The following is a 51,906-nucleotide window of genomic DNA, read 5'->3' on the forward strand; positions in this document are numbered from 1 at the left end:
TCGGTGCGGCTGACTTTGTCGTACAGCGCCGCCAGCGATACGGGCAAGTTGTCCATCTGGCGCGCGGCGGCATGCAGCGAAGGGCGCAGCCCCAGGGAAACCAGCGACATCAGCTCGACGACGGTGGAAAACAGCAGCTCCCGGGGATACTGGCGCTGCCGGTTGGTCTCGAACACTTCGTCGACCCAGGCAGCCGGCATCGCCCGTTCCAACACCAGCCGTGCCATGACGCTGGCCGGTGCCTGCTTCTCGAATCGCGCCAGAATCTCGTCCCACACCGCCTTGCCCTCTTGATGGTTTTAGGGAAGGGAGTTTACGTAAAGACCTTGAAAGGGGTGGGCCTAAGGCCAGGAGGAGTAAGGCGGGGCCGAAGGACAGAGCTGGATCGTCGAGACCTGCTCCAGGGCCCGGAGCCTGGTCGAGCAGCGAGGCGGTGCTAGCCATGGCGAGCAATATGCCGAGGGAAGCGAATAGCGCCGCGATCGCTAAACCGAGACGCCAGCGGCTGGCCTGCGCTCTGCTCAAGGCTAGCTGGCGGGAGCCGGATTCGTCTGGCGACTTCATTCAGGATTCCTCCCACTGAGGCCTCGGTCCAAGGCTGGCTCGGCAACTGCTGGTGCAGTCCGTCGCCGAGTATCAAGCGTCTTTCCTCGGTGTTGTTCCGGCCGATCGGATGGGCTAGATCAGCGCCTTTGCGTCAGGCACCACGGCCGCGAAGTTGTCGGCAAGACTAGCGATCTCGATGCGGTGGACCTGCTCTGCGCTGATGGTCCCACTCGGGCTCGGCAGATCGCGGGTGGCGCAGGCGCTGTCCACCAAGGTGCAACGATAGCCGTAGTCCTTGGTCGCGCGCACGGTGGTGCTGATGCTGGAGTGGGTCATGAAGCCGCATACGATCAGATCCAGTCGACCGATGGCCTGCAGCCGGTCATGCAGTTCAGTACCGGAGAAGGCATTCGGCAGGCGCTTTTCCACGACGATTTCCCCCGGCAGAGGAGAGATTTCCGGAATGAGCTGGCCCCGTGTGCCCTGTGGATCGAGAAAGCCGCCCGGAATGCCGAGGTGCTTTACATGAACCACCGGGGTGCCTGCGGCGCGGGCGGCAGCCAGCAGGCTGGAGATTTCCATGATCGCAGATTCGATTCTGGGCAGGCGCAAGACGCCACTGCGATACTCTTCCTGCGCATCGATGATGAGCAGAGTGGCGTTCTTCAGATTGGCCGGCGCGAAGCTGCGGCCGGTGATCTGCATCAGGGTTTGTGGTTGGGGCATGGTGGCTCCTCCATGGAAAACGGCGCAGATTGTCTCCTTCCTGCCGGCAGAAGTGAACAAATATCACCTTAAGTCTAGGAGCATGGGTGTCGTAAGGCGGCAGGATACCGGCTGAGCCCAGGCTGGCAAGGGCATCGGGGGGCCTTTTTCGGCGGCATAAAGCAGCCACATCGATTCGAAAGGAATCGTCCCCGTATTTTCGCTATCCGGCAGTCAGCCCACCCCTGGCGGCTCTCATCGTACTCATACTACCCCGTGCCATGTTCGTGCGTTTCGCTGTACCTCTGGCTGGTGGGTTTCTCAGCATGGAGGGCCCCGCTGCCTGTTAAAATGCCGGCCTTTTGGCTTGGAGGTCTCCCGTGGTTGTTATCCCGACCCGTCTGCGCACCCTGCGCGATTACATTCGCTGGGCGGTCAGTCGTTTCCATGCCGAAGGACTGTATTTCGGCCATGGCACCGACAACGCCTGGGATGAGGCTCGCCAACTGGTGCTGGGCGCCCTGCATCTGCCTTGGGAAATGGCCGACGGTTACCTGGATTGCCGTCTCGAGGAAGGCGAGTGCGCGCACCTCGGGGCCTTGCTTCGGCGCCGTATCGAGGAGCGTATTCCAGCGGCTTATCTGCTCGGCGAGGCCTGGTTCTGCAGCTTGCCTTTTTGGGTCGACGAGCGGGTGTTGGTGCCGCGCTCGCCCATTGGCGAGCTGATCGGCCAGCGTTTCGCTCCCTGGCTGCCCCACGAGCCGGCGCGAATCCTTGATCTCTGCACCGGCTCCGGCTGCATCGGCATCGCCTGTGCCTACGAGTTTCCCGAGGCCGAAGTGGTGCTCGCCGATCTATCTTTCGAAGCACTCGAAGTGGCCAACCGGAACATCGAGCGGCACGGTCTGGACGAGCGCGTCTATACCGTGCAAGGCGATGGTTTCGCCTGCCTGCCAGGGCAGCGCTTCGATCTGATCGTCTCCAACCCGCCCTATGTGGATGCCGAGGATTTCGCCGACATGCCGGAGGAGTACCACCATGAGCCGGCCATGGGGCTGGCCTGTGGCGAGGACGGTCTGGATCTGGTGCGGCGCATGCTGGCGGAGGCGGCCGACCACCTGACCGAGCGGGGTGTTCTGATCGTCGAGGTAGGCAACAGTCAGGTGCATGTGGAGGCGCTCTACCCGGAGGTGGACTTCACCTGGCTGGAGTTTGGCCGGGGCGGGCATGGGGTCTTCCTGCTGGCCGCTGCCCAGTGCCGCGAGCATCGAGAACTGTTCCGCATGCGGCTTTCCGCCTAGCCTGCTGCGCTTGGGCGCAGCCGGGCGGTGCTTACTTCGGTTGCTCGTCCCGCAGGGCGAAGTCGCCGACCCCTTGGCCCAGGGCACTGGCCAGCGGCAGTTCCGGCTTGTCGTAGGAGGGCAGTTGGCGCTTCGTATCCGCCGGGACGATGCGCAGTACATGGTTCATGCCGTCGATCAGCAGCAGCTCGGCATCGGGCTTGGCGGCCTTGAGGGCCTGGGCGTCCTCGATTCCGACCTGGATGTCGTGGCGCCCTTGGACGATCAGTGCCGGGATGCGCAGGTGGGCGAAGGCCGCCGCCGGGTTCTGGCGGAACAGCGAGATCAGGTAGGGCTGCACGCTGGGGCGAAACAGCACTACGAGCGGTTCGGGAATCCGCTCGTGGGTGCGCCCCGCCTTGAGTTCCTCGATCAGCGCCGCACTGAAGGCCAGCAGAGGCGGCGGCAGGCGGCTGCTCAACTGCTCCAGCAGTACTTGGTCGATCGGCCGGCCGCTGCCGGCGATGCTGACCAGCTTAGCGGCGCCGGCCTGCTCGGCGGCCAGGCTGGCGATCAGCGCGCCCTCGCTGTGACCGATCAGTACCACCCGCGAAAAGCGTGAGTCGGCGCCCAGCTTGCGCCCCCAGGCGGCGGCATCGGCGACATAGCCTTCCACGCTCAGCATCCGCTCGTCCGGTGCGGCAGCCAGGCTGGCGGCGACGCCGCGCTTGTCGTAGCGCACGCTGGCGATGCCGCGCTGGGCCAGGGTTTCGGCCAGGCGTTTGAGGCTGTCGTTGCGCCCGGCCGGGTTGTTGCCGTTGCGGTCGGTGGGGCCGGAGCCGGCGATCAGCAGAGCCACCGGTACGGGACTGTCGCTTTGCGGCAGCAGCAGCGAGCCGTACAGCACGCCGCTCGGGGTTTCCAGCTCGATGGGGCGGTGCAGGATGGTCCGGGCTTGGACAGTGCCCGTCGCCAGGATCAGGAGCAGCAGGAATACTCGCAGCATGGTGCTGTGGCCGAGGTGGCGCGCCGTCTGGCGCGGGGGACGGAGGATGAACTGACAGAGCCCCCTAGGTATACTCGCACACCTTCGATCTGGCTGATTGTTCGCGGAGCCCTGCATGTCCGGCAATACCTACGGCAAGCTGTTCACTGTCACCACCGCCGGCGAGAGCCACGGCCCGGCCCTGGTCGCCATCGTCGACGGCTGCCCGCCGGGACTCGAATTGTCGGCCGCCGATCTACAGCGCGATCTTGACCGGCGCAAGCCCGGCACCAGCCGTCACACCACCCAGCGCCAGGAAGACGATGCGGTAGAGATCCTCTCCGGTGTGTTCGAGGGCCGGACCACCGGCTGCCCGATCGGCCTGTTGATCCGCAACACCGACCAGAAGTCCAAGGACTACTCGGCGATCAAGGACCTGTTCCGCCCGGCCCACGCCGACTACACCTACCACCACAAGTACGGCATCCGCGACTATCGCGGTGGCGGCCGCAGCTCGGCGCGCGAAACCGCCATGCGCGTGGCGGCCGGCGCCATCGCCAAGAAGTACCTGGCCACCCTCGGCATCCAGGTGCGCGGCTACATGAGCCAGCTCGGTCCGATCGAGATCCCGTTCAAGACCTGGGATAGCGTGGAGGAGAACGCCTTCTTCAGCCCCGATCCGGACAAGGTGGCCGAACTCGAGGCCTACATGGACCAGTTGCGCCGCGACGAGGATTCGGTCGGCGCGAAGATCACCGTGGTCGCCGAAGGCGTGCCGCCGGGCCTCGGCGAGCCGATCTTCGACCGCCTCGATGCCGAGCTGGCCCACGCGCTGATGAGCATCAACGCGGTCAAGGGTGTGGAGATCGGCGCCGGTTTCGCCTGTATCGCCCAACGCGGAACCGAGCACCGCGACGAACTGACCCCGGACGGTTTCCTCTCCAACAACGCCGGTGGCATCCTCGGCGGCATTTCCTCGGGCCAGCCGATCGTCGCCCACCTGGCGCTCAAGCCGACCTCCAGCATCACCACCCCCGGCCGCTCCATCGACATCCATGGCAACCCCGTGGAAGTGATCACCAAGGGCCGCCACGATCCCTGTGTCGGCATCCGCGCCACGCCCATCGCCGAGGCGATGATGGCCATGGTGCTGATGGACCACCTGCTGCGCCACCGTGCGCAGAATGCCGGGGTCAGCGTCAACACGCCGGTGCTGCCGCAACTGTGAGGCGAACCGTAGGTTGGGTCGAGCGCAGCGATAGCCAATGCTCGAGGTCTTGGCTATTGCTGCGCTCGACCCAGGCTACTGCCAGATCATGACTCCCGCGTTGCCCTACTGGCGCCTCTCCGGCTTCTATTTCTTCTATTTCGCCCTGCTCGGCGCGACGGCGCCGTTCTTCTCGCTGTATTTCGACCACTTGGGCTTTTCCGCTGCGCGCATCGGCGAGCTGCTGGCGATTCCCATGCTGATGCGCTGCCTGGCGCCGAACCTGTGGGGCTGGCTGGGCGATGCGAGCGGCCGGCGGCTGGCCATCGTGCGGCTCGGCGCGCTCTGTACGCTGGGGGCCTTCGCGCTGATCTTCGTTGGCCAGAGCTACGCCTGGCTGGCGCTGGTGATGGCCCTGCATGCTTTCTTCTGGCATGCCGTGCTGCCGCAGTTCGAGGTGATCACCCTGGCCCACCTGCGCGAGCAGTCGGCGCGCTACAGCCAGCTGCGCCTGTGGGGCAGCATCGGCTTCATCGTCGCCGTGGTCGGGCTCGGCCAGTTGTTCGAGTGGCTCGGTCTGGGCATCTTTCCCAGGGTGATCGTCCTGATCATGGGCGGGATCGTTCTCGGCAGCTTCTGGGTTCCCAATGCCCAGCCGGAGACACGGACCGGACAGCAGGAGCAGGGCGGTTTTATCGCCCAGCTGCGCCGTCCCGGGGTGCCGGCCTTCTATGCCTGCGTGGCGCTGATGCAGCTGAGTCACGGGCCCTATTACACCTTTCTCAGCCTCCATCTGGAGGCCCTGGGCTACGGTCGGGGACTGATCGGCCTGCTCTGGGCCCTCGGTGTGCTGGCGGAGATCCTGCTGTTCCTGGCAATGGCCGCGCTGCTGCAGCGCTTCTCGCTGCGCCGGCTGCTGCTCGCCAGCTTCCTGTTGGCCGCGCTGCGCTGGCTGCTGCTGGGCAATCTGGCCGATCATCTGGCCATCCTGCTGCCCGTCCAGCTGATGCATGCGGCGACCTTCGGCTGCTTCCACGTTGCCGCCATTCATTTTGTGCAGCGCAGCTTCGGTGCCCGCCAGCAGGGACAGGGTCAGGCCCTGTATGCGACCCTGTCCGGGGTCGGCGGTGCCTTCGGCGCGCTGTATTCCGGCTACAGCTGGACGAGCCTCGGTCCGGCCTGGACCTTCGCCCTGGCCAGCCTGGCGGCGCTGATCGCTGCCGTCATCGTCGCCACCCGTTTGAGAGAGGAGGGGCCATGAGCCTGACCCGCGCACAACTTGCCCAACAGATCATCGAGGCCGGACGCTTCCTGTACGGCCGGGGCTGGTCGCCGGCCACCAGTAGCAACTACTCGGCGCGGCTGTCGCCCGGCGAGGCGCTGCTCACCGTTTCCGGCAAGCACAAGGGCCAGCTCGGCGAGGACGACGTACTGGCCACTGACATGGCCGGCAACAGCCTGGAGCCGGGCAAGAAGCCCTCGGCCGAAACCCTGCTGCACACCCAGCTGTACACCTGGAAAGCGCAGATCGGCGCGGTGTTGCACACCCATTCGGTGAACGCCACCGTGCTCTCCCGGCTGACCCTGAGCGACTCCCTGGTGTTCGCCGACTACGAGCTGCAGAAGGCCTTCGCCGGCATCACCACCCACGAGTGCCAGGTCTGCGTGCCGGTCTTCGACAACGATCAGGACATCGCCCGCCTGGCCCGCCGGGTGCAGCCCTGGCTGGACGAGCATCCCGACTGCGTCGGTTACCTGATCCGCGGCCACGGCCTCTACACCTGGGGCGCCAGCATGAGCGACGCGCTGCGCCAGGTGGAGGCCTTCGAGTTCCTCTTCGACTGCGAACTGAAAATGCGCGCCCTGCAGCGCGTCTGAGCCGACTGGCCACTGCCGTGTCCGCCCGGGGCCGGCCCCACGAACAAGGAGATCTGCCCATGAGTTCCCTGAGTGTCTACCGTGACGACCATCCCGCCCAGCCCTACAAGATCCTCAACCATGGCGAGGACATCGCCGCCACCCTGGCCAAGCTCGGCGTGCGTTTCGAGCGCTGGCAGGCCGAGGCGCCGATCGCCCCCGGCGCCAGCCAGGAGGAGGTGCTCGCAGCCTACCGCACGCAGGTCGAGCGGCTGCAGGCCGAGGGCGGCTATGTCGCCGTCGACGTGGTCAGCCTGACCGACAGGCATCCGCAGAAGGACGAGCTGCGCGCCAAGTTCCTCGACGAGCACACCCACGGCGAGGACGAGGTGCGCTTCTTCGTCGCCGGGCGCGGGCTGTTCTCGCTGCACGTCGGCGACGAGGTGTATGCCGTGCTCTGCGAGCGCAACGACCTGATTTCGGTGCCGGCCGGCACTCGTCACTGGTTCGACATGGGCGAGCATCCGCACTTCGTCTGCATCCGGTTGTTCAACAACCCGGAAGGCTGGGTTGCCACGTTCACCGGCGATCCCATCGCCCACCGTTTTCCCGAGCTGGAAGACTGATATGCCGAGCAAAGCCATCCTCACCGACATCGAGGGGACCACCAGCGCGGTCAGCTTCGTCTTCGACGTGCTGTTCCCCTATGCCCGCGAGCACCTGCCGGCATTCGTCCGCGAGCATGCCGGCGAAGAACAGGTTGCCGCCCAGCTCGCGGCCGTGCGCGCCGAGAGCGGCGAGGCGGACGCCGACCTCGAGCGGGTCATCGAGATCCTGCTCGGCTGGATCGCCGAGGACCGCAAGGCCACGCCCCTCAAGGCGCTGCAAGGCAGGGTCTGGGAGCGAGGCTACCGTGCCGGCCAGCTCAAGGGGCATGTCTATCCGGACGCCGTGGCCGCGCTGCAGCGCTGGAAGGCCGAGGGCTATGACCTCTACGTCTATTCCTCCGGCTCGATCCAGGCGCAGCGACTGATCTTCGGCTGCTCGGAGGCCGGCGACCTGTCGCCGCTGTTCTCCGGCTATTTCGACACCACCAGCGGCCCCAAGCGCGAGGCGGCGTCCTATGTGCGTATCGCCGAGGCCATCGGCCGGCCGGCGGGGGAGATCCTCTTTCTCTCCGACGTGGTGCAGGAGCTCGACGCCGCCCGTCAGGCCGGGCTGCGGACCTGTGGCCTGGCCCGTGAGGGCGGCGTGCTGGCCGGGCATCCGACGGTGGCCAGCTTTGCGGCGATCGAGCCGACGGCCTTTTGAAACGGCGTTGAACCATCGCTAAGCCTCGTCATCCTAATTAGATAACTGATCCTGGAAAGGAGTGCATCCGATGGATGTCCTTCGCGGCTTTTTGAGTCTGATTATCCTGGCGCTGGATATCTGGGCCATCGTCCATGTCGTGCGTAGCCGGACTGACACGACCAAGAAAGTGCTCTGGGTGCTGCTGATTGCCGTTCTGCCGGTCCTCGGTCTGATCATCTGGGTATTTACGGGGCCGCGCAGTGCCAGCTCCAGTGGAGGGTTGCGCTGAGGCAGCGGCAGGCCGCCGGTGCTTCAGCCTTCGGCCCTTGCCCGGTGGCACCGAGAGAGAGTCCGCCCGAAGACCGCTCTCCGGCGCGGTAAGGTTCCAACTGCCATCCCGGCCAACGTAGAATGCGCCCCCTTGCGCAGATCCGGCCCGCAGAGCCGGGGCCAGCGTTCCAGTCAGCCAGCTTCAGGGGAAGCCGAGCCATGAGCGACTATCAGGAAACCCTCTACGACGGATACGGCCAGCGTTTTCGCATGGACAAGCTGCTCCATGAGGTGCGCACCGGCCATCAGCATCTGGTGATCTTCGAGAATTCCCGTATGGGCCGGGTGATGGCCTTGGACGGGGTGATCCAGACCACCGAGGCCGATGAGTTCATCTACCACGAAATGCTTACCCACGTGCCGATCCTCGCCCACGGCGCGGCGCGCCGCGTGCTGATCGTCGGTGGCGGCGACGGCGGTATCCTGCGCGAGGTGTGCCGGCACCGCAGCGTCGAGCACGTCACCATGGTCGAGATCGACGCCACCGTGGTGGAGATGTGCCGGGAGTTTCTACCCCACCATTCCAGCGGCGCCTTCGAGGACGCGCGCCTGAGTCTGGTGATCGACGACGGCATGCGTTTCGTCGCCACCACCGAGGAGAAGTTCGACGTCATCATCTCCGACTCCACCGACCCCATCGGCCCGGGCGAAGCGCTGTTCTCCGAGAACTTCTACCAGGCCTGCCGGCGCTGCCTGAACGACGGTGGCATCCTGGTCACCCAGAACGGCACGCCCTTCATGCAGCTTTCCGAGGTGCAGACCACCGCGCAGCGGATGAACGGCCTGTTCGCCGACTGGCACTTCTACCAGGCCGCGGTGCCAACCTACATCGGCGGCGCCATGACCTTCGCCTGGGGCGCCTGCGATGCAGCCGCGCGCCGGGTGCCCTTGGAGATCCTGCGCCAGCGCTTCGTCGGCAGCGGCATCGTGACCCGCTACTACAACCCGGAAATCCATCAGGGCGCCTTCGCTCTGCCGCAGTACGTGCTGCAGGCCGTCGGCAAGCCCGGCAACTGCTGAGCCCTCCCGTCGAGTCGCCCGGCGGATCTGTCGATCCGCTAGGCCGCCAGCTGGGTATGGGGCTATTCTAGGGAAGCGGCGGCGGATTCCCGCTGCCGCGTCTTTCCTGAACAGTTGCATATCAACCGATTCATCATTGAGAGGGGGTCGTTTTCATGAGCAACAACACCTTCCCGGATGATGTCAGCGGCGTTGTGTTGCGCCGCATGAAGGAGGGCGGATTCGACTTTGCCCGCGTCCACCCCATCGAGTTTTACGCCATCTTCCCCGACGAGGAGCGGGCCCGCATGGCGGCCAGAAATTTTCGCGGCGAGTCTCTGAGGACGGAGGTGTCTGCCCGCGACGACGGTGCCTGGCACCTGCAGGTGAGCAAAGTGATGTATGCCACCTACGCCGGCATCGATAACTTCGAGCATGATCTCGAGTCCGTGGTGCTGCCTCTGGGCGGCGTGCTCGATGGCTGGGGGGTTACCCAGGAAGCCGCCCATTCCAGTCTTTAGGTCCTTCGCGCCGGCCAATCCCTGGCCGGCGTTTCACCCTCGCTCGATTTTCCCCGACTTCGTTCCGCCCGATCAGCGGGGTTCGGCTTTGCGCCCGGCCATGTGGCGCAGGTAGGCCAGCAGGCGATCCAGTTCATCCTCGGCAAGGACCTCCACGGAAAAGCCCGGCATGCGGCCCTGTGGCCATTGGCGCAGTCCCTGCGGGTCGCGGATATAGCGGCGCAGGAAGGCTTCCTGGAAGTACTCGGTGGGGTTGTACGGCAGATTCAGATCCGGGCCGAACTGGGCGTCGCCCTGGCCATTCAGGCGGTGGCAGGCCAGGCAGTGCTTCTGGAACAGCGCGAAGCCGGTCCGGACGGCGGCATCGGCGTCGGCGGCCGGCAAGAGCGCCGGGAAGCGCTCGGCGAGCGGCGCGAGCCGACGAATCCGGGCGATCTGGAAGGGCCACTGCTCGGGGCCGATGCCGCCTGCCTCGGAATCGCTCCATACCAGATAGAAGGGGCCGGCACTGGCCTTGCGTCCGCTCAGCGTCGGCCAGGGGGTGGCCGGGTCCTCGACGGCCAGCCAGGCACGGGCGCCAGTCTCGCGCAGCAGCGGTGCGGCGGGCAGTTCGGCGACGAAACCGTCCAGCGCCACGGCCTGCAGGTGATCGTCCGGACGCACGCCGTCGAGCAGTGCGGCCAGCGGCAGCGCGCGATAGGTCATGGCGTGCCGGTAGGCCGGGTCGCCGGAAATCGACAGGCTGCGGACTTGGGGATGGGCGAGCAGCTCGGCGCTGGACCAGCGGCGCGAAACGCCGGGGAGTTCGAGGATCAGTTCGGCGGCGACCAGCGGCAGGCTGGCGACCAGCAGGAGGGCGAGGGCGGCGAGGCGGCGCATGGGGCATCCTTGTGGGTGGCGGCAACCGGAAAGTCCGTATTCATTTTGACGAATTTCCAGCGGATCCTCGACCGGATCGGCGCCTGCCGCATTACACCCCAGCCCTCTCCCCGCCGGGGGAGAGGGGGCTTTCGGGCTCAGTGGGCCTGGGCCACGCCGTGCAGCACGGTATTGCTGAGCTGGGGATCGTTGCAACTGGCGAGGTTGCCCAGCGAGACCATGCCGACCAGGCGCTTGGCGCGGTTCATCACCGGCAGGCGGCGCAGGTGGATGTCGGCCATGTTGCTGGCGACGTGCTGGACGTCCTCGTCGTCGAAGCAGTAGCGCACATTGGGCGTCATCACCCGGCGCACCGGGGTGTCGCCGCCCAGGCCCTTGGCGATGGCGCGGATGGCGATGTCGCGGTCGGTGATCATGCCGACCAGACGGTCGCCTTCGTGAACCAGCAGGGCGCCGCTGTCGATCTGCTCCATCAACTGGGCTACGTCGCGGATGCTCTGTTCGGGGTCGACGATCTGCACATTGCGGGTCATGATTTCTCGGATTTTCACGGCAGTTGCCTCCGTTGTCTTCGATGGGTTGCAGGCAGGCCGGTCGCTCCGGCTCGTCCAGGTACGTCAGTACCTTCATCCAAGACTAGTCGCGCTGAAGCGCTTTCACCTCGGCTCGCAAAAGACGGGTGCTTCATCCGGATGTCCGGGGGTGTCGCTGCGGATCAACTCGAACAGCAGCAGCGAGCGGCCAGTGACGCCATAGCGGCTGGCGAAGGCGAACGTGTCTTCTTCGACCGTCGGCTGGTTGGTGTCCACCAGGCGTCTCCAGCGACTGCCCTCGGGAACCTCCGGCAGGTGGAATTCGACCCGTTCGTGGTGGGCGTTCACCAGCAACAGCAGGGTGCTGTCGGCGCCGGAGCGAGGGATGCCGGTGGGCTGGGCGCGGCCGTCGAGGAGCATGGCCAGGCAGCGGTTGTGCCCGTCTTCCCAGCGCTCGGTGGTCATTTCCGTACCGGCGGGAGTTAGCCAGGTGACGTCCTTGATGTCCAACTCTTCGTGGCGGGCTCCGACCAGGAAGCGCCCGCGGCGCAGGATCGGAAAACGCAGGCGCAGGCGGATCAGGTGGCGCACGAAGTCGAGCAGGGTCTGGCCGTCGGCGTCGAGGTCCCAGTTCAGCCAGCCGATCTCGCTGTCCTGGCAGTAGGCGTTGTTGTTGCCGTGCTGGGTGCGGGCGAACTCGTCGCCGGCGACCAGCATCGGCGTGCCTTGGGAGAACAGCAGGGTGGCGAAGAGGTTGCGCATCTGGCGCAGGCGCAGGGCGTTGATCTGCGGGTCGTCGCTGGGGCCTTCGACACCGTGGTTCCAGGACAGGTTGTGGTCGGAGCCGTCCCGGTTGTTCTCGTCGTTGGCCTCGTTGTGCTTGCGGTCGTAGGAAACCAGGTCGCGCAGGGTGAAGCCGTCGTGGGCGGTGACGAAGTTGATCGAGGCGAAGGGCCGTCGGCCACGCTGGTCGAAGAGGTCGGCGGAGCCGGCCAGGCGCCGGGCGAAGTCGGCCAGGCGGTTGTAGTCGCCCTTCCAGAAGGTGCGCACGGTGTCGCGGAACTGGTCGTTCCATTCCGCCCAGCCGGGCGGGAAGCCACCGACCTGGTAGCCGCCGGGGCCGCAGTCCCAGGGTTCGGCGATCAGTTTGGTTTGGCGCAGCACCGGGTCCTGGCGGCAGGCGACGAGGAAGGCGTGGCGCTCGTCGAAGCCTTCCGGCTCGCGGCCGAGGATGGTCGCCAGGTCGAAGCGGAAACCGTCCACATGCATTTCCGTGGCCCAGTAGCGCAGCGAGTCGGTGACCATCTGCAGGACGCAGGGATGGCTGAGGTCGAGGGTGTTGCCGGTGCCCGAGTCGTTGACGTAGAGGCGGGGGGCGTCGGACTGCAGGCGGTAGTAGGTGGCGTTGTCGATGCCGCGCATGGAGAGGGTCGGGCCCAGTTCGTTGCCCTCGGCGGTGTGGTTGTAGACCACGTCGAGGATCACCTCGAGGCCGGCGTCGTGGAGGTGGGCGACCATTTCCTTGAATTCCTGGATCTTTCCCGAGGCCAGGTAGCGCGGGTGGGGAGCGAAAAAGCCGATGCTGTTGTAGCCCCAGTAGTTGCTCATGCCCTTTTCCAGCAGGTGCTGGTCCGGGAGGAAGGCATGTACCGGCAACAGTTCCAGGGCGGAGACGCCGAGCCGTCGCAGGTAATCGACCACCTCGGGGTGCATCAGGCCGGCGCAGGTGCCGCGCACTGCCGGAGGCACTGCCGGGTGGCGCATGGTGAAGCCACGCAGATGGGTTTCGTAGAGGAGGGTACGGTCCCAGGGCGTCTGCATCGGACGGTCGCGTCCCCAGGTGAAGGCCGGGTCGATGACCCGGCTCTTGGGCACGAAGGGGGCGCTGTCGTGCTTGTCGAAGCTGAGGTCGGCGTCGGGGTGGCCGACGGTGTAGCCGTACAGCGCCTTCGACCAGCGCAGGGCACCGATCAGTTGCTTGGCGTAGGGGTCGAGCAGCAGCTTGTTGGGGTTGAAGCGGTGTCCGGCGTCCGGCGCGTAGGGGCCATGCACCCGGTAGCCGTAGACCTGCCCGGGATGGGCGTCGGGCAGGTAGCCGTGCCAGATCTCGTCGGTGTACTCGGGCAGCTCGATACGCTCCAGTTCGCGGCGGCCGCTTTCATCGAACAGGCAGAGTTCGACCTTGGCGGCGTGAGCGGAAAACAGCGCGAAGTTGACGCCCAGGCCGTCCCAGGTCGCTCCCAGGGGAAAGGGCAGGCCCTCGCGGATGCGTGACGGGATATTCACCTGCGGGGCCTGGGGTTTGTTGCGGCGATCCATGCTGGTTTCTCCGGCGGCGAGGTTCGGGCGTCCGCATGCCGGGGGGAGGGCGCGCCGCCGTGCCGATGCCTGCGCAGGGGCATGGCTCCTGGCGGGTGGGCGGTGTGTCGTGCATCAGCTACCCGCCGGCCGGCTACGGCTGGCGCGGGGTTTCTTCTCGACCGGCTTGAGCGGAGTCCCGCCGCTGGTGGTGGAGACGGCGGCGACTGCCCGAGGCTTGCGGGGGGCTGCGGGCTTGCGCGGCCGGGGAGCCGGTGTCTCGGCGCGGACTTCGGCCTCGGCCAGTTTGCAGGCCATCTGCCAGTGGCGGTCGTGTTGGCCCTCGGGGCAGCCCTCGGACAGCCAGATGTGGTAGGCCAGCTCGCGGATACGCTGTTCTTCGACGGTCATTCCCGTTTTTTCCTTCTTGTCGTGGTTCATGGGCATGGAAGAGGCCGACGGGAAAACCCGCCAGGGCCTCGTTCGTGGTGCCCGCCGGCGATCTCCTCGCGCGGCCGGGCTTCGCGCAGCACCTGGGCCTGCCACTGGGCGCGCTCGGCATAGGCGTGCGCCCGTGCGGTCTGTCGCGGGGAGAGCCTCGTCGAGGGTGACGTCCGGGTGGAGCTGCAGGTGCAGGGTGGCGCAGGTCGCTCATTCAGCCCCTCCTGCGCGACGCCTCGCGGGCTTCCGCCAGCAGGTGCAGGCGGCGCGCCGCATCCGGCGTCTGCAGCAGTTCGTCGCAGCCGACCGGCCAGCGTCGTCGCCAGTTCGGGTGGCTGTCGATGGTGCCGGGCAGGTTGGCCTGTTCCTCCAAGCCCAAGGCGTCCTCCACGGGAAGTAGGACCAAGGGCGCCGGCGTGTGGCCGAGAAAGCTCACGCAGGCGTCGATGATGCCGGCGCTGTCGATGGGCTCCGCCTGCGCCGGCCCGCCGTCGGCGGCGAGGGCTTCGCGTAAGGCGCGGCGTTCGCGCTGGCGGACTTCCCGTGCGGCCTGGGCACCCAGCGCGTCGCAGAGTTGCAGGCGTTCGCGCCAGTCGATGTCGCGGCCCTGCCACCAGCCGTTCAGGGTCGGCAGGTCGTGGGTGGTGCTGGTGGCCAGGGTGTGGTCGGGCCAGTGGCGGGGGGGATGGAAATGGCCCTGGTGATCCTGTTCGAAGAGCAGCACGCGCATGCCGAGGACGCCGCGCTCGGCCAGCGCCGGGCGGAAGCCTTCCGGAACGGTGCCGAGATCTTCGCCGAGAATCACCGCCTTGTGCCGCCAGGACTCCAGCGCCAGCAGGCGCATCAGGTCTTCCTGGGGGTAGTGCAGGTAGGCGCCGTCGCGTTGCTCGCCGCCCGGCGGGATCACCCACAGGCGTTGAAGCCCCATCACGTGGTCGATGCGGATACCGCCGGCGTGGGCCAGATTGGCGCGGAGCATCTCGATGTAGGCGTGGAAGCCGTGCTGGCGCAGGCCCCGGGGCGAGAATGCCGACACGCCCCAGCTCTGCCCAGAGCGGTTGAGGGCGTCCGGCGGCGCGCCGACAGTCAGCGTCGGCAGCAGTTCGGCCTGCCGGCTCCAGGCCTGGCTGCCGCCGCCGTCGGCGCCCACTGCCAGGTCGGCGATCAGGCCGATCGGCATGCCGGCACTGCGCGCCGCGTTCTGGGTACGCTCCAGGCCGCGGGCGATAAGCCACTGGGCGAAGGCGTGGAAGGCGATCTCGTCCTCGTATTCGCGGGCGAAGCCGGCCACCGCGGCACTGCCTGGGCATTGCAGGGCCGGGTCCCACTGGCGCCAGTCGTATACGCCGCCGTGGTGGACGTGGTAGGCGTGCAGCGCCTCGAAGCGGCAGTGATTCTCCAGGGCCTCGCCGCCGCTTTGGCGGAAACTGGCGAAGTCGTGCTCCAGGGGGTTGCCGCCCCGGCGGAACTCGGCATGCAGCGCCCGCAGCAGGCGCAGCTTGACGGCGGCGGCCGCCGGCCAGTCGATCAGCTCGAGCTGTTCCAGACGCTGCCATTCGTCGGCCAGTCCGTTGGCTTCGATGGCGGTGCGCACCTCGCGCTCGCCGAGGATGCTGCCGGGCGCGCTGTGCAGCACGTTGTAGAACAGCCGGCTGGACGGCGAATAGGGGCTGAAACGGTAGGTGTCGGCGCTGAACATGGCGTGCAGCGGGCTGATGGCGATGCCCGCAGCGCCCTGCCGGGCGGCCTGGCGCGTCAGGGTTTCCAGGGCCTGGGTGTCGCCAATGCCACCGTCGCCTGGGCGGCGCAGGGCATAGAGCTGCACCGAGAGTCCCCAGAGGCGGGGCGGCGGGCTGGCGCCCAGCTCGGCCACGCCGATGCAGCGCGGCGGGGCGACGGCCAGGGTCAGCCGTCGTTCGCCGATCGCCAACTGGTGGTAGCCGGGCAGTTCGATCGCCGGCAGGCGCCCCTGCTCGTCGAGCCGTCCGGCGTGATGACGGCCGTCTTCCAGGGTCAGCTCGAAGGCGCTGCGGGAGGAGAAATGGCCGGACAGATCGAGCTGCTGGTGTTGCTCTAGGGTGAGCAACGGCGGCAGATCGCCCGCCTGCCGGAGGCGGGCAAGGCTGTCCCCGATCTGGGCGTCGTTGTCGGCCGGCAGTTCCAGTCCGGCCAGTATCCGGCGCAGGACGTCCGCCGGAACCTTCTGTGGCTGCCCGTCGGCGTCGATCCAGTGGATCGCCACCCCGGCGGCAGTGGCCAGGGTGTGGAGTCGCTCATCGTTGCTCATCCGGTGCTACCAGGTAGACACGAGCCATCCGGGCGGGGAGCTTGCCGTGATGCTCGTGGAACTCTTCCATGTCCTGGCTGGCGAACAGCAGCCGGCCGTGGGCGTAGTGATCCGCCAGCGGTACGGCCTGACCGCCGAGGTTCAGTTCGATGCGCAGGATGCTGCTGTCGCCCAGCCGCCAGTGTGCCGCCACGGCGCCTTCGCCCAGCACGTCGGCGCCCAGTGCCCGGCAGCCCGGCAGGCGCGGCACGATTTCGCGGCGGCGCAGGCCCAGCAAATGGCGATAGAAGGCGCGCCATTCGCCATGGCGGGGATCGAGGCAGCACTGGAAGTCCGGCTGCGAGGCGGTGAAGGTGGCTTCGTCGTTGGGGTCGGGAATCCGTTCGCAGAGGGACATGTCCTTGAACGGCTCGAACTCGCAGAATTCCCGGCGCCGGGCTTCGCGCACCGCCTGGGCCAGTTCCGGACTCTGGTGGCAGGTGAAGTACAGGAAGGGCCGGTGGGTGCCCCACTCCTCGCCCATGAACAGCAGGGGCACCATTGGCGAGAGCAGCAGCAGGGTGGTCGCCGCGCGCAGGGCATCGGCGTCGGCAAGACTGACCAGGCGTTCGCCGAAGGCGCGGTGGCCGACCTGGTCGTGGTTCTGCAGGAACAGCACGAAGGAGGTGGGCGGCAGGTGGGCGCTGGGTTCGCCGCAGTGCTTCTTCTGTCCGTGGCGGGCGAGCTGGCCCTGGAAGACGAAGCCTTCGCTCAGGCTGAGGGCGAGCTTTTCCGTGGCGCCTTGGTGATAGTCGACGTAATAGCCCTGCCGCTCGCCGGTGAGCAGGGTGTGCAGGACGTGGTGGCCATCGTCGTTCCACTGCCCGGCATAGCCTTCGCCGAGCAGGCTGGCCTGGTTCTTCTGGTTTTCCAGCATCAGATGCACGTGGCGGCCGGGCTCCACGGTCGAGTGCACCCGTTGCGCCAGTTCGGTGAGGAAGGCGCGCTCGGTGATGGTATGCACGGCGTCCAGGCGCAGGCCGTCGAAGCGGTATTCCTGCAGCCACATCAGCGCGTTCTCGATGAAGAAGTCCCGCACTTCTCGTCGACGCAGGTCGGTGGCGTCGCCCCAGGGGGTCTGCTTGTCCTCGCGGAAGAAGCTTTTGGCATAGCGGCCGATATGGCTGCCTTCCGGGCCAAAGTGGTTGTAGACCACGTCGAGGAAGACCATCAGGCCGTGGCCGTGGGCGGTGTCGACCAAGTGCTTGAGGTCGTCGGGCGAGCCGTAGGCGGATTCCGGGGCGAAGGGCAGTGCGCCGTCGTAGCCCCAGTTGCGGGTGCCGGGAAATTCGCCGATCGGCATCAGTTCGATGGCGGTGACGCCCAGTTCGGCCAGCTCGGCGAGTTGTGCCTCGACACCGTGGAAGCCGCCGAGCAGGCCGGCGTGCAGTTCGTAGATCACCGTTTCGTGCCAGGGCCGGCCGCTCCAGGCGGGGTGGCGCCACTGGTAGGCGTTGGGGTCGACCACCATGCTGGGAGCATGGAGGCCGGCGACCTGGGAGCGTGAGGCCGGGTCCGGCACGCTGATTTCGTCGTCGATCCGGTAACGGTACTGGGTGCCGGCGCCGCAAGGTGCTTCGAGGACGAACCAGCCGCCCTTTTCCTTGTGCATCGGCAGTCGGGTGTCGCAGAGGATTTCCAGGTCGACGCGCTCGGCATCGGGGGCCCAGAGTGAGAAGCGGGTGTTTCGCTCGTCGAGCAGATGCGCGCCGAAACGTCCGTTGTAGCTGGGGATTGACATGGTAGGGTCTCCGTTTATGCCTCGCCATGCCGGCTTTCCACTAACAATTGCCGGTAGAGATGGAGATAGGGGTCTATGGTCTGCCGCCAGAAGCAAGGCACCGCCATGGCGCGGCAACGCATAGCATGGAAAAGGGACGGCGCGGCGAATACCCGGAAGGCCCGCAACAGGGCTTCGCGGTAGCTTTCCAGGCTGGCCTCCTCGAAGAGGAAGCCGGTCACGCCGTCCTCGATGGTGTCGGCGAGCCCACCGGTCCTGCGTGCGATGGGCAGCGAGCCGAAACGCTGGGCGTACAGCTGGCTGAGGCCGCACGGCTCGTAGCGCGAAGGCATCAGCAGGAAGTCGCCGCCGGCGAACATGCGGCGCGCGACGGTTTCGTCGAAGCCGATGTTTGCCCCCACATGGCCGGGAAAGCGCTCGGCCAGTTGCCGCATGCTGTCCTCCACCTGCGGCTCGCCGCGTCCCAGCACGGCCAGTTGTCCGCCGTGCTCGACGAGGCTTTCGGCCAGGGCATGGGTCAGGTCCAGGCCTTTCTGCTGGACCAGCCGGGAAACCACCACGAACAGCGGGCCGCCGGAGGGTTCGAGAGCGAACTGGCGACGCACGTGCTCGGCATGCAGGGCCTTGCCCGCCCAGTCGTTGACGCCGAAGTTGCGCAGCAGGTGCGGATCGGTTTCCGGTTCCCAGCTTTCGTCGATGCCGTTGGGGATGCCGCTCAAGAGGCCGTGGTTGGCCTTTTCCCGGAGGAAACCTTCCAAGCCGCAGCCGAAATCCGGGGTGGTGATTTCCCGGGCATAGGTGGCGCTCACCGTGGTGATGCGATCGGCGTAGGCGACTCCGGCCTTGAGGAAGGACAGCTGGCCATGGAATTCCATGCGCTCCATCCGGCAGGCTTCCGCCGGGATGGCCAGTTCCGCGCAGCATTCCGACCGCCACAGGCCCTGGTAGGCGAGGTTGTGGATGGTGAACACGCTGGGCGTTCCCTGTCCGCGCCAGCGCAGGTAGGCCGGCGCCAGTCCAGCCGGCCAGTCGTGGGCGTGGATCAGGTCGGGGCGCCAGCTGATGCTGGCGTCGCCGGCGGCGAAGTCGGCGGCGGCGAGGCCCAGGCGGGCGAAGCGGATGTGGTTGTCCGGCCAGTCCTGGTTGCGGTTGTCGCCGTAGGGGCCGCCGTCGCGCTCGTAGAGTTCGGGGCTGATGAGCACATAGACGATCAGGCCGTCGTCCAGGTCGATGCGGCCGATCCGGCACGGGGGCAGTGCGGCGTGGCCGGCGAGGGTCCCGACCAGGCGGATGGGGTGGCCGCTCTGCATGACCTGGCGATAGCCGGGCAGCAGCACGCGGACGTCGTGGTGGCCGCGCAGTGCCCGGGGCAGAGCGGCGGAGACGTCGCCCAGCCCGCCGGTCTTGATCAGATCGGAGAGTTCGGAGGTGACGAAGAGGATCTTCTTCTTGCTGTCGTTTTCCTGAACGGTACGGATCTGCGGCCCGGGCCGGTTCGTTCCGGCCAGCATGCCTTGATCCAGACGTTCGACGCGCTGGGCCTGCGCAGAGGCATTGCTCATGGTCATCCTCCAATCAAATCTTCCTTGACGAACCTTTCGGCCCTCTTCCGGATAGAGGTTTCCGAAAGGCCCGCTGAGTCCGGAGCCATCAATGAATTATCAGGGGCGGTCATGGCGCCGGCACAGCTCTCCCGGTGCGACGGCCCTCCGTGCAGTTGCGTCTCGGGAGGGGGCGGAGACTTCCGCATGCCCCTCCCGCATTTCATGGGTTCGTGACTACCTGGCGAGCAGCGGCAGCTCGCCATTCATCAACTCATGAAGTGTGGACGCCAATCGGCAAACGGTCCTCGACCGCTGGTCGAATGGTTTGGCCCATGAAGGCCGTCAAGGGGGGCGATGCGACGCTGGAGCAGGGCAAGAGTGGGTTCAGAAATGGATTTCCGCCAGTTTGATGCCGAGCCTCTGCAAGACTTCGATGAGTCTGTCCAACTGGCGGAAGGATTCGACTTCGTCATGCTCGTCGATCAGGAAGAAGCTGCGGCCCGTACTCAGCTGGAAGAACACGATCCATTCCCCGCTGCGGGCCGGATTGCGGATCACGTGGGTGACGAAGGGCTTGCCTTCGGCCTGCAGGGTTCCGACATCCTGGCGTTTCATGGTTTCTCCGTGCGACTAAGCGTTTGGCGGAGAATTTTATCATTACCACTGGATGATAATATCAAGCACATATTCCAGGAGGGGCAACGATGATCGCAATTCGTGAGGCGTGGCGGGCCGGTCTGCTGCGGCGGGAGCATTGGCTCCGCAATCTGGTGGCCGGCGTCATCGTCGGCGTCGTAGCGCTGCCCCTGGCCATGGCTTTCGGCATCGCTTCCGGGGTGAAGCCGGAGCAAGGCATCTATACCGCTATCGTCGGTGGTCTGCTGGTTTCCCTGTTCGGCGGCAGCCGGCTGCAGATCGCCGGTCCGACCGGCGCCTTCATCGTCATCCTCGCCGGGGTGACCGCCGAACACGGGATCAATGGCCTGCAGATCGCGACCCTGATGGCCGGGGGCATTCTCCTGCTGCTCGGCGTCAGCCGCCTGGGCTCGGTCATCAAGTACATCCCCGATCCGGTCATCGTCGGTTTCACCGCCGGTATCGGGGTGATCATCTGGGTCAGCCAGTGGAGGGATTTCTTCGGCCTGCCGGCGGTAACGGGCGGCCATTTCCACGAGAGGCTCTGGCACCTGCTGCAGTCCCTGCCGCAGTTGCACCTGCCGACCACGCTGCTGGCGCTGCTCAGTCTGGCGCTGGTCGTCCTCGCACCGCGCCTGCGGGTGCTCGGGCGCATTCCCGGGCCGCTGATCGCGATGGTGGTCGCCACGCTCATCCAGTCGGTCTTCCGCTTCGACGGCGTGGCCACTATCGGCAGCGCCTTCGGCGGGATTCCCCAGGGGCTGCCGCAACTGGGGCTGCCGGAGATCACCTTGGCGCGGCTCATCGAGCTGATCGGTCCGGCCTTCGCCATCGCCATGCTCGGCGCCATCGAGTCGCTGCTCTCGGCGGTGGTCGCCGACGGCATGGGCGGAACCAAGCACGACTCCAACCAGGAGTTGATCGGCCAGGGCATCGCCAACCTGGCCGCGCCGCTGTTCGGCGGTTTCGCCGCGACCGGGGCGATCGCCCGCACCGCGACCAATATCCGCAACGGCGGCAACAGCCCGTTGGCCGGCATCGTCCATGCGCTCACCCTGGTGCTGATCCTGCTGTTCCTGGCGCCGCTGGCGGCGAACATTCCGCTGGCCGCGTTGGCCGCCATCCTCTTCGTGGTGGCCTGGAACATGAGCGAGCTGAAGCACTTCAAGCGCATGCTGCAGCGGGCGCCCCGGGCGGACGTGGGGATTCTGCTGATCACCTTCGGGCTGACGGTATTCAGCGATCTGGTGATCGCAGTGAACATCGGCATGATCCTGGCCATGCTGCATTTCATGCGCCGCATGGCGTCCTCGGTGGCGGTGCAGCAGCAGCTCGAGCAGGATCTGGAGCCGGAGCTGCTCGGCAATGGCCAGACCCGGCTGCCCGACGGAGTGCTGGTCTATACCGTCGAGGGGCCGCTGTTTTTCGGCGCAGCGGAAACCTTCGAGCGTGCTCTGGCCAGCACCCACACCGATCCGCGTTTGCTGGTGGTTCGTCTGAAGCGCGTGCCTTTCATGGATATCACCGGTCTGCAGACGCTGGAGGAGGTCATCCGGCAACTGAACAGGCGCAAGATTCGGGTCAAGCTCTGCGAGGCGAGCCCGCGGGTGCGGGGCAAGCTGGAAAAGGCGGGGGTGCTGGAGCTGATCGGTGTTCCGAACTACCACGCGAGCTTTGCCGATGCGCTGTCCGCCTGTATGGAGACGCCGGAGGTCAAGGCTTCCTGACGGAGGAGATCCTGCTCTGTGTGGAGTAGCTGACGCCATGGGCTTCCAGATAGTCGCGGATCAACTGGCGGACGACCTGGGACGGTGTCTGATCCTGGGCGGCACAGAGCTCTTCGAAGGCTTTCTTCTTGACCGGATCGATGAGTACGGTGAGACGCGCAGTCTTGCTTTCCATGGGGGAACCCGTCGTGATCGTTGCCATATATCGTCATATGTTAATCAAATCCTGCATGGTCCAGCTACCGGCCATGCCTGCAGGCGCTTCCATGTTTTTCTGTATGGCCTTGATTTGTATGGTGTCCGTCATGTGCGCGCATACTTCACTCCGGTAGGATAGCGGCTGTGGCGCCGGGCTACTCCGGACGCCCGATCGGATTTGCCGCCATTTGTTTTTAAGGACTCCCATGATCAAGAAATGCCTGTTTCCCGCCGCCGGTTACGGCACCCGCTTCCTGCCCGCCACCAAGGCCATGCCCAAGGAAATGCTGCCGATCGTGAACAAGCCGCTGATCCAGTATGGGGTCGAGGAGGCGCTGGACGCTGGTCTGGCGCAGATTGCGATGGTCACCGGCCGCGGCAAACGCGCACTCGAGGACCACTTCGACATCAGCTACGAGCTCGAACACCAGATCCGCGATACCGACAAGGAAAAGTACCTGATCGGCATTCGTCGGCTGATCGACGAGTGCACCTTCTCCTATACCCGCCAGGTCGAGATGAAGGGCCTTGGCCATGCGATTCTCTGCGGCCGTCCGCTGATCGGCGACGAGCCCTTCGCCGTGGTCCTGGCCGACGACCTCTGCATCAACCTCGATGGCGACGGCGTGCTGACCCAGATGGTCAAGCTGTACAACCAGTTCCGCTGCTCGATCGTGGCGATCCAGGAAGTGCCGCCGGAGGAGACCTCCAAGTACGGCGTCATCGCCGGCGAGATGATTCGCGACGATATTTTCCGGGTCAGCGCCATGGTGGAAAAACCCAAGCCGGAGGATGCGCCCTCGAATCTGGCGATCATCGGCCGCTATATCCTGACGCCGGACATCTTCGACCTGATCGAGCAGACCGAGCCCGGCAAGGGCGGCGAGATCCAGATCACCGACGCGCTGATGAAACAGGCCAAGGACGGTTGCGTCATGGCCTACAAATTCAAGGGCAGGCGTTTCGACTGCGGCGGCGCCGAGGGCTACATCGACGCCACCAACTTCTGCTTCGAGAACCTCTACAAGCTCGGCAAGGCCTACTGAGTTCCGGACGCTACGACGAGGAAAGCCACCTGCGGGTGGCTTTTCCGTTCACGGCAGCGGCATCTTTTCCGAGCCTGGCCCCAGCGGCTGGCCAAAGCTGAATTCGACATAGTTGCCGGCGGGGTCGAGCAGACCGCAGTAATAGCCGACCGGATAGGGCTCGTCGCGCGGCGGCCAGATCAGGCAGCCCGCGGCTTGGGCCTCGGCCGCGATGGCATCGACCTGCGCGCGGCTCTCCAGGGCGAAGCCGAAATGGCTGTAGTCGTCTTCGGCCAGGTTGCGCGGGTGGCCGCCCGGCATCAGCACGAAGACGAATTCGTGTTCGCGGCCGGGCTCGGCCATCCAGACGATGCGTGCGCCCTTGCCGGCGCGCTCGTGAAACACCTGCATGCCGCAGAAGCGCCGGTAGAACTCCACGCAGGCCTCGAGATCCGGGACGTGCAGGGCGAGATGGGTGAGCGCGGGACGCATACCGGTCTCCTTGTGAATCCTGTAGGCCTCGACCGGCCATCCGGTCGTATGGGGTATTCTGCCCGTTCGTTGAAGGGAGAACGATGAATGGCCTACGACTTCGATCTGTTTGTCATCGGTGCCGGCTCCGGTGGGGTGCGGGCGGCGCGTTTCGCCGCCGGTTTCGGCGCCCGCGTGGCCGTGGCCGAGAGCCGCTATCTGGGGGGCACTTGCGTGAACGTCGGCTGCGTGCCGAAGAAACTCCTGGTCTATGGGGCGCACTACGCCGAGGATTTCGAGCAGGCCCGCGGCTACGGCTGGAGCCTGGGCGAGGCGCGGTTCGACTGGGCCGCCTTGGTCGCCAACAAGGATCGCGAGATCCGGCGTCTGAACGGCATCTATCGCAAGTTGCTGGTGGACAGCGGAGTCACCCTGCTGGAGGGGCATGCCCGGCTGACCGATGCGCACGGTGTGGAGGTAAACGGCCGGCGCTACAGCGCCGAGCATATCCTCGTCGCCACCGGCGGCTGGCCGGTGGTGCCGGACATTCCGGGGCGGGAGTTCGCCATCACCTCCAACGAGGCTTTCCATTTACCGGCGCGGCCGGAGCGAGTGCTGGTGGTGGGCGGCGGCTATATCGCGGTGGAGTTCGCCTCGATCTTCCACGGGGTGGGGGCGAAAACCACCCTGCTGTACCGCCGCGAGCTGTTCCTGCGCGGCTTCGACGGGGCCGTTCGCGAGCATTTGCGCGACGAGATGACCAAGAGGGGTATCGATCTGCAGTTCAATGCCGATATCACCCGCATCGATCGCCAGGCCGATGGCAGCCTGCTGGCCACGCTGCAGGACGGCCGCAGACTGGAGGCCGACTGCGTCTTCTATGCCACCGGGCGCCGGCCGATGCTGGACGATCTCGGTCTGGAAAATGCCGGAGTCGCGCTGGACGAGCGGGGCTGTATCCGGGTCGACGAGTTGTACCGCAGCAACGTGCCCTCCATTCTGGCCATCGGCGATGTCACCGGCAATGTTCAGCTCACGCCGGTGGCCTTGGCCGAAGGCATGGCGGTCGCTCGCCGGCTGTTCAAGCCGGAACAGTACCGGCCGGTCGACTATCGCCTGATCCCCACGGCGGTGTTCAGCTTGCCGAACATCGGTACCGTAGGCATGACGGAGGAGCAGGCGCAAGAGGCTGGACACCCGGTGAGGATCTTCGAAAGCCGCTTCCGTCCGATGAAGTTGACCATGACCGACAGCCAGGAGCGCAGCCTGATGAAGCTGGTGGTGGATGCTGACTCCGATCGGGTGCTGGGCTGCCACATGGTCGGCCCGGAGGCTGGCGAGATCCTCCAGGGGCTTGCCGTTGCGCTCAAGGCGGGTGCCACCAAGCAGATATTCGACGAGACGTTGGGCATTCACCCGACGGCGGCGGAGGAGTTCGTCACCATGCGGACCCCCTCGAGCCGCTGAGGTGCGGGATGCCAAGTTGTTTTGGGGGATAGATAGAGGGGTGTCTTGATTCAGTGATGCCCGTGTCCTTCGGGGGTGGGGGCATCGCGCAGGACGTTGACTTCGATCGCTATCTTGCCGGCTTTCTCGAACTCCAGGGTCAGAGGAAAGCGTTCGCCGGCCGCCAGCGGACGCTTCAGGTCGAAGAGCATGACGTGATTCCCGCCCGGTGCGAATTGCACCTCTGTGCCGGCAGGAATGGCGAGCGAGTCGATTCGCTGCATGCGCATGACCTCGCCCATTCTTATATGGGTATGCAGTTCGGCTTTTGCGGCATTCGGGGTACCGGCACCGACCAGGCGATCCCCTGTCAGACCGTTGTTCCTCACGGTGAAGTAGACGGCGTTGGCCGGCGTATTAGGCGGCAATGCCCGGGACCACGGGGCGTCAATCAGCAGTTCGCCCACTTGGTAGTCGGTGGCGAGGACCGTGGTGCAGGAGAAGGCGAGAAGGGAGGAAAATGCGATGCGAGCGAACATTACAGGCAATCCTCGGACGGGAAGACTTTCGGGAACTTAGCATGAGCACTCCGCGAAGATCATCCGTCGCTTGTTCCTTTTCACTGTGAGTCACCTAGGGGGATGATAGCTGTAACTTGTCTTGGCGCGCTGGCTGCTCTGAAAGCGAGAAAGTCCTTGCAATTTCATATTGATTGCCCAGATATCTCGGAGTCTCCTCAAAACAACTGTTTGACACTAGGAAGCGATCCGGTAAGAATTGCCATCTGCACTTATTGCGGAGGTGTGGCCGAGTGGTTTAAGGCAGCGGTCTTGAAAACCGCCGAAGGGGAGACTCTTCCGTGAGTTCGAATCTCACCGCCTCCGCCACCTTTTGGCCGAGTCGACAGATCTGTCCGGTTGGCATGTGGTTGGCCGTTCTTCCTAACGGTTCGGCCTTGGCCAAACGTTCTCGAGACAGGTCGCTCGCAGGCTGTGCTGACGCGAAACGAGGTGTCTGTTGATTAGGGTGCTTGTGGTCGATGATCACGATCTGGTTCGAGCTGGTATCACCCGGATGCTGGCCGATATCGACGGTCTGCAGGTGGTCGGACAAGGCAGCTCTGGCGAAGAGGCCCTGAAACGGGCGCGCGAGCTCAAACCCGACGTGATCCTGATGGACGTCAAGATGCCGGGCATCGGTGGGCTTGAGGCAACCCGCAAGCTTCAGCGCAGCAGCCCCGACATTAAAGTGATCGCGGTGACCGTCTGCGAGGAAGATCCGTTTCCTACGCGTCTTCTGCAGGCTGGAGCAGCCGGCTACCTGACCAAGGGAGCGGCTCTCGATGAGATGGTCCAGGCCATCCGTCAGGTCTTCGCCGGGCAGCGTTACATCAGCCCGCAAATTGCCCAGCAGTTGGCATTGAAGGCTTTCCAGCCTCAGCAGAGTGGCTCTCCATTCGATCTGCTCTCCGAGCGGGAGATCCAGATCGCTCTGATGATCGCCAACTGCGAGAAGGTGCAGAGCATCTCGGACAAGCTTTGCCTGTCGCCGAAGACCGTGAATACCTATCGCTATCGTATCTTCGAGAAGCTCTCCATCACCAGTGACGTGGAGTTGGCGCTGCTGGCCGTGCGCCACGGTATGGTTGACGCATCCAGTTGATAGGGCAGGCCTTTGACAGCGTAGCTTTTCTGGCTCATTGCAGCAGTCATCCGGGTGTCTATCGGATGCTGGATGCAGAGGGGAGGCTGCTCTACATCGGAAAGGCCAAGAGTCTCAAGAAAAGGCTGTCCAGTTATTTTCGCAAGAGCGGACTGGCGCCGAAGACGGCAGCCTTGGTTGCACGAATAGCCCAGGTCGAGACCACCATCACCGCCAACGAGACCGAAGCGTTGCTGCTGGAGCAGACGCTGATCAAGGAGTGGCGTCCGCCGTACAACATCTTGCTGCGGGACGACAAATCCTATCCTTATGTGTTCCTGTCCGGTGGCGTGTTCCCGCGGCTCAGTATTCACCGGGGGGCGAAGAAGCAGAAGGGGCGTTATTTCGGTCCTTATCCCAGTGCCGGCTCCATTCGTGAAAGCTTGGGGCTCCTGCAAAAGGCCTTCCTGGTCCGCCAGTGCGAAGACAGCTACTTCAGGAGCCGGACCCGTCCCTGTCTGCAGTATCAGATCAAACGCTGCAAGGGGCCTTGCGTCGGCTTGGTCGATCCGGCCGAGTATGCCGAGGACGTGCGTCATTCGGTGATGTTTCTCGAGGGGCGCAGTAACGCTCTGGCTGAGGAGCTTTTGGCTGGAATGGAGCAGGCTGCCATTCGTCTGGATTTCGAGCAGGCTGCCAAGTTGCGTGACCAGGTCGCTCTGCTGCGTCGGGTGCAGGATCAGCAGAGCATGGAGGGTGGCAGCGGCGATGTGGATGTGTTGGCGGCAGTGGTCAATCCGGGTGGTGCCTGTGTGCATCTGATCAGTGTGCGTGGGGGGCGGGTGCTGGGCAGCAAGAGTTTCTTCCCGCAAGTGGGTATCGAGGAAGGGGTGGGAGAGGTTCTGGCAGCCTTCCTCGGCCAGTATTATCTGGCCAATTCCGAGCGCGATCTGCCGGGCGAATTGATCGTCAACGCCATGCATGAGGATTTCTCCGCTCTTGCGTCCGTACTGGGTGAGCAGCGTGGTGGCGAACTGCATATCAGTCATCGGGTACGCGCTACTCGAGCACGCTGGCAGCAACTGGCGGTTGCCAACGCAGAGCAGGCGTTATCGGCGCGTCTGGCTCATCGCCAGCACCTGGCGACCCGTTTCGAGGCTCTGGCTGAGGCGCTCGATCTGGTCGAGCTGCCCCGGCGCATGGAGTGTTTCGATATCAGCCACTCGAGTGGTGAGGCGACTGTCGCTTCTTGCGTGGTTTTTGGGCCCGAGGGGGCACTGAAGTCGGACTATCGCCGTTACAACATTGAGGGTGTCACCGCCGGCGACGATTATGCCGCCATGCATCAGGCGCTGACCCGGCGCTTCGGAAAGTTGAGGGAGGGGGAAGGACATCTGCCCGATATCCTTCTGGTGGATGGCGGTAAAGGGCAGTTGGCAATGGCGCGGGAGGTGCTACAAGAGTTTGCTGTGCCGGAGCTGATCCTGCTCGGTGTGGCCAAGGGTGTCACCCGCAAGCCTGGGCTGGAAACCCTCTATTTGAACGATGCCTCCCACGAGTTCACGCTGCCGGCCGATTCACCGGCCCTGCATCTGATTCAGCAGATCCGTGACGAGGCGCATCGTTTTGCCATTGCCGGGCATCGGTCGCGACGTGGCAAGGCGCGGCGTACCTCCACTTTGGAGGGAGTTGCCGGGGTGGGGGCGAAGCGCAGGCGCGAGTTGCTCAAGTATTTCGGTGGGCTTCAGGAGCTCTCTCGAGCGAGCATCGATGAGATAGCCAAGACGCCGGGGATCAGCAAAAAGCTGGCCGAGTCGATTTATGCGGCCTTGCACAGTGAGTAGAATGCCACCTTACTCCGTAGCCCAGTCGTGCCGATGAACATCCCCAACATCCTTACAACTCTGCGCGTTCTGTTGATCCCGGTCTTCATTCTCCTGTTCTATCTGCCGTTCACTTGGAGCTACTTGGCAGCGAGCGCCGTATTCACGTTTGCTGCGATTACCGACTGGTTCGATGGTTATCTTGCCCGGCGCTTGCAGCAGAGCACGCCCTTCGGCGCCTTTCTCGATCCTGTGGCGGACAAGCTGATAGTCGCCGTGGCGCTGGTTCTGCTGGTGGAGGAGCATGCCAATGTCTGGCTGACCCTTCCGGCCATAATCATCATCGGTCGCGAAATCATGGTGTCGGCCTTGCGCGAATGGATGGCCGAACTGGGCGCTCGGGCCCAGGTTGCGGTCTCGAGTCTAGGCAAGTGGAAGACCGCAGCCCAAATGGTGGCCCTGGTTTTACTTTTGGCCAATCCGCCGTTGCTGACCTTCTGGGTCGTGCTTGGCTATGTGTTGTTGATTGTTGCGGCTGCACTCACGCTATGGTCCATGATGCAGTATCTGTTGGCTGCGTGGCCTCACCTCAGCAGTACGATGATTGAAAAGAAATAAGTTTTCGAATCAAGGGCTTGACGAAAAGTTCCGAATCTATAGAATGGCGCACGTCACCAAGGTGCGGGAATAGCTCAGTTGGTAGAGCACGACCTTGCCAAGGTCGGGGTCGCGAGTTCGAGTCTCGTTTCCCGCTCCATTTTTATGTGATGCGCCGTGTTGAGCGGTTCTTCACTTACAGGCCGGGTGGCAGAGTGGTCATGCAGCGGATTGCAAATCCGTGTACGCCGGTTCGATTCCGACCTCGGCCTCCAATATAAAAGCCCCGTAGATTAATGGTCTACGGGGCTTTTTTATGTCTGCCAATAACAGCAGTTTCCGCAACTATTCAGAGCGGTTTCCGCAACTATTGCTATCGGGTGGGATCAACTACCTCACCAACTCGTCGATAAACAGTGTCCGTCAGCTGTTCACTGCTATGGCCAAGCAGGCGACTGGCAGCGCTCAAATCGTCAATTTCGCTGGCTGCTTTCGGCCGGATGTCTCTGAACTGAAACTGCCGGATGCGCTGATCTAGATCGCCATTTCCGTTCTCGGCTGCTTCGGTTGCCGCTCTGGCTCTTGCATCATCCCAGCGAACTCTGAGCATCTGGCTGGACACCCGCATTCCGTTCTCGGTAGCGATCAGAAAGGGCGTCAGGTGGGGTTGGTGGCGCTCGAGCAGGCCATCGATGAACTGGCCAAGGCCGGTCTTCTTGCCATCGATGACGAGTCGGATGCGCAACTTCTTGGCTGTCTTGCTCTGGCCTACCAGCAGGAAGTCACCGGCAATTGCGCTGCGCTTCATGGCCAGCACGTCTGCAGGGCGTTGGCCGGTCAGGTAAGCCAGATCCATCGCATCGCGTAATTCGGGCGCTGCTTTCCCGTATACCGCGTCCCATACGTCCTGGGCGGCATAGTAGTCGCGCGGTTTCTCCTTGTTCCTGCGCACGCCAGCTGCTGGGTTCTCCTTCTCGGTAAGCCCCCACTCGCGTGCGATGTTGAAGATGTGCGAGAGCAGGGCAATCTCGCGGTTCGCCCGGGTCTTGGCTGATCGCTTGTCGCGGTACTGAGCAATGACGTGCGGGGTAATGGCGTCGATTGGGGCATATTCAAACACTGGGCGCAGCTGCTTCAGCTCAGCCAGGTTGTCGCGCTGCGTCCTAGGCGCCTTGGTGGGGATGATTTCGCGCTCATAGCGGTCAAAAATGGCGCCCATCAGGTTCGCAGCGCGCGGCAAGGGCTTGCAGTCCAGCTCGGCCCACTTGCGCTTGGCCTCGTCCAGGTCGGTACCAAGAGGGATTTCCATGCGTTTCCCCATGGCATCCACGCCGTTGTAGTAATAGCCCACCCACTGCTTTCCATTTTTCATGGTGCGGATGCGCCGGATCATTCGTGGAGGGAGGTCTCGGTTATCGGGGGATTTCGGGCGCATCAACTCACCTTCGACAGATCCATCGACCAGGTTTCTTTGGCTGTACCCTTGGTTGGGGTAATACCGGCCATCTTCAGGCGGGCATAGGCTCGCCCGACAACCGGATGCCCGGCGCGGTTGCGGTGGTATTTCCAGCCGTTCTGGTCCAGCCAGGTGCGTTGCTTGGCCGGCATCTTGTAGCCAGTGATGACTTCCAGCTCATTCCCTACGAGGGTTTCGCTGGTTGGCATGTCCTCGAGCATGGGCATGACTTCTCCGCGCCGCCCGTGGGCAGCGATGGTTGTGTGGTGTGGTATGGGTTACTTGCGCCGCTGGAATTCAGTGCAGCGAACGATGACGGTCTGGCCGTCGCGTGCCAGGACCGGCATGGATGCGAAGGGCAGGGCGCTGCAGTCGCGCAGGGCGTGGCAGCAGGTGGCGCACATGCCGCCCTTTGGTTGGAAGTTCATTGCATGTTCCTCCCTATCTCGGCGGCGGCGCGGACGATGGCGCGACGAATCATCGAGTAATGGCAGCCATTCGGCTCAAGGTGTGCCGTTTCAATCTCCTCGCCGCTTTCCGAGTCGCAGATATCGCATCCGTCCTCGAAGGCCTTGATGGACAGGTTGAGGTCAACCGCCAGCCGCAGCGCATCGCCGTCGTCGGTGAGCGGGTTCCAGTGAACCCCAGACTTGCACCCGTCACTCTCGACGCGCAGCGAGATAGGTGCAGAGCGGTCTACAACACGAAGGCCGGCTGCCTTCGCCGCCAGTTCCAACAGCTCGCGGTCGTTCATCGGCTGGCCTCCTTGGCGGTGTCGACGGCCTCAGAAACCTCATCTGAAAGGGTTTCCTGGCCAGACCAAGTGTCGGCAATCTCGTCGCCCTCTGGGTTAAAAAGATCAACCCATCCTGCTCCTCGCTCAACACAGATGCGGATTTCCCATCCATCTGGCAATTCCACTGCTGCTCGCTGCATTACCCTCTCAAGCTCCGCATCCTTCCGCAGCCGCTCAACCTCGGCGTGCAGTGCCTCGACCTCGCGATCCATTGCGCGGCACCGCTGTTCAGGGGTCTGCTTTTCCGGCAGTTCGTGGAAGTACGGGCCGCTCAATCGAATGCCGTTTACCTCCAGCTTCTTGCAGATCCCCTGCACGGTGATTTTTCCGACCTGCTGGACCTTCAGCAGGTCAAGCACAGACTTCATCGAGAAGTCAGCAACGCCGTTCACGCCGGCCTGCATTACTGCGTGATACTCGCGGGTGGTCAGGCCAAGGAACGCAAGCTCCTGCTTTCGGCGTGCGTCCCGCGCAGCCCGCTCGGCATATTCGCGGTTTCGTTCTTCTACGCTCATGCGTCACTCCCGAGCAGCGATTGCGCTGACTCAATCGCTCGATGCAACGCATCAGATCCTTCAGGCGTATCCCGCAAGGAATCAGGGACGCGGTAAAAGTTCCTGATGGACTCGCGCAACTTTTCCAGCGACCCCCTCGGAACCATTACCACGTCCTGCTGCTCGGCCTGCTCCTTGATCCGCTCCAGCTCCACCAGGGCCTCGGTGACGTTCCCGTAGCCCATGTCGCGGGCCTTCTGCCACACCTCGTCATAGAGTTCGGCGCGGTACTTGTCGCTTGTCGTGCCGGACGGCTGCTCGGCCTGCTCCGGCGCTGCGGTGTCGCCGGGGGCGGCTGGCAGCGGCATCCAGTGCGTAGGCTCCAGGTCATCGAAGAATGACCTATGTGTTACCCACCCCTCACCTTGACGAAAGCGGATGCCATCGCATTCTGCCCATGACCATCCATCGGTTGAGCTGTTCCTTTCCCCGATAAAACCACGGTCCCCGAATTTGATTAACAACACTGGTGTATCCAACTCGGGCAACCGTTCACTTACCGGAACCCACTGGCTCTGCTGCGCTGGCGGGGCTGCGTAGAGCGGCCCTTGCTGATCGAGCCAGGCCTGCACATCACCGCCCGACCACATCTTGCGGAGCGTGGTGGGGAATCGTAGGGCCACTGGCTGCTGCGCTGACGATGCGGCCCTGGCCAGCAGACGATCAACAAAAAGATCGAACTCCTCCGCAGTGAACTGATAGCCGTCCCCGTTTTCTGCTGGCCGTCCTTCCTCGAAAGCCATTTGGTGGATTTCGTCGGGGAGCAGTTCATGTGACGCCAGTTGTTCGACCTGCTGCATTGGCGGGGTCGGAGCGGAACGAGCGATCACACGCTGAGCAAGCGCCTTAGCATCGTCGGGATTTAGTCCATGGCACTCGATACGAGCACCCCACTCGTCAATTCTGATAGGCCATGTGTAGATGTCGTGATCGCTGTTCCACCAGCCATCGTCTTCGATCTCCATGCCTTCCTGCGGATGAATCGTCACAAATTCAGCCTCATTCAGCACATCCGCATCGGCCACTTTAGCGAGCCTTGCCAGCGACCTGGCCAGCTCATCAGGCGTGAAGCTGTCGAAGTCTCGCACGAGTAAGGTCAGCTTCTTGTCGAAGTAAGCGGCATCGATCCCGTGGCGGTTGCGCAGCGCTGGCGGCGCTGGCGGGGTCGATGGGGATTCCCATGCACCTGCGGGCAGGGTCGGCGCGGCGGAGAGTGCTCCCGCCCACATGCGTTTCATGGCCTGTGTACCGCTGTAATTGACGCCGTTGACGGTCATATCGACGCCGCCCGGACCTCCCGCCTGACGCAGGCGGCGCGCTCCGTAGTGGGCAGCCAATGCCGCTTCGATCATCGCTGGCGTGAGCTTCTTCGGGACCAGCGCCCACCTATCCGGCATGGCCACCGGGTCGCCCCGGCGGGCGTCAGCCTCATGCCCTGCCGCAAGCTCAGCGGCAGCGTGGCGGGCGTCGCGGTGGCCTGACTTGTAGGCGAGCATCTGGTTGACGTTGGCGTCCCTCGGCGGGGTGCACGGCAGGCGCATGATTTCGTCGTGCAGGCTCTGCACTGGCGGGGTCGTTTCGTGGGTCATGGGTTGCTCCTTGGGTATGGATCAGAATGCGAAGCTGAAATTGGCGCCGACTGGCGGCAGGGAAGGTTCGGGAATCTTGGGAAGTGGTGGCCTGGTGGCGAGATCCGCCGTCGGCAACAGCCAGTCCGGCGTCGAGAGCCCCGGCGGATATCTCGGTATGGCAGCTTTCCGCAGCGCCTCGCTGTTGTCGTGCGGCTGCCAGCGGGCGATCAGATCCCATACCGAGTCGAAAAATCTGCCATGGGCGATGTAGTAGCCGCCTCTCAGGTATTCGACGCGGATCAGCGCATCCCGCGGCGGCAGCTCGGATGCAGGTATCCAGCGCTCGGCGGCCGGCTCTGCCTTCGCCGGCTCCGGTGCGCTCGGCGGGCAAGGCTGCCCGGCATCCAGCGCGTTGAATGCCCGTTGCGCCTCGGCGCCGGTTGCGACGATCCGCCCAGCTACCCGCAGGGCGTCGAAGTGGCAGCGGCTGCAGGATGAGCACTCCTGATACTCGAGAATGGCGGAATTCTTCGAGCGCTCGGCCCTGGCCGACTTCATCAGTCCTCCGCAACTGCACTCCACGCCATGTCCTCCAGAACCTCTTCAGGCTCATCGTCGTGGTCGTCTCTGCACCGGAAGCATTGGCATTCCTCGGGTAGCAGGTTGTCAGTGCGGCAGTAGGTGGGTCTGCTCATTGAGGGTTCCTCTCTTTCAGGCGCGCGACAGCAGTTCCGGCACGACTTCACCCGTCTCGACGAAGTACCAGTCGCTGTCGGTCAAGTTGTTGATCATGAAGCGAGCGAACTCAGCAGGCGGCATGCGTCGCATGAGGCGCTCGAATTTGGGGGCTGGGCCTCGCCAAGTGGGCTCGGCGCCGACCAGCCGTGCCGCGGAAAGGTTGTGGTGGCCATCGATCAGCATCCGGTACCGCCGGCCGCGCAGCTCAAGCTCCACCGTTCGGACAACGAACACCTTGAAGTTCTGTGCTTTGCGCCGGACTGTCTCTGGGTCCAGGTGACGCTGGGAGCTGATGAGGGGAGGGTGGGATTGGTTTTCTGTGGGCATAGGGATTCCTTACCCGCCCGGGGATGGGCAGGCTGTTGGCGATTGGTTCAGGTCAGCCTTGGCCTCGCTCGATCACGTAGCCGAGCTGCTGCCAGTGCCAGTTAGGGGGGGCGGGGCGGGCGATCATGCCGTCCTCCGCAGATCGTCCAAGCGCTGGGCAATACGCCGGCCGATCCAGCGCACGACTGGGACTGCTTTGCTGTTGCCGATGGCCTTGTAGCGTCGGCGAGATGCAGAACGTCTCGCTCTCGAAGTCGCCGCGTTGCTCCTTGGCCAGCAGGGCGCGCCCGGCGCCAACCGGCAACCCGGAAAAGTCCCGATGCTAGACTTAAAAAGGAAGTCGATCCCCCGACTCTTCTGCCGCGGGCCATAAGTCGACTATTCGCCGAGACTTTTCTGCTCTGCAGCGGGAGGTGAACATGAACCGGCACTACTACGTCAGCGACGACCTGGATGATCTGGAACGGGTCGAGCAGGAGCTGGAAGCCAGCGGCATCGATACCGAGCAGATCCATGTGCTGAGCGAAAAGGATGCCGAACTCGAACGGCGTCGTCTGCACAGCGTGCCCTCAATGATGAAGACCGATGTGGTCAACGCCGGCACGCGGGGCCTCTACATCGGCCTGGTACTAGCTGTCCTGGTGCTGGTCGGCGCCTACTTCAGCGGCTGGACGAAAACCTCCTTCGGCTGGGTGCCCTTCGTCTTCCTGGCCCTGGTGCTGTTCGGCTTCAGTATCTGGGAGGGCGGCTTCTTCGGCTTTCAGAAGACCAACAGCTACTTCCGTCCCCTGCAGGACAAGCTGCGTCAAGGCAAGCATGTGTTCTTCGTGGATGTGGAACCGGCCCAGGAATCGGTGCTGGAGCAGGTCATAAGCCATCACCCGAAGCTGGAGGTTGCCGGAACCGGGACAGCCATGCCCCACTGGATCATGAGCGGCGAGAGGAAATGGCACCACTTCAAGAAAAGACTCTGAGCACATCGGCCAGCAGGCCGACCGGGCGTCCGCCGGTGGCCTCATGCGGGCAGACCTCGTAGACGTGGGTGGTTCAGGGTGTGCATGCTCACGGCATCGGCATCGGCATCGGCATCGGCATCGTGGTTGATTGCCACGTCCACCGGGCGGCCGAGGGCCTGCTCGATGCCGGTGCTGGCACCGCCGCCGCGGGCGAACAGGTCGACGACGATCTTGCCGCTGAAGTTGAGGCCGAACTGGGTGTGGAAGGCGGTCATGCCACGTCCTTCCATGCGGTGGTCGGCGCCTTCTGCTTGGCCTTGCTGGTGGCCGGCTGGTCCACCTTCACCTTTGCGCGAATCTTGAGGTCGCGGGCTTTTCCGGCCTTGCGCAGTAGCTCGATATACTGCTCGGCAAACTGCGGGGCATCGAACATGTGGCTCAACTGAACGGAGCGGGTGCCGCTCATTGTTTTCTCGATGCGCCGCTCGACAGCTTCGAGCCATTGCGACTCGGTCAGTTGAACCTTCAAGATGACGGTCGGCGTATTCTTTCTGGCTTCCTCGCGAGCGTAGTGCTCGGTCATGCCGAAGACGGCAAATGTGCTCATGGCTTTCTCCAGGCAAAGCTCTTCCGCGCCGCAGCATGGGCGTGGCGGCATAGGGAAATGGGACGTTAAGCGATGAAGTGCGGTATTGCGTCAGGAGCTCTTTCAGCATGTATGCGCAGAGATAGAATCACGGCGCCATCAGTCTGTAGCTAGGATGGCTATCCGACCGAAACTTGCTTTTGGAGTAAGGGATGCGCACTCCCGCTTTGCTATTTCTCGTTGCGAGCCTCTTTTCTGTCGGCGCTCTCGCTCGGCAATCAGCTCCTACAGACGATGAGATCGCTCAGATTCTGATCGAGGAATCCATTGCCAGTTATCCTGGCCCTTGTGCCTGCCCATACAACACTGCACGGAATGGCAGTAGCTGTGGCCGGCGGAGCGCATACAGCAAGCCCAGAGGGTACTCACCGCTTTGCTATCGCGAGGATGTGTCGGACCAGGAAATTCAGCAGTATCGTCAGCGAAACAGAATGAATAATAAGCAGCCTGATAATTGATCAGGCTGGCGTCTTCCCATGTTCAAGGCGCTTGATTTGCTCGGACAAGGCATCCAGCAGTAGCTGTTGCCGCTGCTGGCCATCGAGGAACTCTTCAAGCGCTTTGATGACGAGGCTGTTCATGCTGGTGTGCTGTTTCAGGGCGGCATCACTGATGCGCTCACGCATACCGTCCGGCAGACGGATGATGAATTTGTCGAGTTGTCGTGAGTCAGCCACTGGTAAGCCCTCTGTGGTTTGTGATGATGCAGTGTGACATTTTCGTGAAGGAAATGTGATTGCACCGTTCGGCAGCAGGAGCGGTGGATGGGGGTTACGCTTCGGCTCGGTCTAGCCTATCGGCTTCAGGGGCGCCTTCGGTGTCGAGGCGCTGCGCCATTCCTTCGGAAATTGATGCTTCGTGACGTGTCACGCGGACCAGCTCGGCAAATCGTGACGGGTCACGCTTGGCGATCTGGTCAGCGCTGTGGATCAGCAGGGTGATCACCTCGGCCGGCTGCTCGAATCCGCCGATCTGGCAGAGGCGGTCGAGGGCGTCTGCGGTGCCCTGGTAGAGCTCCAGCTGCATGACTCGGTGGCCGAGACGCTTCAGGCGTTCGGCTTCGCGCTCGCGCTGGGCGCGCTTGCGTTCGGCGGCGGTCTTGGCGGTCATGGTAGGCAGCGCTCCAGCAGCTTCGCGCCGTGCAGCTTACCGTCCCGCATGACGATGATCTGGCCGCCGGCCACCTGCACGACGATGTGGGGCGCACCGCGGGAGGTGGCGAGCTGCTGGGCGTGTTTGATCAGCTCGATGGTGTAGTTCTTGGCCATGCTTAACCCCTTCTGCCGCCAATGGCGATGCCGGCACGGGCGGCGATGAGCTCGATCTCCAGCGGCTTGGCCTCGATACCTGCCTCTCTCGCCAGGGACGCCAGGTCGTTGGCGCTGCGCCGGCGGGTGAGGCTATTCACGCGGATCAGGGCGATCAGCTGCTTCTCGCGGGCAATTTCGGCCCGGCGGTTCGGCAGGTTGAGGGCGGGTGAATTGCTTCGCTCAGGCGCAAAGCTCCACGGCTCTACGCGAATTGGTTCGGTTATGGCGATCATGCGGCTACGTCCTCGCGTTGCATGGTGCTCTTCGTGCCCCCGGTCTTGGCGAGCCTGGCCAGCGCATCGATATGGCGCCGCCAGTCGGCTGCGTTCACGGCGTCGATGCCGATCGAGTTGCCAGCCTGCAGCCAGGCCAAGGCGGCGTGTGGGGTTCTTTCGGGTATGCGCTTCCGGGCTACCTGCTTGCGCCGGCCCGGATCAATGTCCTGCATGGCGGTTCTCCTTTTGTCGTGCACATGGGGAAGCCTCCTCGGGAGAGGTGGCTTTCCAGTGGGTACGGGATATGGGGGGGGTGTGGCCGGTTACGCTGGCCGGGCGGGCACTCTGTCGCCGCTGGCGTGCCTGCCAGTTAGGATGGGGGGGTGCCCCCTTGGCTTGCAGATTATTCGAACCGACTGCGCGCTTTGCCGAGTGGCCATGGAGCCTGGCGTGGCCATGGAACCCGGCGTGACCACCTTCGCAATGGCTGGCTAACGCTGACGGCATGCCGATCTGCCGACGGAGTTAATAGCGTAGTCCCAAGACCAAACACACAGCCAAGCGGCTGGTTGAATGCAGAGCCCTTGCAGGATTTGTCCCTGGCAGGCCCAAAAATGAGTGAAGACGTAGTGAGAGGAGGGGTGTGGCCGGTTACGCCGGCCAGACGGGCACTTCGTTGTCGCTGGCGTGCCTGCCAGTAGAAGAGGGCTGAAATCCCTTGACTTGCAGATTACTCAAACAGGCTGCGCGCCTTGCCGGTACCGTGAGTCCCGGCGCGGCTACCTATCAATAGCCGGCTAACGCTGCCTGCATACCGATCTGCCGACGGTAGCCTCGATTATATGCAAATAATAATCATTATCAATATTTATTGAAGATTGGATAGGAAAGGGCCGGTTACGCCGGCCAGGCGGTCACTCTGTCGACATCTGCGTGACTACAGACTGATTCCGGTGGTTTGACTTCCGTGTCTTGCAGATTACTCAAACCGACTGCGCGCCTTGCTGGGGTCGTGTCCCAGCGTGGCCCCTAGCAGTGGCCAGCTGACGCTGACGGCGTGCCGATCTGCCGACGGCATTGAAATAATAGCCAGGTGCCGGTATATCGCCAGTCTCGAGTTAAACACAGGATATTGCGTGCTGGGTGATCTTGGGCCTGCTCAGAGGGGGATGCCGAGCAGCATTGGTGGAGTGGTCTGGCCGGAGCCAATCCCGGCATAGGCGGGTTTCTTTCCTTCCGCCGCTGGGTAGAAGTCGAGCCTTGGCGGGCGTATTCAGATCACTCCCCGATGCCGCCCCTTTGCGGCTACCTCCAGCTTGCGTTGTGCTAGAACCGCGCGCAGTGGGTCTGGAGCTGAGCATCCTTGCCCTCCTTCTGCCTTCGCCTCCCTAGCTGCCTGCAGGCATTCCCGCAGGTTCTGGCGTGGGGCTTTTTCGTCCATGGTGGCCTCCTGATTGGTTGGGCGCCGTGGCACACCTCACGTTGCCTGTGAGCCGGACATCGTCGGAGTGAAGGCTGTTCGAGCTTGGAATCCTCTCCAGCACGTGCCAGGCATCGCCAGGCTCGACCGTGATCGGGCCGATGTGGACGATGCGCCGGCCATCGACGTCGATGACGACTTTGGGGCGCTCCAGGGTCTCGCCGCTGGTGTTGACCGCGGTTGCGGAGATCCAGCTGTCCCGGGAGGCATCGATGACTTCCAGGTTGTGTAGGGTGGTGTCGGCTGCCTTGGCTTCGTGGGTGACCAGGGTGCCGGCGGCCAGGATCATCAGGGTCGCAGTAGCAGCTGCCCTGGCAGATTGCAGGGCTTCGGTCATGTTCATGGGTGTTTCCTTTGGGTGGTTGGTTTCCGGCAGCGCCCTGGTTGCAAGGCGTTCTCGGAAGGTGCCGGTTACAGTGTTCGGCACCATGTTGCCAGGTTCCCGAATACTCGGGCCTGCCGGCTGGGGTTGATCTGGCCAAGATTCGCTGCTGGCGACCGTCTGGGCCTTTTTCAAATGTCGATCCGCTCACCACTCCGCCGAATACCGTACGGAGCAGCTCACTTCTCGGTTCCCACCAAGATCCGAGGTTGATACGGCTGCGCTCAGGGAGACTCGTGCCTATGAGTGTGCTAACGACCTTTCCCACTTGGTGGTGTGTTGCGTCGAGTTGTGAAAGAGCGGGGCCGGATCAGTGCTCTGTTCGAGTGCTGCGGCCGTGCTTGAATAATCACAAAGCGTGTTTCATGTGTCAAACACGTTTTGTGATTTATTTTGTGCGAAGGCTGCGGCCGGGGATGGCGCCATGGCTGGGAGGGGAAGGGGCGGGATAGGAGGCGGTAGGAGGGGAGAGGCGGTATTGGCAGAGCAGGAACTGGGTTAGATGCGTTGGGCGTCCTTGATTTTTACCCTTTAAGGGTTAAAATTGCCTCCATGGAAAAGAAAACTGCTCATTACCCATTGGCTGCCGTCCAGGCCACGATCGACGCCATGGGCGTCCTGGCCTTTACTGCCACTGCCATTCGTGGCGGTGCCGAGATGGGGCTGACGACGCGCGAGATGCTGGCCGTGCTCGCCGGGCTGACCCGCAGGAGCTTCTACAAGTCCATGACCACCTACGCCGATAACACCGTCTGGCAAGATGTCTACCATGCCCCGGTGGATGTTGGGGGGATACGCAAAACGGCCTATATCAAAGTAACCCTGCGCGAAAACACGCCAGTGATACAGTTCAAGGAGAAATGACATGAGCCACTCTCGTCAGTGTCTGGAGTGCGGCCGCCAAGGCAGCGCTGGCATGCACCGCTTTGAAGGCGAAACCCTGCTACTGGACGGCCGCCACACCATCGACAGCATGAGCGGCTGGCGTTGCTCCAGTTGCGGCGTCGAGGAGCTGGATTCCGACTCCCTCCAGCGATTTGCTGCTGCCAGCGATGCGCTTGTCTTGGCTGAACGCAAAGCGCAGCAGGCCGAGTTGCGCCGCATTCGCCGCAAGCTGAAGCTCACTCAGAGGCAAGCCGCCGAGTTGACCGGCGGAGGGCACAATGCTTTTTCCCGCTATGAGCGGGGAGAGGCGCAGCCAATGCCTGCGGTAATCAATCTATTCAGATTGCTGGACAGGCATCCGGAGTTGCTGAAAGAAGTCTCGAAGCCAGCGGCAATGTGAGTGGTTGAATGCGCATGGGGTGAGGCCTTGAAGAACACGATGGTTATCGACGGCTATAAAGCGGTGATCGAGTACGACCCGGAGATCGAAATGTTCCGGGGCGAGTTCGTCGGCCTCAATGGCGGGGCGGACTTCTACGCGGCCGACATCGAGGGGCTGAAGCGTGAGGGGGCGACCTCGCTGCGCGTCTTCCTGGAGATGTGCGCCGAGGATGGCGTGGAGCCGCGCAAGGTATTTTCCGGCAAGTTCAATGTGCGGGTTCCCCCTGAGCTGCATGCTCATCCGGCCGGCGCCTGATTCGGGATTTCTGGCTGTCGCGACATTGATGGCTGGTCGTGCAGAAAAGCGCGAGGTGACTTTGAAGGTGTGAGCCTGGTCAAACTTTGAGCGCGTCGCTATGTCGCATCTATATCAGCTGCTACCGTCAGGATGTTGATGCGCCAAGGAGGGCGACGCCGATGATGATCAACTCGATACTTTCTCTTGTGCTCGCATGCTGCCTACTGATCTTGGGCGGGTATCTGGCAGTTCTGTCCTGGCCTAAGCGGCAAGAAGAGCCCGATTTAGATGCTGTCGGCGACGATGGGCTGTTCGATGGCTGGGATGGATTTACCAGCGGCGAGAGGAAGAAGCGCCTGGCTGTCTATCAGCGCCGAGTGCGTGCTCGGATCGCCGAGCAGGAAAGAGCCTGGCTGCAGGTGCGGTTGAGGGAGTATGCGAAGGGCTGAAGCGAGAGCCCCTCGCAGGTAGGCTTGATGGCCGCTCTGGAGCCCTCGATGTGCTGGACCCTAACATTCTCGGCTTCGGCAACCTCCTCAAGGAAGCGCGCCCAATCGGTTGCCGATTCGTCCGGCAATCGATGGATGGTGACATCCCTGGCCCGCTGCGCTTTCGGTGAGTTGATGATCTTCTGAATTCGGCCCCCCATCAGCTCATAACTGGATGGCTGGCGGGCTTCGGTTTTCTTGGGCGAGTGGCCGAATCAAGGAAAACGGTTGTGGCGCTCTGCTGGTATGTAAACTTTTCGAGCAGGTCCGTGGGTGGGTCGATGCTCGGGTGGCTTTTGTGTGTGATGGAGCCCATTTTTGAAGACGTCATGATGATGCGTTAGAGTTCCTCCTTGACCTGTTGCCAAGGAAGGCTTCCCAGTGACCATCGAACTTTTCGCTGTTATTGCAGGTATCGGATGTTCCCTGTTCGTGCTTTGCATCCAAGTGGGGAAAAAGCTTGCGCCTCGGCGGGAGCCCGGTTCAGACGATTTGGGTGCTGCCGACGACGGCGGGTCGTGAGGGAGCAGTTTCATGCACCACTGGGCTGCGAGAATTTACCTGCTGCCCAGCGCTGTTCAAACTCTTTCCTGAACCGTGTTTCTCGAGCTGTGCAGATGTCAACGCGAGCTTGAGACTCAGGAGCTTCGCAAGCTTGAGTGGGGGCATAAAAGCGCTCCCATGCTTCGTTCTTCTGCCGTTCTTGCTCTGCACGTTGGCGCATTGCCTCCTTTTGCTGGGCGACTCGCTCACGCTCAAGCTGGATTTCCTGAGCTGACATCGGTCGCTGCTGAGGTGCATAACCCTGGTGCAGTACCGGCTGTTGGGCCTGGCGCTGACGCTCCAGCTGCTGTTGCTGAATGCGCTGCATTGCTTCCTGGGTACGGGCTATCTGCTGCTCACCGAAGTTTTGGATGACCGCAACTCTGGCTTGGTAGCTGATGTAGATGATGGCCAAGGTAGTGACCAGGCCGAAGAGCCAGGCCTGAGGAGAGAGAGGTTTGCGGCGTCGTGCCATTGGAAGGCTCCTGAATAGCATGGCCATATGCTATCGCAGGGGCTTGGCCTGGGGGAAGGAAGGTAGAAGCGGAAGGCCTCGAGCGGGGAGGTGGCACCGAACCAGGCGGCGATTTCAGCGCTCTCCATGCCGCAACCCCGAGCAGCTGCTACCTTTGATTAATCGATTCCGCCAAGGAGGGCACCGACGATGATCAACTCAATTCTTTCTTTTCTGCTCGCTGGCGGCCTGCTGACTACGGGTGGCTGTCTGGCCGCCATGAGTTCGCATGGCCAAGATCTGGATGCTTTAGACGATGATGAGCTGCTTGATGGCTTAGGCGATCTCACCCCCAGGGAGCGGAGGAGGCGCCTGGCGGTATACCAACGGCGTGTGCGTGATCAGATCGCCGAGGAGCAGGAGATGGCCTGGTTACGGGCGCGGATTAAGGGGTATGTGGGGGACTGAAACGAAAAGCCCCGCGCGGGGTGGGGCTCAGATGAAGGACCTCTAATCTTCGTAGGCTAACGAAAAATCAAGCTCTTGCTGTCCTCCGAATCGCGTAACGAACTTTGCTTCGTACTCAGCGCCTGTTTTAGAGGACTCTGCCATTTCAAGGATGCGACCCATGTGCATGCGGAGGGCTCTGGCGCCGATCTCATTCAGAAACTGGAAAAGCTTTTTCTTCTGCGGATCACGATCTCTCAACGCCCGCAGCAGGTCGAGGATTCGTCCGCTACTTTGTGCTAGCGGGTAGTAGATGTGACGGCGCGTTAGATGCATGAGCTTCCACGGCTTTCCTCTTGTCGGGACCGGTATCTGATACAGACGATGCCAAGCTAAGTACAACTCATTAGGAAACTCCTGCTCGTACTTTCTCGCTTCCTCTTGAACAAAGGCCTTGAAGGCCTGAATCACCTCTTCAATCTCGGGCCTGTATCCTGCCAATGCGTAGACCAGCGAGGTTATGCCGCTCTTTGCCGAGGCGTTTACGACAGCTCTAGCCTGCTTGGCAATTTGATCCTGATTCTTCGCAAGCTTGCCAGCAGCCTCTGCCGCAAGGATTACGTTGCAAACATCAATCAGGATGTCTGCGCTGTAGCCCCTGATGGTAATTTCCGTCTGTTTAGCACCAGGGTAAACCCATTTAAATTCAATGGGTTGTGCTATTTTTTCAAGCAGTTCAGCACCAGCGTATGCAGACAGGCTTTTTCGGTTTATCAGCCGTTCAAAGTCGTTTCCACCTGGGTTCTTCAGCCCAAGTGCTGCAGCGATTCCGCGCTGCGTCATGACGGCAGTTTTTTTAGAATCGTCCAGTACATAACACTCAGCATCAACACCGAAATGCTGGAGAAAGTTTCCTTTGTGAGTTGCCTTAACTCCCCAGCGAGCCAGCGCTCCCTTGCGTGCTCGCTCAGACAGTTGCTCGGATGTCATTTTCTTGGCTGCGGCAATACCGCCTTTTGCCTTGCCTTTAGGATTTTCTTCGCTCATCGTAAGCATCCAATAAGTTGGCTTGCTTGCATCGTACGCGGAGAGGATTTTATAAAGCAAGCATAAGCGTGCCATGATGCTTGCAAAGGACGCTCCGTCCATGCCTACCCACCGTTGTTCACACCCTGCACCCCGGCCCGGCGGGCAGGCTGCGCCGGCTCTACATCATGACCCAGCTCGGCGGGCAGGCGGCGTTCAGCACCGGCAAGACGATGGTGCTCTACCGGCATAGGCTCTCACACGGCACTCCGTCGTTGTCTGGGTCCAGCCGGCCATTCCCGCACTCGTTCAGGTGGTGTCGAGCCTCTTCGCAGCTCGCCATCTGCCCGCACGTTTTCTTCGTCGAACAGCTGTAGGCCGAGCTGCTGGTCGCTTGGGCGGCTGCCTTGATCGGGGCAGCCTTCTGGCTTGTCGCGCCCAGGCACTGAGATAGGTCGACCGGACCCACGTATGGATTGCCCCAGCCCATGACGCAGGCAGTTTTCTGGTTTCGCCACTGCTCCCACTCGCTGACCGGGTACATTTTTTCCCAGGCCTCATAGGTGCGGCGGTCTTGGCTGGAGAGGCGCAGCTTGTACCGATCAGCCATGTAGAGAGTGACGCGAGCTGCAGGGCCTCGGACGTTCTCGGGCGGCATGGCAGTCTTCTGCTTGAAGTCGATCACAATCTGGCACTGGCCATACTGGCTGGGCTTTTCCGTGAGCATGCCGTAGGCGAAGTTCGAGCGATCGCCGTTCACCTCGCCGACGCTGGGTACCAGGTTGTGCAGGTCAGCCTCGGCGGCGGCAAACACCGGATCGTTGGCCGTGCAGTTATCGCGCCCGCCTTTCTGCCAGCATTGGCGCTGATTGCCGATCACCCACGCCGGGACGATGTGCTCCCACTCGACTCGGCCAGCCCGGTTCGCGTCTTTCCGGACCGAGTAGCCGCAGCTCTTCAGGTCGATGCGGTTCCCTTCGTATTTGCAGCCGCAGTAGAAGTCGACCGGACGCTCGGCGTAGATCTTCCAGGCGATCTCCTTGGCCTCGCGGAAGGTGCGGGGTGCTTCTGTAGGCTGGAGGGCCAAGGCGAGCGGTGAAACGAGGACGAGCAGCAGGGCTGCGAACAGCTTGGAGCGCATGTGGATCCTTGCGTTCAGAGTTTTTGGGAAGGCAAAAGTCTTTTGGACTGGCTCTTGCAGTTGTAGCGCTCAGGCGCAGCGGTTGCGCCACCATTCGATGGTTCGCTCGGCCAGTTCCGGTGTTGAACTCGCCTCGATCACCTCAAGGCCCGAAATTCGAATCCGATCAAGCTGGCGCTGGGTGGCACAGGAGAGCTTGTTGAATTCCCGGTTGGTCAGCCCGCTCTCCTTGTTGGGAACGAGCACGGAGATGGATGCCGCGCGGTCGCTGTTGCTGCGGATCAGGTTGAGGTCGGCCGAGGCCTGCAGCAGATTGTTCTCTACTACCAGCGGGCTCTTGTACCAACCCGATACGACGGTGCCGGCGGCGCTGGCGCTGAGCAGCGGCACGTCCATTTCGATCCTGTGTCCGCTCTTCAGCTTCAGTTCGAAGCGAGAGTCTTGGATGATGCGCGAGGCCTGCATGTGCATGCGCTCTTTCATCAGGCCAAACACGTTGCCGCGCAGTTTTGGCGTGGACTGGTAGCGGAAGCTGTATTCCCGCGCGCCGGGCCGCGGCCTGGCCAGCGTGACGACATCGGCGAAGAATTCATCCACCACGCTTTCCGGCGTGGCGCCAGAGGCGTACAGCGGCTGACCCAGGCGGATGGTGCTGCCCAGCGTGTCCGGCAGATCGGGGCCGATATGGAGAATAGTGGACTCAATGTCCTGCAGCAGACGCGCGAGGTCGTTGTGGTCAAGCCTTGCGTCGAACAAGCACTTGATGCGGTCGAAGCTGTCCAGCATGCGGACTTCGACCTCCTGGCCGTGGGCGAACAGCACGCCGACGTTGAAGAACTCCCCTGCGTCTTCGTCCATGCACAGGCTGATGCTGCGCCACTGGCCGGTTACTGGCTGCTGCGCAGGCTGCTCGCTCAGCTTTGAGCGTATGCGGGCGGCGATGCTCATATGAGAAGACCTACTACCTTGTTGTAGTGAGCGGGTTCCAGCCGCGACTCAAGGAAAGCAATCACGTGTGTGACATCCGAAGAGTCGAGGAATTCCTCCAGAACCTGGCGGGCCGCAGCCTGTCCATCCTTTCGCCAAGTACCGGCCAGGCTATTGTAGGCCATTGCGCGGGCGGCCTTGGTTGGAGTTTTGTTGCTCCAGTGCGGTGTGCAGGCGTCTACCAGCTCACGGATAACGTTGCTCAGGGGGAGCCCACTGGTGGAAAGCGTAGCCGCTTGCCAGATGGGTAGCCTGAACAGGCGGCCGTGGTCGATCAGGGTGAGTTTTCCGTCCGCGGACTCTAGAAGATTGCCGAGGTTGCGGTCGCTGTTTTCCGTCCACTCGTCAAAAGTGACGATGGCAGGCGTTTCGGGGTGAGCAGCCAGGCGCACGGCCAGGCGCTTCAGCTGCAGATCCTTCAGGAAGTCGGGGGCATCATCGATGTGACGCTTGAGGAGGCTGGGATGCTGCATGTCCTGGCTGAACCAGGCCAGGTAGTCTTGCTGCAGGCCGCCAGGGGTGATGGCGTTCAGGTGTTCGAGAACACTTTCCGGGATCTGCTCGCGCTTGAGCATGATGATGCCGGCGGCATCCGGCACTGCGTAGTTGGCCGCCTTGGCCAGGGTGTAGCCGAGTGCCTCGCTGAGCACTTCGCGATTCTCGACGACCTGCTTTCCCAGTTTGACCGTGTCCGGCATCGGTTTGATGTAGCAGCGGAGCGAGGCTTCGCCGACGCTGATCTTGCCGCGGAAGAGGGGGCTGATGCCACGAGATTGAGGGGAGCGAAGCTCGCCGGTATAGGCGCTACTGCCGAGGACCTGGATCATTGTTGCGCAGCTGCTCCCTTAAGCGCCGGTTCCCATTCGGTTCATCCCCGCCGGCGCGAGGGGCGCCGAGTGCAGGCATCTGATGTTTTGTGCCACTGCTTTCGAGTCTGGAGGCGATCTGCTCCAGAAGAATCAGGTCCGCTTCGGTCAGGCGTCCTTCGTTCGCGGCCTTGGCGATTCGTTCCAGCGCCTCTTGAGAGCGCGGGGTGGCCAAGGCTGCGAGTGCCGCAGCGCGCTGTGCGGGCTCTGCAACCGCCGATTGCCCGGCGCTCGCCGGAGTTCCCGGCGCCGCTTGGGCGATGCGGGCGATCTCGGCGGCCTGGGCGGGTTGGGCGGGTTGGGGAATTTTGACGTGATCGCCATAGGCGAGCTGGGAAACTGACATGCCAAGCGCTGTGGCAATTTTCTCAAGGTCTGCCAGCGTTGGCTCTCGGGTGTCTTTCTCGTAGTTCCCAATTCTAGATTGCGATTTCCACCCGCATGCGGTGGCCAGCTCGGCCTGTGATAGGCCGGCAGCTTTGCGGTAATGAGCAATACGTGCGCCGAGGGTTTTCATAGCTTTATTTTAATCACGCTCCGTTATTGCCCTGTTCTCACTTATCGTGTTTGCAATAATCACATTTCGTGTTTTATGCTTCTGCCATGAGCAGCTGGAGCGCACGAGTGAACCGTGTACGAGAAATCAGAGAAAAGGCTGATATTAGCCAAGCCGACCTTCGCCGCCGTCTTGGTTGGAGCCAAGGGCGCCTCGCCAATTACGAACTCGGAATCCGAAAGGTTGGCCTGGATGAGGCGCGAAGCATTGTCTGTGCGCTGAACGATCTTGGCGCGAGATGCACTCTCGATGAGGCATTTCCACCCGCAACCCCAAAGCGCAAAACCCCCTAACGCCAACTCCCTCATCCCTTGAATGCCCCCAGCGACGTTGCCGCCCGATCAAGCGCTGCGGCGCCGGCCGGCGAGAGCTGGTCGCGCATCAGCTCGGTGAGGCGCTCGAAGGCCGGCCATGTCTGCCGCTGAATGTCCGGGGGGAGGCTGGAGAGCAGGGCGGCGAGGCAGCAACGGAGGGCGATGACTTCGCCCTGGAGTGTTTGAAGGTCGGTCGGCATGGGACTCCCTGTCGGTCGGTCGAGTGATGACAGGTTGCCTGGGCCGGGTCCAGGGAGCCACGCGAAACGAGAGGAGCTTTCGCAGATGGAGAGATTCGAGCGTGCGATCCACGACGAGGTGATCGCCGAGGGCGGCACCGAGCTGGCCCGTCGCATGGGGGCAAACCGCACGCGCCTGCTGGACTGCGCCAACCCGAACCGGGAAGCGCACCGGATGAACATCGAGATGTTTTTCCAGGTGCTGAGGCACCTGCCGGCGGACGGGTGCCGCCGGATCCTGGCCGTGCTGGTGGAGGAGTTCGGGTACCAACTGGTGGAGAAGGAGCAGCCGCAGGGGCTGACGATCAACGACGCGCTGCTGCGCCTGCATGCCGACCTGGGCGACGTGGCGCGCCTGGCGGTCGATGCGCAGGCCGATGGCCGGGTGTGCAGCGCCGAGAAGGCCCAGCTGCTGCGGGAGGCCGACGAGGTGGTGGAGAGCCTGAACGTGTTCAGGGAGTCGGTCCGTAAGGCCTGACCCGGAAAGTAAAAAGCCCGGCATGCAGGCCGGGCTCTTCAGTGGCGCCGAGGCGCCCAAGGAACGGAAGGAAGTATGAGCCAGATCGAGAAGTTCGGCAATTCGGTAACCATGGCCAGCTCGGAGATTGCGGAGCTGACCGGGAAACTTCATTCCCACGTCATTCGCGACATTCGCGCGATGCTGGATGCGCTGAAGGATGATCCAGTTCTGGATCATGTCCGCGAGGACGTTGATTCGCGCGGCTACACCAAGAATTTCTACCTGAACCGTGAGCTGACAGAGACCCTTGTGACGGGATACAGCGTTCCGCTCCGACTCAAGGTCATCCGCAGGCTGCATGAGCTTGAGCAAGTCGTGACATGTCACGCACCTGCAATTCCGCAAACCCTTCCCGAAGCGCTGCGCATGGCCGCCGATCTCGCTGACCAGAACATCGGCCTGCGCCAGGTGGTCGCCGAGCAGGCGCCGAAGGTGCGCGCCCTGGAGGTGCTGATCGAGACCGCGGGGGCGATCTGCATCACCGACGCGGCCAAGCAGGTCGGCATGCGGCCCAGCGCGCTGTTCCAGTGGATGCATGAGAACCGCTGGATCTACCGCCGGGCCGGCTCCAGCCGCTGGCTGGCCTATCAGCCGCGTCTGGAGCAGGGCGTACTGGTGCACAAGCTGACGGAGCTGGGCATCGATGATGACACCGGGCAGCAGAAGGTGGCCGAGCAGGTGCTGGTGACGCGCAAGGGGCTGGCTCGGCTGGGCGAGAAGCTGGCGGGGAGGGTTGCCTGATGGCCGCGCTCCCCTACATGCAGCTTTACGTGGCGGACTACCTGGCCGACACGGCGCACCTCACCACCCTGGAGCACGGAGCGTACCTGCTCCTGATGTTCAACTACTGGCAGCGCGGCGAATCCTTCAAGGCGAAGGACGAGCAGTCGTTGAACAAACGCTTGGCGACCGTTGCACGGCTGTCCATCGCTGAATGGGAGGAGGTGCGCGAAACCCTCGAGGATTTCTTCGAGGTGACGGACACCGAATGGTCTCACCGTCGGATTGATCGTGATCTTGAGGCCGTGAACGCCAAATCCGGCAAGGCGAAGGCGGCTGGCAAAGCATCTGCCAAGCGCCGGTCGAGCGAACGCTCAACGGACGTTGAACAGACGTTGAGCGTTCATTCAGCGTCCGTTGAACAGACGTTGAACCATACAGATACAGATACAGATACAGAGGTAAAAGCCCCTCTCACTCCCGCGGGCGAGGACGTAGCGCCCGTCGAGCCGGAGCAGGAGCCTGCCCAGGCCGCACGTGCCGAGCCGGCAGCGCCCGTCACCGGCCTGTTCCCGATGCACCTGGAGTGGGTGCCCGATCAAGTCCAGCTCAAGGCCCGCGCCGCGATGGCGGGTCTGTCGCTGGACCTGTTCGACCGCGAAGCCATCGCCGGGTTCGTGATCCACCACGAGGCCAAGGGGCTGGCGAAGACCGAGCGCGAGTGGCTGGCGGCCCTGGTCAACTGGGTCAAGCGCGACGCGGTGCAGGCCGCTGCCCGGCCGGCCGCGGTGGTGAACTTCCCCGGCAAGGGCCAGCGCCGTGCCAACGGGCCCGACTTCGAGGACGACGGCTGGCGGACCATGATGGAGTACGACCTGTGATCCAGATCGGGAACGTGGTCGCGATGACCGGTGAGCGGCTCGCTGCTGGGCGTGCACTCCCGGCCGGGCAGGTTTCCACCCAGCCGCTCGGCGAGGTCGACGAGCAGACCGCCAAGGTGGTGGACATGGTCTTCCTGCAGCTGCAGGCGATCTTCCCGGCCTGGCGTCAGGCGTGGCCGGACGACAAGGCGCTGGCGCTGGCCAAGCGCAGCTGGACCAAGGGGCTGCAGGCCTCGGGGATTCGCACGATCGAGCAGGTGCGCTTCGGCATCGAGCAGTGCCGGCGCAGTGGTTCGGCCTTCGCGCCGAGCATCGGCCAGTTCGTGGCCTGGTGCCTGCCTACCGCCGAGATGATGGGCTTGCCGACCGAGGAAGCCGCCTGGCGCGAGGCCGTGCAGGCCTGCACGAGCCCGGATGGTTGGCGCTGGAGCCATGAGGCGGTGCGCCTGGCCGTGGCGGCGGTGGGGTTCTGGGAGCTGCGCCAGGGGGCCGGCGGCGCCGATGCGCTGCGCCGCCGGTTCGGCAATGCTTACGCGCAGTTGCTGGGCCGCCTGGCTCGCGGCGAGACGCTGGCCGAGCCCATGCAGGCGCTGGAATGGGACGGGGCGCGCACGGCGGCCGAGCGGGCGGACATGGCTGCCGAGCAGGCGCTGCAGGAGCGGCTACGCAAGCAGGGGCTGGCAGAGGGCGGGCGTGGTGCCCGGGCGGATCTGCTGGCGCAGTTGGGGATCAAGCGAGGAAACCACGATGCATGACACGGATTTCAAGTTTCACGCCCAGCGTCTGGGCTACACGAATTTCACCCGCGAGAACGGTTGCTATTGCCACCAGCCGCTGAACGAGCTGCGGGCCATGTACGACGCGGCGCATCGGGATGGCCGGTTGACGGGGAGGGCTGAGGTGGCTCTTGGCAAGGGGGGCGCAGGGCAAGGGAGGGGTAGTGGCGGTCGATGAGTGAGCAGGAACGGCAGGCCGTGCTGCGTGAGCTGGCGCGGGACACCTGGGAGCAGTTGCGGAAGTTGGGGGTGGTGGATTGAGCAGTATGACGCTGACGGTGGCGATGTCGGACGCGGAGATCCGGCGGCAGGCGGCCCGGCCCGAGGTGGGGCGGCTGCGGGCGGCACAGCATCCGGCGCTGCGCCTGCGATTCCTCGAGGAGCGGTCCCGGGGGAGCTGGGATGTCCGGGCAGCGGGCGAATGGAGGAAGTTCGCCGGCTGGCCGGAGCTGAACACGAAGGCGGCGCTGGCGGTGCTGCCCGAGGTGCTGGCCCGCCTGGCGGCAGATCCGGAGGCGGTCGTGGGCCAGGGTGGCTGGTCGACGGTGGGCGAGCTGCTGGAGTGGTATCGGGAGCGGGTGATGCGCGACCGCAAGCTGTCGGCCAAGCGCAAGGCGTCGGTGAAGTCGGCTATCGACTGCCACCTGCTGCCGCGCCTGTCGAGCCTGCCGCTGGCCGCGCTGAACCGCTCGGCGGTAGACCAGACACTGATGTGGCCGCTGCAGGAGACGCTGTCGCCGAGCTATGTGCGCCTGATCCTGCGGGTGCTGACGATGGCCTTCAAGCAGGCGCTGCGGCTTGAGCTGATCGCCGAGGATCCGCTGGCCTCGGTGAAGTTCACGGATTTCGTCCAGGCGCGGATCAAGCCGAAGGCGGCGCGGCTGCATGTGATGGATGCCGGGCA

The 51,906-nt window shown here is 63.5% G+C and carries 63 protein-coding genes, 3 tRNA genes and 3 pseudogenes (1 of these 69 only partly in view); 30 read left to right on the forward strand and 39 right to left on the reverse strand.

All coding sequences use genetic code 11. The features are described from left to right. Positions 1-227, reverse strand: a pseudogene (locus BMY22_RS12115) (IS4 family transposase); the annotation flags it as partial. 451 nt (positions 228-678) lie between these two features. Beyond that, complete coding sequence (locus BMY22_RS12120) at positions 679-1,272, reverse strand: cysteine hydrolase family protein (RefSeq protein ID WP_090622271.1); 594 nt, start codon at positions 1,270-1,272, stop codon at positions 679-681. Between the two features lie 359 nt (positions 1,273-1,631). Here BMY22_RS12120 and prmB point away from each other — a divergent pair, with 359 nt between their 5' ends. Further along, positions 1,632-2,552, forward strand: a complete 921-nt coding sequence (gene prmB / locus BMY22_RS12125; protein WP_090622274.1) for a 50S ribosomal protein L3 N(5)-glutamine methyltransferase — start codon at positions 1,632-1,634, stop codon at positions 2,550-2,552. A gap of 31 nt (positions 2,553-2,583) precedes the next feature. Here prmB and BMY22_RS12130 read toward each other — a convergent pair whose 3' ends face one another. After that, on the reverse strand, positions 2,584-3,537 hold the full coding sequence (locus tag BMY22_RS12130; protein WP_090622275.1) for an alpha/beta hydrolase: 954 nt from the start codon (positions 3,535-3,537) through the stop codon (positions 2,584-2,586). Positions 3,538-3,652: 115 nt separating this feature from the next. Between BMY22_RS12130 and aroC the strand changes: the two genes are divergently transcribed. From aroC to BMY22_RS12170, 8 genes are all read left to right on the forward strand, one after another. After that, positions 3,653-4,744: a chorismate synthase gene (gene aroC, locus BMY22_RS12135; RefSeq protein WP_090622278.1), complete on the forward strand. Its 1,092-nt coding sequence runs from the start codon at positions 3,653-3,655 to the stop codon at positions 4,742-4,744. An 88-nt stretch (positions 4,745-4,832) separates the two neighbouring features. Further along, complete coding sequence (locus tag BMY22_RS12140; protein WP_090622415.1) at positions 4,833-5,984, forward strand: MFS transporter; 1,152 nt, start codon at positions 4,833-4,835, stop codon at positions 5,982-5,984. Next, a complete protein-coding gene (locus BMY22_RS12145; RefSeq protein ID WP_090622279.1) occupies positions 5,981-6,601 on the forward strand; it encodes a methylthioribulose 1-phosphate dehydratase in 621 nt (206 codons plus the stop codon). The genes BMY22_RS12140 and BMY22_RS12145 overlap by 4 nt, the downstream gene beginning before the upstream one ends. A gap of 59 nt (positions 6,602-6,660) precedes the next feature. Continuing rightward, on the forward strand, positions 6,661-7,206 hold the full coding sequence (locus BMY22_RS12150; RefSeq protein WP_090622282.1) for a 1,2-dihydroxy-3-keto-5-methylthiopentene dioxygenase: 546 nt from the start codon (positions 6,661-6,663) through the stop codon (positions 7,204-7,206). A gap of 1 nt (position 7,207) precedes the next feature. Then, on the forward strand, positions 7,208-7,891 hold the full coding sequence (gene mtnC, locus BMY22_RS12155) for an acireductone synthase (protein ID WP_090622283.1): 684 nt from the start codon (positions 7,208-7,210) through the stop codon (positions 7,889-7,891). A gap of 70 nt (positions 7,892-7,961) precedes the next feature. Next, positions 7,962-8,162, forward strand: coding sequence for a PLDc N-terminal domain-containing protein (locus BMY22_RS12160; protein ID WP_090622286.1), 201 nt, complete (start codon positions 7,962-7,964; stop codon positions 8,160-8,162). Between the two features lie 200 nt (positions 8,163-8,362). Continuing rightward, positions 8,363-9,223, forward strand: a complete 861-nt coding sequence (gene speE, locus BMY22_RS12165) for a polyamine aminopropyltransferase (RefSeq protein WP_090622288.1) — start codon at positions 8,363-8,365, stop codon at positions 9,221-9,223. Positions 9,224-9,378: 155 nt separating this feature from the next. Beyond that, positions 9,379-9,723, forward strand: coding sequence for a ribonuclease E inhibitor RraB (locus BMY22_RS12170; protein ID WP_090622290.1), 345 nt, complete (start codon positions 9,379-9,381; stop codon positions 9,721-9,723). Positions 9,724-9,795: 72 nt separating this feature from the next. Here the strand turns inward: BMY22_RS12170 and BMY22_RS12175 are convergent, their stop codons facing one another. The 8 genes from BMY22_RS12175 to BMY22_RS12210 form a co-directional block, all read right to left on the reverse strand. Continuing rightward, positions 9,796-10,602, reverse strand: a complete 807-nt coding sequence (locus BMY22_RS12175; RefSeq protein ID WP_090622292.1) for a cytochrome c — start codon at positions 10,600-10,602, stop codon at positions 9,796-9,798. Between the two features lie 137 nt (positions 10,603-10,739). Next, positions 10,740-11,153, reverse strand: a complete 414-nt coding sequence (locus BMY22_RS12180; RefSeq protein WP_090622294.1) for a CBS domain-containing protein — start codon at positions 11,151-11,153, stop codon at positions 10,740-10,742. Between the two features lie 105 nt (positions 11,154-11,258). Further along, positions 11,259-13,454 carry a glycogen debranching protein GlgX gene (glgX, locus tag BMY22_RS12185; protein WP_090622297.1) on the reverse strand — a complete coding sequence of 732 codons (2,196 nt, stop codon included), beginning with the start codon at positions 13,452-13,454 and terminating at the stop codon, positions 11,259-11,261. A 114-nt stretch (positions 13,455-13,568) separates the two neighbouring features. After that, positions 13,569-13,844, reverse strand: coding sequence for a DUF2934 domain-containing protein (locus tag BMY22_RS12190; RefSeq protein ID WP_090622299.1), 276 nt, complete (start codon positions 13,842-13,844; stop codon positions 13,569-13,571). A 244-nt stretch (positions 13,845-14,088) separates the two neighbouring features. Then, the gene (malQ, locus tag BMY22_RS12195) at positions 14,089-16,161 is read right to left on the reverse strand and encodes a 4-alpha-glucanotransferase (protein ID WP_090622302.1); all 2,073 of its coding nucleotides are present in this window, start codon (positions 16,159-16,161) and stop codon (positions 14,089-14,091) included. Next, complete coding sequence (gene treZ / locus BMY22_RS12200; protein ID WP_090622304.1) at positions 16,148-17,941, reverse strand: malto-oligosyltrehalose trehalohydrolase; 1,794 nt, start codon at positions 17,939-17,941, stop codon at positions 16,148-16,150. The genes malQ and treZ overlap by 14 nt, the downstream gene beginning before the upstream one ends. Positions 17,942-17,955: 14 nt before the next feature. Beyond that, positions 17,956-19,452, reverse strand: a complete 1,497-nt coding sequence (glgA, locus tag BMY22_RS12205; protein WP_090622416.1) for a glycogen synthase GlgA — start codon at positions 19,450-19,452, stop codon at positions 17,956-17,958. Positions 19,453-19,869: 417 nt separating this feature from the next. Beyond that, complete coding sequence (locus tag BMY22_RS12210; protein WP_090622306.1) at positions 19,870-20,100, reverse strand: hypothetical protein; 231 nt, start codon at positions 20,098-20,100, stop codon at positions 19,870-19,872. Between the two features lie 89 nt (positions 20,101-20,189). Between BMY22_RS12210 and BMY22_RS12215 the strand changes: the two genes are divergently transcribed. Continuing rightward, positions 20,190-21,848 (forward strand): SulP family inorganic anion transporter, encoded by a 1,659-nt coding sequence (locus BMY22_RS12215; protein ID WP_090622307.1) that lies wholly within the window; start codon positions 20,190-20,192, stop codon positions 21,846-21,848. On the opposite strand, the gene BMY22_RS12220 is transcribed toward BMY22_RS12215, so the two are convergent. Next, positions 21,835-22,023, reverse strand: a complete 189-nt coding sequence (locus tag BMY22_RS12220) for a ribbon-helix-helix protein, CopG family (RefSeq protein ID WP_090622419.1) — start codon at positions 22,021-22,023, stop codon at positions 21,835-21,837. The two genes, BMY22_RS12215 and BMY22_RS12220, sit on opposite strands and share 14 nt — an antisense overlap. Positions 22,024-22,252: 229 nt before the next feature. On the opposite strand from BMY22_RS12220, the gene galU reads away from it, so the two are divergent. Continuing rightward, on the forward strand, positions 22,253-23,092 hold the full coding sequence (gene galU, locus BMY22_RS12225) for a UTP--glucose-1-phosphate uridylyltransferase GalU (RefSeq protein WP_090622310.1): 840 nt from the start codon (positions 22,253-22,255) through the stop codon (positions 23,090-23,092). A 48-nt stretch (positions 23,093-23,140) separates the two neighbouring features. Here galU and BMY22_RS12230 read toward each other — a convergent pair whose 3' ends face one another. Further along, positions 23,141-23,563, reverse strand: coding sequence for a VOC family protein (locus BMY22_RS12230; RefSeq protein ID WP_090622312.1), 423 nt, complete (start codon positions 23,561-23,563; stop codon positions 23,141-23,143). A gap of 87 nt (positions 23,564-23,650) precedes the next feature. On the opposite strand from BMY22_RS12230, the gene gorA reads away from it, so the two are divergent. Continuing rightward, entirely contained in the window at positions 23,651-25,009 is a 1,359-nt protein-coding gene (gene gorA / locus BMY22_RS12235) for a glutathione-disulfide reductase (RefSeq protein WP_090622314.1), read from the forward strand. 50 nt (positions 25,010-25,059) lie between these two features. Here gorA and BMY22_RS12240 read toward each other — a convergent pair whose 3' ends face one another. Then, complete coding sequence (locus BMY22_RS12240; protein ID WP_090622316.1) at positions 25,060-25,527, reverse strand: copper chaperone PCu(A)C; 468 nt, start codon at positions 25,525-25,527, stop codon at positions 25,060-25,062. Positions 25,528-25,785: 258 nt separating this feature from the next. On the opposite strand from BMY22_RS12240, the gene BMY22_RS12245 reads away from it, so the two are divergent. From BMY22_RS12245 to BMY22_RS12270, 6 genes are all read left to right on the forward strand, one after another. Then, a tRNA-Ser gene (locus BMY22_RS12245) sits at positions 25,786-25,875 on the forward strand. 130 nt (positions 25,876-26,005) lie between these two features. Next, positions 26,006-26,650 (forward strand): response regulator transcription factor GacA, encoded by a 645-nt coding sequence (gene gacA, locus BMY22_RS12250; RefSeq protein WP_090622318.1) that lies wholly within the window; start codon positions 26,006-26,008, stop codon positions 26,648-26,650. Further along, the gene (gene uvrC, locus BMY22_RS12255) at positions 26,650-28,473 is read left to right on the forward strand and encodes an excinuclease ABC subunit UvrC (protein ID WP_090622420.1); all 1,824 of its coding nucleotides are present in this window, start codon (positions 26,650-26,652) and stop codon (positions 28,471-28,473) included. Before gacA ends, uvrC begins: the two co-directional genes overlap by 1 nt. A 33-nt stretch (positions 28,474-28,506) precedes the next feature. Then, positions 28,507-29,070: a CDP-diacylglycerol--glycerol-3-phosphate 3-phosphatidyltransferase gene (gene pgsA, locus BMY22_RS12260; protein WP_090622319.1), complete on the forward strand. Its 564-nt coding sequence runs from the start codon at positions 28,507-28,509 to the stop codon at positions 29,068-29,070. A gap of 63 nt (positions 29,071-29,133) precedes the next feature. Further along, positions 29,134-29,209: transfer RNA gene (locus BMY22_RS12265), tRNA-Gly, on the forward strand. A 41-nt stretch (positions 29,210-29,250) separates the two neighbouring features. Then, positions 29,251-29,324, forward strand: a tRNA-Cys gene (locus BMY22_RS12270). Between the two features lie 98 nt (positions 29,325-29,422). Here the strand turns inward: BMY22_RS12270 and BMY22_RS12275 are convergent. The 8 genes from BMY22_RS12275 to BMY22_RS12305 form a co-directional block, all read right to left on the reverse strand. Next, complete coding sequence (locus tag BMY22_RS12275) at positions 29,423-30,484, reverse strand: site-specific integrase (protein WP_090622322.1); 1,062 nt, start codon at positions 30,482-30,484, stop codon at positions 29,423-29,425. Next, positions 30,484-30,732, reverse strand: a complete 249-nt coding sequence (locus tag BMY22_RS12280; RefSeq protein WP_090622323.1) for a DUF4224 domain-containing protein — start codon at positions 30,730-30,732, stop codon at positions 30,484-30,486. Before BMY22_RS12280 ends, BMY22_RS12275 begins: the two co-directional genes overlap by 1 nt. Before the next feature lie 51 nt (positions 30,733-30,783). After that, positions 30,784-30,933: a hypothetical protein gene (locus BMY22_RS24370; protein ID WP_167363735.1), complete on the reverse strand. Its 150-nt coding sequence runs from the start codon at positions 30,931-30,933 to the stop codon at positions 30,784-30,786. Continuing rightward, positions 30,930-31,259, reverse strand: a complete 330-nt coding sequence (locus BMY22_RS12285; protein WP_090622326.1) for a hypothetical protein — start codon at positions 31,257-31,259, stop codon at positions 30,930-30,932. Before BMY22_RS12285 ends, BMY22_RS24370 begins: the two co-directional genes overlap by 4 nt. Further along, on the reverse strand, positions 31,256-31,816 hold the full coding sequence (locus BMY22_RS12290; RefSeq protein ID WP_090622327.1) for a DNA-directed RNA polymerase subunit alpha C-terminal domain-containing protein: 561 nt from the start codon (positions 31,814-31,816) through the stop codon (positions 31,256-31,258). The genes BMY22_RS12285 and BMY22_RS12290 overlap by 4 nt, the downstream gene beginning before the upstream one ends. Continuing rightward, positions 31,813-33,444 (reverse strand): DUF551 domain-containing protein, encoded by a 1,632-nt coding sequence (locus tag BMY22_RS24640; protein ID WP_208599272.1) that lies wholly within the window; start codon positions 33,442-33,444, stop codon positions 31,813-31,815. The genes BMY22_RS12290 and BMY22_RS24640 overlap by 4 nt, the downstream gene beginning before the upstream one ends. Before the next feature lie 21 nt (positions 33,445-33,465). Beyond that, on the reverse strand, positions 33,466-33,984 hold the full coding sequence (locus BMY22_RS12300) for a hypothetical protein (RefSeq protein WP_090622329.1): 519 nt from the start codon (positions 33,982-33,984) through the stop codon (positions 33,466-33,468). 153 nt (positions 33,985-34,137) lie between these two features. Beyond that, complete coding sequence (locus tag BMY22_RS12305; protein ID WP_090622331.1) at positions 34,138-34,491, reverse strand: hypothetical protein; 354 nt, start codon at positions 34,489-34,491, stop codon at positions 34,138-34,140. Between the two features lie 419 nt (positions 34,492-34,910). On the opposite strand from BMY22_RS12305, the gene BMY22_RS12310 reads away from it, so the two are divergent. Then, positions 34,911-35,465 carry a magnesium transporter gene (locus BMY22_RS12310; RefSeq protein WP_167363736.1) on the forward strand — a complete coding sequence of 185 codons (555 nt, stop codon included), beginning with the start codon at positions 34,911-34,913 and terminating at the stop codon, positions 35,463-35,465. A 41-nt stretch (positions 35,466-35,506) separates the two neighbouring features. Here the strand turns inward: BMY22_RS12310 and BMY22_RS12315 are convergent, their stop codons facing one another. From BMY22_RS12315 to BMY22_RS12350, 8 genes are all read right to left on the reverse strand, one after another. After that, a complete protein-coding gene (locus BMY22_RS12315; protein WP_208599273.1) occupies positions 35,507-35,722 on the reverse strand; it encodes a hypothetical protein in 216 nt (71 codons plus the stop codon). After that, positions 35,719-36,054: a hypothetical protein gene (locus BMY22_RS12320; RefSeq protein WP_090622335.1), complete on the reverse strand. Its 336-nt coding sequence runs from the start codon at positions 36,052-36,054 to the stop codon at positions 35,719-35,721. The genes BMY22_RS12315 and BMY22_RS12320 overlap by 4 nt, the downstream gene beginning before the upstream one ends. Before the next feature lie 497 nt (positions 36,055-36,551). Further along, a complete protein-coding gene (locus BMY22_RS23785) occupies positions 36,552-36,770 on the reverse strand; it encodes an Arc family DNA-binding protein (protein WP_175559767.1) in 219 nt (72 codons plus the stop codon). Positions 36,771-36,864: 94 nt separating this feature from the next. After that, the gene (locus BMY22_RS12335; protein ID WP_090622339.1) at positions 36,865-37,203 is read right to left on the reverse strand and encodes a hypothetical protein; all 339 of its coding nucleotides are present in this window, start codon (positions 37,201-37,203) and stop codon (positions 36,865-36,867) included. After that, positions 37,200-37,361 (reverse strand): hypothetical protein, encoded by a 162-nt coding sequence (locus BMY22_RS24375; RefSeq protein WP_167363737.1) that lies wholly within the window; start codon positions 37,359-37,361, stop codon positions 37,200-37,202. Before BMY22_RS24375 ends, BMY22_RS12335 begins: the two co-directional genes overlap by 4 nt. Positions 37,362-37,363: 2 nt before the next feature. Further along, the gene (locus BMY22_RS12340; RefSeq protein WP_090622341.1) at positions 37,364-37,636 is read right to left on the reverse strand and encodes a hypothetical protein; all 273 of its coding nucleotides are present in this window, start codon (positions 37,634-37,636) and stop codon (positions 37,364-37,366) included. Continuing rightward, positions 37,633-37,851 (reverse strand): hypothetical protein, encoded by a 219-nt coding sequence (locus BMY22_RS12345; RefSeq protein WP_090622343.1) that lies wholly within the window; start codon positions 37,849-37,851, stop codon positions 37,633-37,635. Before BMY22_RS12345 ends, BMY22_RS12340 begins: the two co-directional genes overlap by 4 nt. A gap of 1,155 nt (positions 37,852-39,006) precedes the next feature. After that, positions 39,007-39,441: a hypothetical protein gene (locus tag BMY22_RS12350; RefSeq protein WP_090622345.1), complete on the reverse strand. Its 435-nt coding sequence runs from the start codon at positions 39,439-39,441 to the stop codon at positions 39,007-39,009. A gap of 591 nt (positions 39,442-40,032) precedes the next feature. On the opposite strand from BMY22_RS12350, the gene BMY22_RS12355 reads away from it, so the two are divergent. The 4 genes from BMY22_RS12355 to BMY22_RS12370 all read left to right on the forward strand — a co-directional run bounded on the left by BMY22_RS12355 (position 40,033) and on the right by BMY22_RS12370 (position 41,493). Further along, a complete protein-coding gene (locus BMY22_RS12355) occupies positions 40,033-40,344 on the forward strand; it encodes a type II toxin-antitoxin system MqsR family toxin (protein WP_090622427.1) in 312 nt (103 codons plus the stop codon). A 1-nt stretch (position 40,345) separates the two neighbouring features. After that, the gene (locus BMY22_RS12360) at positions 40,346-40,765 is read left to right on the forward strand and encodes a type II toxin-antitoxin system MqsA family antitoxin (protein ID WP_090622347.1); all 420 of its coding nucleotides are present in this window, start codon (positions 40,346-40,348) and stop codon (positions 40,763-40,765) included. Between the two features lie 27 nt (positions 40,766-40,792). Next, positions 40,793-41,062, forward strand: coding sequence for a type II toxin-antitoxin system HicB family antitoxin (locus BMY22_RS12365; protein WP_090622349.1), 270 nt, complete (start codon positions 40,793-40,795; stop codon positions 41,060-41,062). A gap of 161 nt (positions 41,063-41,223) precedes the next feature. Continuing rightward, positions 41,224-41,493, forward strand: a complete 270-nt coding sequence (locus tag BMY22_RS12370; protein WP_090622352.1) for a hypothetical protein — start codon at positions 41,224-41,226, stop codon at positions 41,491-41,493. 50 nt (positions 41,494-41,543) lie between these two features. Here BMY22_RS12370 and BMY22_RS24880 read toward each other — a convergent pair. Further along, a pseudogene (locus tag BMY22_RS24880) lies at positions 41,544-41,696 on the reverse strand (DUF1654 domain-containing protein); the annotation flags it as partial. A 368-nt stretch (positions 41,697-42,064) separates the two neighbouring features. Beyond that, entirely contained in the window at positions 42,065-42,550 is a 486-nt protein-coding gene (locus BMY22_RS12380) for a hypothetical protein (protein ID WP_090622356.1), read from the reverse strand. A 189-nt stretch (positions 42,551-42,739) separates the two neighbouring features. On the opposite strand from BMY22_RS12380, the gene BMY22_RS12385 reads away from it, so the two are divergent. Then, on the forward strand, positions 42,740-42,997 hold the full coding sequence (locus BMY22_RS12385; protein WP_090622358.1) for a hypothetical protein: 258 nt from the start codon (positions 42,740-42,742) through the stop codon (positions 42,995-42,997). A gap of 42 nt (positions 42,998-43,039) precedes the next feature. Here the strand turns inward: BMY22_RS12385 and BMY22_RS12390 are convergent, their stop codons facing one another. The 6 genes and pseudogenes from BMY22_RS12390 to BMY22_RS24645 form a co-directional block, all read right to left on the reverse strand. Beyond that, entirely contained in the window at positions 43,040-44,125 is a 1,086-nt protein-coding gene (locus BMY22_RS12390; RefSeq protein WP_244158858.1) for a P63C domain-containing protein, read from the reverse strand. A 118-nt stretch (positions 44,126-44,243) separates the two neighbouring features. Then, entirely contained in the window at positions 44,244-44,444 is a 201-nt protein-coding gene (locus BMY22_RS25210) for an excalibur calcium-binding domain-containing protein (protein WP_425265976.1), read from the reverse strand. Continuing rightward, positions 44,421-45,143 (reverse strand): annotated as a pseudogene (locus BMY22_RS12395) (endonuclease); the annotation flags it as partial. The gene BMY22_RS25210 and the pseudogene BMY22_RS12395, both read right to left, overlap by 24 nt. A 69-nt stretch (positions 45,144-45,212) precedes the next feature. Further along, positions 45,213-46,091, reverse strand: a complete 879-nt coding sequence (locus tag BMY22_RS12400) for a DUF3037 domain-containing protein (protein WP_090622363.1) — start codon at positions 46,089-46,091, stop codon at positions 45,213-45,215. Then, positions 46,088-46,957 carry a hypothetical protein gene (locus BMY22_RS12405; protein ID WP_090622364.1) on the reverse strand — a complete coding sequence of 290 codons (870 nt, stop codon included), beginning with the start codon at positions 46,955-46,957 and terminating at the stop codon, positions 46,088-46,090. Before BMY22_RS12405 ends, BMY22_RS12400 begins: the two co-directional genes overlap by 4 nt. Next, a complete protein-coding gene (locus BMY22_RS24645) occupies positions 46,935-47,513 on the reverse strand; it encodes a helix-turn-helix domain-containing protein (RefSeq protein ID WP_090622367.1) in 579 nt (192 codons plus the stop codon). The genes BMY22_RS12405 and BMY22_RS24645 overlap by 23 nt, the downstream gene beginning before the upstream one ends. Positions 47,514-47,599: 86 nt before the next feature. Between BMY22_RS24645 and BMY22_RS12415 the strand changes: the two genes are divergently transcribed. Further along, on the forward strand, positions 47,600-47,845 hold the full coding sequence (locus BMY22_RS12415) for a helix-turn-helix transcriptional regulator (protein WP_425265975.1): 246 nt from the start codon (positions 47,600-47,602) through the stop codon (positions 47,843-47,845). A gap of 11 nt (positions 47,846-47,856) precedes the next feature. On the opposite strand, the gene BMY22_RS12420 is transcribed toward BMY22_RS12415, so the two are convergent. Continuing rightward, on the reverse strand, positions 47,857-48,066 hold the full coding sequence (locus BMY22_RS12420; protein WP_090622371.1) for a hypothetical protein: 210 nt from the start codon (positions 48,064-48,066) through the stop codon (positions 47,857-47,859). 85 nt (positions 48,067-48,151) lie between these two features. On the opposite strand from BMY22_RS12420, the gene BMY22_RS12425 reads away from it, so the two are divergent. The 5 genes from BMY22_RS12425 to BMY22_RS12450 all read left to right on the forward strand — a co-directional run. After that, positions 48,152-48,583 (forward strand): phage regulatory CII family protein, encoded by a 432-nt coding sequence (locus BMY22_RS12425; RefSeq protein WP_090622373.1) that lies wholly within the window; start codon positions 48,152-48,154, stop codon positions 48,581-48,583. Between the two features lie 75 nt (positions 48,584-48,658). Then, positions 48,659-49,366: a phage antirepressor KilAC domain-containing protein gene (locus BMY22_RS12430; RefSeq protein WP_090622375.1), complete on the forward strand. Its 708-nt coding sequence runs from the start codon at positions 48,659-48,661 to the stop codon at positions 49,364-49,366. After that, on the forward strand, positions 49,366-50,226 hold the full coding sequence (locus BMY22_RS12435) for a DUF1376 domain-containing protein (protein WP_090622377.1): 861 nt from the start codon (positions 49,366-49,368) through the stop codon (positions 50,224-50,226). The genes BMY22_RS12430 and BMY22_RS12435 overlap by 1 nt, the downstream gene beginning before the upstream one ends. Further along, positions 50,223-50,981, forward strand: coding sequence for a replication protein P (locus BMY22_RS12440; protein ID WP_244158859.1), 759 nt, complete (start codon positions 50,223-50,225; stop codon positions 50,979-50,981). Before BMY22_RS12435 ends, BMY22_RS12440 begins: the two co-directional genes overlap by 4 nt. Before the next feature lie 287 nt (positions 50,982-51,268). Beyond that, positions 51,269-51,906: the 5' end (the start) of a tyrosine-type recombinase/integrase gene (locus BMY22_RS12450; RefSeq protein WP_090622381.1), read on the forward strand. It continues 649 nt past the right edge of the window; only the first 638 of its 1,287 coding nucleotides appear in the window; the start codon lies at positions 51,269-51,271; its stop codon lies beyond the right edge, outside the window.

This window comes from Azotobacter beijerinckii, assembly GCF_900110885.1.
GTDB classification, from domain to species: Bacteria; Pseudomonadota; Gammaproteobacteria; order Pseudomonadales; family Pseudomonadaceae; genus Azotobacter; species Azotobacter beijerinckii.

What these genes read in the sequence shown, in the direction of transcription:
- BMY22_RS12120 (WP_090622271.1), bottom strand. Translation starts at nt 1,272, where the DNA reads ATGCCCCAACCACAAACCCTGATGCAGATCACCGGCCGCAGCTTCGCG.
- BMY22_RS12130 (WP_090622275.1), bottom strand. Translation starts at nt 3,537, where the DNA reads ATGCTGCGAGTATTCCTGCTGCTCCTGATCCTGGCGACGGGCACTGTC.
- aroC (WP_090622278.1), top strand. Translation starts at nt 3,653, where the DNA reads ATGTCCGGCAATACCTACGGCAAGCTGTTCACTGTCACCACCGCCGGC.
- BMY22_RS12140 (WP_090622415.1), top strand. Translation starts at nt 4,833, where the DNA reads ATGACTCCCGCGTTGCCCTACTGGCGCCTCTCCGGCTTCTATTTCTTC.
- BMY22_RS12145 (WP_090622279.1), top strand. Translation starts at nt 5,981, where the DNA reads ATGAGCCTGACCCGCGCACAACTTGCCCAACAGATCATCGAGGCCGGA.
- BMY22_RS12150 (WP_090622282.1), top strand. Translation starts at nt 6,661, where the DNA reads ATGAGTTCCCTGAGTGTCTACCGTGACGACCATCCCGCCCAGCCCTAC.
- mtnC (WP_090622283.1), top strand. Translation starts at nt 7,208, where the DNA reads ATGCCGAGCAAAGCCATCCTCACCGACATCGAGGGGACCACCAGCGCG.
- BMY22_RS12160 (WP_090622286.1), top strand. Translation starts at nt 7,962, where the DNA reads ATGGATGTCCTTCGCGGCTTTTTGAGTCTGATTATCCTGGCGCTGGAT.
- speE (WP_090622288.1), top strand. Translation starts at nt 8,363, where the DNA reads ATGAGCGACTATCAGGAAACCCTCTACGACGGATACGGCCAGCGTTTT.
- BMY22_RS12170 (WP_090622290.1), top strand. Translation starts at nt 9,379, where the DNA reads ATGAGCAACAACACCTTCCCGGATGATGTCAGCGGCGTTGTGTTGCGC.
- BMY22_RS12175 (WP_090622292.1), bottom strand. Translation starts at nt 10,602, where the DNA reads ATGCGCCGCCTCGCCGCCCTCGCCCTCCTGCTGGTCGCCAGCCTGCCG.
- glgX (WP_090622297.1), bottom strand. Translation starts at nt 13,454, where the DNA reads ATGGATCGCCGCAACAAACCCCAGGCCCCGCAGGTGAATATCCCGTCA.
- BMY22_RS12190 (WP_090622299.1), bottom strand. Translation starts at nt 13,844, where the DNA reads ATGACCGTCGAAGAACAGCGTATCCGCGAGCTGGCCTACCACATCTGG.
- malQ (WP_090622302.1), bottom strand. Translation starts at nt 16,161, where the DNA reads ATGAGCAACGATGAGCGACTCCACACCCTGGCCACTGCCGCCGGGGTG.
- treZ (WP_090622304.1), bottom strand. Translation starts at nt 17,941, where the DNA reads ATGTCAATCCCCAGCTACAACGGACGTTTCGGCGCGCATCTGCTCGAC.
- glgA (WP_090622416.1), bottom strand. Translation starts at nt 19,452, where the DNA reads ATGCTGGCCGGAACGAACCGGCCCGGGCCGCAGATCCGTACCGTTCAG.
- BMY22_RS12210 (WP_090622306.1), bottom strand. Translation starts at nt 20,100, where the DNA reads ATGAAACGCCAGGATGTCGGAACCCTGCAGGCCGAAGGCAAGCCCTTC.
- BMY22_RS12215 (WP_090622307.1), top strand. Translation starts at nt 20,190, where the DNA reads ATGATCGCAATTCGTGAGGCGTGGCGGGCCGGTCTGCTGCGGCGGGAG.
- BMY22_RS12220 (WP_090622419.1), bottom strand. Translation starts at nt 22,023, where the DNA reads ATGGAAAGCAAGACTGCGCGTCTCACCGTACTCATCGATCCGGTCAAG.
- galU (WP_090622310.1), top strand. Translation starts at nt 22,253, where the DNA reads ATGATCAAGAAATGCCTGTTTCCCGCCGCCGGTTACGGCACCCGCTTC.
- BMY22_RS12230 (WP_090622312.1), bottom strand. Translation starts at nt 23,563, where the DNA reads ATGCGTCCCGCGCTCACCCATCTCGCCCTGCACGTCCCGGATCTCGAG.
- gorA (WP_090622314.1), top strand. Translation starts at nt 23,651, where the DNA reads ATGGCCTACGACTTCGATCTGTTTGTCATCGGTGCCGGCTCCGGTGGG.
- BMY22_RS12240 (WP_090622316.1), bottom strand. Translation starts at nt 25,527, where the DNA reads ATGTTCGCTCGCATCGCATTTTCCTCCCTTCTCGCCTTCTCCTGCACC.
- pgsA (WP_090622319.1), top strand. Translation starts at nt 28,507, where the DNA reads ATGAACATCCCCAACATCCTTACAACTCTGCGCGTTCTGTTGATCCCG.
- BMY22_RS12275 (WP_090622322.1), bottom strand. Translation starts at nt 30,484, where the DNA reads ATGCGCCCGAAATCCCCCGATAACCGAGACCTCCCTCCACGAATGATC.
- BMY22_RS12280 (WP_090622323.1), bottom strand. Translation starts at nt 30,732, where the DNA reads ATGCCCATGCTCGAGGACATGCCAACCAGCGAAACCCTCGTAGGGAAT.
- BMY22_RS24370 (WP_167363735.1), bottom strand. Translation starts at nt 30,933, where the DNA reads ATGAACTTCCAACCAAAGGGCGGCATGTGCGCCACCTGCTGCCACGCC.
- BMY22_RS12285 (WP_090622326.1), bottom strand. Translation starts at nt 31,259, where the DNA reads ATGAACGACCGCGAGCTGTTGGAACTGGCGGCGAAGGCAGCCGGCCTT.
- BMY22_RS12290 (WP_090622327.1), bottom strand. Translation starts at nt 31,816, where the DNA reads ATGAGCGTAGAAGAACGAAACCGCGAATATGCCGAGCGGGCTGCGCGG.
- BMY22_RS24640 (WP_208599272.1), bottom strand. Translation starts at nt 33,444, where the DNA reads ATGACCCACGAAACGACCCCGCCAGTGCAGAGCCTGCACGACGAAATC.
- BMY22_RS12300 (WP_090622329.1), bottom strand. Translation starts at nt 33,984, where the DNA reads ATGAAGTCGGCCAGGGCCGAGCGCTCGAAGAATTCCGCCATTCTCGAG.
- BMY22_RS12305 (WP_090622331.1), bottom strand. Translation starts at nt 34,491, where the DNA reads ATGCCCACAGAAAACCAATCCCACCCTCCCCTCATCAGCTCCCAGCGT.
- BMY22_RS12310 (WP_167363736.1), top strand. Translation starts at nt 34,911, where the DNA reads ATGAACCGGCACTACTACGTCAGCGACGACCTGGATGATCTGGAACGG.
- BMY22_RS12315 (WP_208599273.1), bottom strand. Translation starts at nt 35,722, where the DNA reads ATGACCGCCTTCCACACCCAGTTCGGCCTCAACTTCAGCGGCAAGATC.
- BMY22_RS12320 (WP_090622335.1), bottom strand. Translation starts at nt 36,054, where the DNA reads ATGAGCACATTTGCCGTCTTCGGCATGACCGAGCACTACGCTCGCGAG.
- BMY22_RS12335 (WP_090622339.1), bottom strand. Translation starts at nt 37,203, where the DNA reads ATGACCGCCAAGACCGCCGCCGAACGCAAGCGCGCCCAGCGCGAGCGC.
- BMY22_RS24375 (WP_167363737.1), bottom strand. Translation starts at nt 37,361, where the DNA reads ATGGCCAAGAACTACACCATCGAGCTGATCAAACACGCCCAGCAGCTC.
- BMY22_RS12340 (WP_090622341.1), bottom strand. Translation starts at nt 37,636, where the DNA reads ATGATCGCCATAACCGAACCAATTCGCGTAGAGCCGTGGAGCTTTGCG.
- BMY22_RS12345 (WP_090622343.1), bottom strand. Translation starts at nt 37,851, where the DNA reads ATGCAGGACATTGATCCGGGCCGGCGCAAGCAGGTAGCCCGGAAGCGC.
- BMY22_RS12350 (WP_090622345.1), bottom strand. Translation starts at nt 39,441, where the DNA reads ATGAACATGACCGAAGCCCTGCAATCTGCCAGGGCAGCTGCTACTGCG.
- BMY22_RS12355 (WP_090622427.1), top strand. Translation starts at nt 40,033, where the DNA reads ATGGAAAAGAAAACTGCTCATTACCCATTGGCTGCCGTCCAGGCCACG.
- BMY22_RS12360 (WP_090622347.1), top strand. Translation starts at nt 40,346, where the DNA reads ATGAGCCACTCTCGTCAGTGTCTGGAGTGCGGCCGCCAAGGCAGCGCT.
- BMY22_RS12370 (WP_090622352.1), top strand. Translation starts at nt 41,224, where the DNA reads ATGATGATCAACTCGATACTTTCTCTTGTGCTCGCATGCTGCCTACTG.
- BMY22_RS12380 (WP_090622356.1), bottom strand. Translation starts at nt 42,550, where the DNA reads ATGGCACGACGCCGCAAACCTCTCTCTCCTCAGGCCTGGCTCTTCGGC.
- BMY22_RS12385 (WP_090622358.1), top strand. Translation starts at nt 42,740, where the DNA reads ATGATCAACTCAATTCTTTCTTTTCTGCTCGCTGGCGGCCTGCTGACT.
- BMY22_RS12390 (WP_244158858.1), bottom strand. Translation starts at nt 44,125, where the DNA reads ATGGACGGAGCGTCCTTTGCAAGCATCATGGCACGCTTATGCTTGCTT.
- BMY22_RS12400 (WP_090622363.1), bottom strand. Translation starts at nt 46,091, where the DNA reads ATGAGCATCGCCGCCCGCATACGCTCAAAGCTGAGCGAGCAGCCTGCG.
- BMY22_RS12405 (WP_090622364.1), bottom strand. Translation starts at nt 46,957, where the DNA reads ATGATCCAGGTCCTCGGCAGTAGCGCCTATACCGGCGAGCTTCGCTCC.
- BMY22_RS24645 (WP_090622367.1), bottom strand. Translation starts at nt 47,513, where the DNA reads ATGAAAACCCTCGGCGCACGTATTGCTCATTACCGCAAAGCTGCCGGC.
- BMY22_RS12415 (WP_425265975.1), top strand. Translation starts at nt 47,600, where the DNA reads ATGAGCAGCTGGAGCGCACGAGTGAACCGTGTACGAGAAATCAGAGAA.
- BMY22_RS12420 (WP_090622371.1), bottom strand. Translation starts at nt 48,066, where the DNA reads ATGCCGACCGACCTTCAAACACTCCAGGGCGAAGTCATCGCCCTCCGT.
- BMY22_RS12425 (WP_090622373.1), top strand. Translation starts at nt 48,152, where the DNA reads ATGGAGAGATTCGAGCGTGCGATCCACGACGAGGTGATCGCCGAGGGC.
- BMY22_RS12430 (WP_090622375.1), top strand. Translation starts at nt 48,659, where the DNA reads ATGAGCCAGATCGAGAAGTTCGGCAATTCGGTAACCATGGCCAGCTCG.
- BMY22_RS12435 (WP_090622377.1), top strand. Translation starts at nt 49,366, where the DNA reads ATGGCCGCGCTCCCCTACATGCAGCTTTACGTGGCGGACTACCTGGCC.